This is a genomic window from Anaeromicrobium sediminis, assembly GCF_002270055.1.
Taxonomy (GTDB): Bacteria; Bacillota; Clostridia; order Peptostreptococcales; family Thermotaleaceae; genus Anaeromicrobium; species Anaeromicrobium sediminis.
On sequence record NZ_NIBG01000015.1, the window covers coordinates 57,672 to 104,293 of the forward strand.

The following is a 46,622-nucleotide window of genomic DNA, read 5'->3' on the forward strand; positions in this document are numbered from 1 at the left end:
TTAGTTCTATCTTATGGAGGTTACATAGTGTATGTTTTAGGAAACAAATAAAAGTCAATTCTTATGAATTGGCTTTTTTTACGTTTATTTTCTAAAGGGATCTATGTTGTTGTGATAAATGGTACAAGGTATTTTAAATATTATTGTTTTAAAAAAGAAACAAACGACATACATATTAATACAAGTAAGATTACTTAGATTCAAAAAATACATGTTTGTGTGTGGAGTGTAGGTTAGGTTTGTTTTTTAAAAAAAGGGGGGACTTCTAAATATTATGATGGAATTTTCAGAGATTATTAAAAAAGATAGAGAAGAAAGAAGAAAACAACGTTTTAAAGGAACATTTTTGGATTATCTTGAGATACTGAAAGAAAGTCCATCCACATGTATGTTAGCACACCAAAGGATGTATGAACGAATCGTAGAAAAAGGGGTAGATGTAATTAATACAGAAGAAAATCCTAGATTAAGAAGAATTTATGGTAATGATATCATCAAAAAGTACGATTTCTTTAAGGATGACTTTTTTGGTATTGATAAAAGTCTGATGAAAATTGTGAGATACTTTAAGACAGCAGCTATGAAAGGTGAAGAATCACGTCAAGTTCTTTACCTTGTGGGACCTGTAGGTGCAGGAAAATCTTCTTTGATGGAAGCATTAAAAAGGGTGTTAGAGATGGGCCCTCCTGTATATGCAATTAAGGGATGTCCTATGAGAGAAGAGCCTCTTCACTTAGTTCCAAAGCATCTTAGAGAACAGTTTGAAAATTTATTGAATATAAAAATCGAAGGAGACTTATGTCCTATTTGTCGATATAGATTAATAAATGAATACAATGGCGAATTTGAAAGAGTTCCTGTAGAGACAGTAGATTTTAGTATTCGAGGAAGGAAAGGAGTAGGGGTAGTTCCCCCAGTTGATCCTAATAATCAAGACACTTCTGTTCTTGTAGGGTCTGTAGATATATCAAAATTAGATTTATATCCTGAAGATGATCCAAGAGTATTATCTTTAAATGGAGCATTTGATGTTGGAAATCGTGGAATTGTAGAATTTATAGAGGTGTTTAAGAATGAGGTTGAGTATCTTCATACAATGATCACTGCAACACAAGAAAAGAGCATACCATCTCCTGGTAAAGGCCCTATGATATATTTTGATGGTATTATTTTAGCCCATTCAAATGAGGCAGAATGGAATAAGTTTAAAGCTGATCATACCAACGAAGCTATTTTAGATAGAATTGTTAAAATTGAGATGCCTTATTGTCTTGAATTGAATGAGGAAGTAAAGATTTATAATAAGGTTTTGAAAAAGAGTAAGTTCAGTGCCCATATTGCACCTCATACGATTGAAGTAGCCTCTATGTTTGCAATTTTAACGAGACTTACTGCTTCATCGAAAGTTGACCCTCTTACAAAACTAAAAATTTACAATGGAGAAGAAATCGTAGAAAAAGGAACTACTAAAAAAATAGATATACTAGAACTACGAGAAGAGGCACAAAGAGAAGGGATGACAGGAATATCTACAAGATTTATTATGAAAGCCATAGATACTGCAATGGCAGAAACAGAACATGACTGTATTAATCCTATTGCAGTACTAGAAGTATTAGTAAAATCAGTAAAAGAATTGTCAGTTGGCGATGAGGAAAAGAAAAAATATTTAAATTTCATTCAAAATGTTATTAAAAAAGAATACCATAAAATATTAGAAAAAGAAGTAACAAAAGCATTTATACATGGATACCATGAGCAAGCGGAGGATCTATTTAATAATTATCTAGATCATGCTGAAGCTTTTGTTAATAAGACAAAAATTAAAGATAGCAGTACAGGTGAAGAGTTAGAACCAGATGAAAAATTCTTAAGATCTATAGAAGAGCAGATTGGTATTACTAGCAGTGCGGCGAAAGGATTTAGGCAAGATGTGACGTCTTATATGTTCTATTTGATGCGCAGTGGCAGCAAAATTGAGTATACATGTTATGAGCCTTTAAAGGAAGCAATTGAGAAAAAGCTAACAACATCTGTAAAGGAATTAAGCAGAGTAATTACCCGTACGAAAGTAAGAGATAAAGATCAGAATAAAAAGTATGATGCCATGGTAGAAGAAATGAAAAGAAATGGATATTGTGACCAATGCTGCAATGTGATTCTAAAATATGCTGCAAACAATTTATGGAAAGATTAATGAATTAGATTAAAAATTAAGAATGAATAATCTTATTATTCATTCTTAATTATTCATTTCTCCACAAAATGAAGTTGGACTTTTATATGGAGGTGAGGATGTGGCTATATTTAGAGAATTTGACAACAGAGGGCGGGATCGGTCAGCAGAAGATAGAAGAAGACATAGAAAGTTAGTAGAAGATTCTATTAAGAAGAATATAGGAAATATTATTGCTGAAGAGAGCATTATTGGACAGAGTAGAGATAAGAAGATAAAAGTTCCTATAAAGGGAATTAAAGAATATCAGTTTATATATGGAAAAAATAAAAAAGGAACTGGTTCAGGAACAGGAAACGAAAAAAGAGGAGATAAAATAGGCAGCGATGATATGGAGCAAGGTCAAGGGCAAGAACAAGCTGGAAATGCAGAGGGCGAAGATATTTTTGAAACAGAGATTACCATTGAAGAGTTGATACAGTATTTATTTGATGACTTAAATTTACCTTTTATGCAGAGAAAGAAGTTTAATGAAATTGAATCGGAGAAAAATTTTAAAAGACTAGGGTATCAAAGAAAAGGAATTCCGCCAAGACTTGCAAAAAAAAGATCAGTAGTAGAGCGACTAAAAAGGAAAAAAGGTTATGAGAGAGGAAAAAATCAAGAAGTTCATAATCCTGAGCAAGTAGAGGAGAATAAAAGATTTCCATTTAAAGAAGATGACTTAAGGTATTATCGTGTAAGAGAAGATGTTAGACGTGAAAGTAATGCAGTAGTAATTTGTATTATGGACACCTCAGGTTCCATGACCCTTACCAAAAAATATTTGGCTCGAAGCTTTTATTTTCTTTTGTATCAGTTTGTAAGATTAAAGTATGTTCATGTGGAAGTTGTATTTGTAGCTCATACGACCGTAGGTAAAGAAGTAAGTGAGAAAGAATTCTTTCATAAGGGGGAATCAGGAGGAACATATATTAGTAGTGGGTATGATAAAGCTTTAGAAATAATCGAAAAAAGATATAATCCTGAAGTATGGAATGTATATGCATTTCATTGTAGTGACGGAGACAATTGGTCTCAGGATAATAAAAAGGCTGTAGAGTCAGCAAAAAAACTGTGTGAAACCTGTAATCTTTTTGGATATGGAGAGATTAAACCAGGATATTATTCACGAATGAGTACTATTAAATCTGAATTTAACATGAATGTAAAATATCCAAACTTTTCGATTGTCACAATGTCAAGAAAGGAGGATATTGTTCCTGCTCTCAGAAGATTATTGGACAAAGAAGAAGGGCTTAAGGAATAATGAATTTGCTTATGAGAGAATATACAGTTAAAGAGTTAGAAAAATGGAATAGGAAAATTGAAGAGATTGTAAATGAAGAGGGATTAGATTACTATCCTCAAGAGTTTGAAATTTGCAGCTATGAAGACATGATTTGTTATGAAGCTTATGTAGGAATGCCTTCTCACTATCCCCATTGGAGCTATGGAAAGACTTATGAAAGGAAAAAAACCCTATATAAGCATAATCTAGAAGGGCTACCTTATGAAATGGTCATAAATTCTAATCCTTGTATAGGGTATTTGATGAGGGATAATACGCTGCTTTTACAGATTCTTACCATGGCCCACGTATATGGACACAATGACTTTTTCAAAAATAATAGATTGTTTGCAGAAGGAACTCAGGCAGAGTATACCATTGAGATGTTTAAAAATCATGCAGATCGTATCAGAAGCTACATACAGGACCCTAGTATTGGATATGAGGGAGTAGAACGTGTGTTGGATGCGGGTCATGCATTAAGATTTCAAACTTCAAGAGTAATAGGACATAAAAAAATCTCAGATGAGGAGATAAAGAAAAGAATCCTTGAAAATTATTATTCGGAAATAAAGGTTACAAGTCCTCTAGATGAAAAGAAAGATATTCCTTTCCCAAATTTAGAAAAAATTCCGTTAGAACCTACTGAGGATATTATTGGGTTTATGGTAGAATATTCAAAATTAGAGGATTGGGAAAAGGATATATTAAACATTGTGAAAGAAGAGGCCGATTATTTCATTCCACAGATAGAAACGAAAATTATGAATGAGGGATGGGCAAGTTATTGGCACTATAAGATTCTAAATAAATTAGAATTACCTCCAACACTCCATATGGAATTTCTAAATCGCCATAACCAGGTAATTAGGCCATTCTTAGGACACATTAACCCTTATTATATGGGATTTAAAATTTTCAATGAGATTGAAGCGAAATATGGTAGGGATAAACTGTTTGAAGTGCGTAAAATGGAAAGAGATAACTCTTTTATTCGAAGATACCTTACAAAAGAACTTTCCAGTGAGATGAATCTTTTTCAATATGGAAAGAGAACTAAAGATTATGAGATAGAAGAAGTAGCAGATGAAGAAGGTTGGAAAGAAATAAGAAATACCTTAGCAAATAACACAGGAATAGGATCAATTCCTTTTATTAAAGTGATAGAAGTATCACCAAAAGACCAAACTCTTATATTAGAGCATGAATATGATGGAAGGGAATTAGAATTAAAATATGCTTATGAAACATTAAGATACACAGCCACCCTTTGGGGAGGAAAAGTAGAATTAAAAACTACTGTTGATAATGTGAAAAAACGTATTGTATGTGATGAAAATAAAAAGATATCTTTAAAAAGAGAGTAATGGAGCAGGGGAAAATTTCCCCTGCTTTATTTTTTACGCATCAGGAAATTGTAAATTTTAAAAATTATGGATAAGTAAAAAATAAGGGGGTGTGGGGGAAGAATTCCCCTGCCTCTTTAAAGGAGGATGCTCAGATTACGTTAGTAATCGTCGAAAGGAACCATAGGGTTCCTTAGCGAAGCATACGGAGTATGTCTTTTTTATAAGAAGCATATTTATAATCTGCTAATTTTAGAATAATAAATATAAAAGAGTAGTTAATAAATGTGTGTAAGAAATTAGTATGTTGACAAATATGTAATAGATGTTATAACATATGCTGCTTACAATATGTTAATATAATATTTATAGTATAAAAGGCAGATACATGGTGTTGTATGTGAGGAAACAAGGGGGATGCTATGAAAAGAGGAAAGCAGGATTTTTTAAAAGATATGGAATATATTGATGGTATTACCATCATTGATAGAAATGGAAAAATATTATTTTCTATAAAATTTAATCCATGGTTTCATCCGGAAATAGTAGACGGGGAAGAAATAATTGGAAAAAACTTATGTGAGGTATTTACAAATATTGACGAAGATATAAGCACTTTGTTTAAAGCCATGGAGCTAGGAAGGCCAATTCATAGGAAAAAACAGAGTGTTGTAAACATAGAAGGAACAAAGATTGTTACAATGAATACATCTTTACCAATTAAAGGGGAAGGTAAAATTATTGGGGCTATTGAACTTTCAAAGGATATTACAAAACACAAAGATAGAGATACGAATATGAACGTTATTCAAATGAATTCTCAACTCTTTACTAATACAAATGAAATGAAAAAATACTTAGGGCCTGATCGGGCAAGGTATTCTTTAGAAGATATTGTTTCAAATAATACAAAAATGAGGGAGTTAAAGTATTTTGTAAAAAAGATTGCAAAAGGAAGGTCTTCTGTTTTTATTTATGGAGAAACTGGAACAGGAAAAGAATTGTTTGCCCATGCCATTCATAATGAAAGTAGTAGACGGGATAAACCTTTTATTGCACAAAATTGTGCTGCTATTCCCGAAAATCTATTAGAAAGTATCTTATTTGGCACAACAAAGGGAAGTTTTACAGGATCCTGCGACCATCCAGGGTTATTTGAATTAGCTGAGGGAGGAACCTTATTTCTAGATGAGATTAACTCTATGCCAATTCACCTACAAGCAAAATTATTAAGGGTATTACAAGACGGATATATTAGAAGATTAGGAGATAGACAAGAAAGAAATGTAGATGTGAGAATTATTACAGCATCAAATATGAGTTTTAAGAAATGTATAAAAGAGGGATATCTTAGAGAAGATATTTACTATCGATTAGCTGCTATGTCTATGCTTATTCCACCTCTTAGAGAAAGAAAAGAAGATATTGAAATTTTGTTAAATTTTTTCATTAATAAATATAATAAATTACTTGAGAAACATATTAAGAAGGTATCAAAGGATGTATATAATGTATTGATCAATTATAATTGGCCGGGAAATGTAAGAGAATTGGAACATGTAATAGAGTATGCTATGAACATTGTTGATCATACAGCTGATGAAATAGAAATAGAACATATTGAAAACATGATGAAAGTAATAGAAGAAGACCATACCCAAGTAAATATAAGACCATTAAAGGAAGCCATATCAGAGGTGGAAAAGAAACTAATTAAAGAAGCAATTAAAAAAACAAAAGGAAATGTTTCTGAAGCTGCACGATTATTAGAAATACCTAGACAAACTCTTCAAAGAAAAATAAGAAGTTATCATATTATATAAACTTGTAACTATGAAATATTAAGAATGCTCAAAAAATAACAAATATAGTTTTAAAATAATAAATACTGCTCAAAAAATAACAAAAAAGCTGTGCGATGTGAAAAAATTGCCAGCTTTTTTAATGTATAGTTCATAAAAGACGTTATTTAATATAAAATAACAATGGTTTTTGTGATGAAAAACATTGAAATTGCTACATAATAAGAAAAAATCAAATCTTTCTCAATGGCACGAATATTGCAATATGTAAAAGTGTATATTGTAGATCTTGGATCATAGGAGGAGGAAATAGAAATGATTATTGGTGTGTTAAAGGAAATCAAAAGTGGAGAGTCACGTGTCATTATGACACCAATAGAAGCTGGAGAACTTGTGGAGGATGGACATAAGGTTCTAGTTCAAAGTAATGCGGGGGCTAATGCAGGATTTGAAGACAGCGAATATACTGCTGTTGGAGCAGAAATTAAAGAAAATATGAAAGATATTTATGAAGCTAGTGACATGGTAGTAAAAGTAAAAGAAATTGAACCCATAGAATATGGATTAATTAAAGAAGGACAGATTATTTTTGCCTGTATACATCCAGCTGCAAACAGAGAAGAGGTAGATGCTTTAATTAAAAGAAGAGCCATTGCATTTACAGCAGAGGACACCCATAGATTTGGTTCTCCTAATTGCGAAGTGGCAGGAAAGTTAGGGGCACTTATGGGAGTGCATTATCTCCTTAGCATTAATGGGGGAAGAGGACAGTTAATATGTGGCATTGGAGGAGCTCCAGGGGCTAAGGTACTAGTTTTAGGAGCAGGTATTGTGGGAAAAGGAGCAGCTCAAATTGTATCATCATTAGGAGCTCAAGTAACTCTTATGGATATTAATATTGGTATACTAAGACACAGTGAAGAAATTTTTCCTAAAAATGTGCAAACTATGTTCTCTAATCAACAGAACATAAAAAAAATATTACCTAATATAGATTTGGTAATCAATTGTGTTAAATGGCCAAAGCATAGGGAGGATCATTTAATTACCAAAGATATGTTAAAAATTATGAAAAAGGGTAGCGTTATAGTGGATGTTAGTGCAGATGTAGGTGGAGCTATTGAAACATATAGACCGACAAGTCATGAAACTCCTACCTATGTAATAGATGGAGTTATACATTATGGAGTAGATAATATACCGGGAGCTGCGCCACATACCACCTCTATTGCTTATGCGGCATCCGTTTTTCCTCATTTAAGGGCTATTGCAAATGATGGAATTGTAGAGGCTGTGAAGAAAGATGGTTATTTAAGAAGGAGCTTAACTGCTTTCAAAGGGGTACTTACTCATGAAGAGACTAGTGTTATTCAAAATAGACCATGGAAAACACCAGAGGAAGTATTAGGATTGATAGATTGTAATTATTTAGATTATGTACCAAAAGCTACAAGCACAAAGGAAAAGAAAAAAAATATAAAATAAATTATTTGTACTTATGAAAATTAAATGTCTTTGCTGGAAAATAAAAAATTAAAAGGAGAGATGTGAAATGGAGCCAGCTACAACAATGGGAATTATATCTTTATTACCAGCTACAATAGCTATTATTCTTGCCTTTAAAACAAGGAATACTGTTTTTTCATTGGCAGTGGCCATATTTATTGGTGTTTTGGCCACTGGAAAGGGATTGATGGGTTTTCCTACCATATTGAAAACTTCCCTTGGAACAACAAGCTTTTCTTGGATTTTATTGCTGGAACTGTTTATTGGTATAGTTATAGCATTCTTTCAAAGGACAGGAGCTATTCAAGGGTTTACTCAAATTATGGAAGATAAGAAATTAAGTAGGAAAAAAATTCAATTGACCGCCTGGGTAATGGGAATGTTTGTATTCTTTAGTGACTATTTCAGTCCTCTATTTGTAGGTTCAACCATGAGGAGTTTGACAGACAAAGCAAAAATATCTAGAGAAAAACTTGCATATATTGCAGATTCCACATCAGCACCAGTAAGTGTTTTAGCACCGATTACTGGATGGGCAGTATTTATTTCAGGATTATTAGTGGGCATGGGGCCAGTAGAAAATGCAGAGCAGGCCATGATGGTATTCACAAAGGCAGTGCCCTTTAATTTTTATGCAATTATTGCAGTAGTATTGGTAGGATTATTTGCAATGGGCATTATACCTGATTTTGGGCCTATGAAGAAAGCTGAAGAAAGGGCGATGAAAGAAGGTAAGGTATTAAGAGATGGAGCAGAACCTCTTTTAGGAGAAGAGTTGACGGATACACCTCCTTATGAAGGAATAAAGACCCACGTATTTTGGGATTTTATATTCCCCGTATTAATTGTTATTACTATTGCCATTGGAACTTTTATTACATTAAAGTCAGCAAAGACTATGGAGGCCTTCCTTGCAGCTGCAGTTATATTAGGTATTATTATGAGAATTCAGGGAGTACCTTTTAATGATATTATGAAGACTGCCATGTCAGGTATGAAAGGAGTTATGCCTGCAATTATTATCCTGGCCCTTTCTTATACAATTAATGCCTTAAGTAAGGAAATGGGAACAGCAAACTACATTATTTCAGTAACAGAAAGTTGGTTAACTCCAAATCTACTTCCTTTTATTACCTTTATAATTGCAGCAACGATTTCCTTTTCAACAGGAACGTCCTGGGGAACATTTGCCATTGTTATGCCTATTGCAGCACCATTAGCCTTTAGCTTTAGTGGAAACGAAGTGAGTGTGTTGGTATTAGCAACTGTAGCGGCAGTTGCAGGAGGAGGAGTATTTGGAGATCATTGTTCACCCCTTTCAGACACAACAATTCTTGCATCAACGGGAGCTGCTGCTGATCATATTGACCACGTAAAAACTCAAATTCCATATGCCTTATCAGCAGCCATATTGGCATCGATTGTATATTTAATAATTGGATTTGTAGCCATCTAAAATGGAAAAGTCTTCATGTTATAACATGAAGACTTTTTTACGCTATAGGAAATTATAAATTTTAAAAACTGTAGATAAGTAAAAAAAATGAAGGGGGTGTGAGGGAAGGATTCCCCGGCCTCTTTAAAGGAGGGTGTTCAGATTGCGATAGCAATCGTCGAAGGGAACCATAGGGTTACATAACGAATCATACGGAGTATGACTTTTTTATGGCAAGTAAGTTCATATAATATGTCCAATAGGTTTATCATAGGACAAGCTTTGTAAAGCATAAACTATGGTAGGATAAAGTCTAAGGCGGTGTTATAGGTGAAAAATATATTAAAAATAATATGTATTTATGTGGGCACTGTAATAGGGGCTGGTTTTGCTTCGGGACAAGAGATGATGACTTTTTTTAGTAGGTATAGGGAAAAGGGATTTATTGGTATATATATAAGCATAATATTTTTCACAGTAATAAGTTCTTATGTGCTAAATTATGTGTATGCCTATAATATTTATTCCTACGAAAAATGGCTAGAAAGGATAGTAGGCAAGTCCCTGTGTAGAGTATTAAATTCTATGATAATACTATTTTTATTTTCAATTTATTGTGTAATGTTAGCTGGAACGGGAACATTACTTGAAAGCTTTTTTAATTGTAGTCCCTTAGTTGGAGCTGTTATTATGAGTATCCTCCTATTTATTATTTTTGTATCTAACCTAGAAGGGTTAGGTCTGGCTAATATGATTATAGTACCAGTCATATTTATAGGAATGTTAATTTTAGGAATAAGGGCTATTGGCGTAGAAGCAGTTATAAATATACCCAATAGTATAAATATGACAGGAAATTACTTAGTATCTAGTATTTTATATGTAAGTTATAACTCTATAGGTCTGGTAGCTATATTATTTTCTATGAGACCCTTTATGAAAAGAAGATATGAAGGAATATTAGGTGCCTTAGGAGGTTCTTTAGTACTAGGAGTAATGATGTTGATAATACATAAAACTACCAACATGAATTATGCTCAGCTAAAAGGCGCTCAAATCCCCATGTTAGAAGTAGGAAAATCTTTGGGAATTGAATTTTATACTATGTATGGAATAATTTTATTAGGAGCCATGTTTACTACAGCTGCTGCAAATGGATATATAGTAGTAGATTATATGAAAAAGAAATTAAAATTAAATCATATAGTTGTAAGTGCACTCTTTTGTATTATAACAATACCCTTATCAAACTTCGGATTTAAGAGTTTAGTAAGTATTCTATATCCTATCTTTGGGTACATAGGTGTTTTTACTTTAATATGGATTTTATATAGGAAGATTAGGGTCTTATTGTAGTATAATGACTATAGAATAGGTTACCAATAATGGAAATGTAAATTTAACAGAATTAAATATTTATATATTACAATAGAACTTATAGAAATAAATTATACTGGTATAATGACCTATTTGAAGGATTAAAAACTTGTAAAGAGAACTATTTCAAATATAGAGGAACTCTAAGGAGAGTGCATATGTACAGAAAATACAAGAGAAGACTAAAAACTCAAAAGGAATTTTTTCAAGATATATTATCTAATATGACAGATTGGGTAAGGGTTGTAGATAAGGAAAATAAGGTTTTATTCATAAACGAGCCCATGAAAAAGAGCTTAGGTGATATTGTAGGGAAAGAATGTTATAGGGCCCTGAATAAAACTAGTCCCTGTAAGAATTGCATATCTAATATAGGAATTTGTAAAGGAACTTCATTTACCAAAGAAGAAATTGTGGATGGAAAGATCTATTCAGTGGTGAGTTCACCTGTTTGGGATGAAGAAAAGAAGACCTATTGTGCTGTTGAAGTATTTAGAGACGTGACGGAACAAAAGAAAATGGAAGAATTAATAATAAGTCAAAATCAAAAAATGAAAAAGGATCTAGAATTTGCAAAGAGACTACAACTTAGACTTCTTCCTAATGATGGAGAATACAATGGTTTAAAAATAGCTTCAAAATATACTCCTTCAGAACACCTAGGTGGGGATTTATTTGATGTGGTAGAAATAGATGAAGAAAATACAGGAGTGTATATTGCAGACGTATCTGGTCATGGAGTTACATCTTCCATGATGACCATGTTTATAAAACAAACTATTAAAAATTTATGTGAAAGTGCTGTAGATCCAGCATATACACTGAAAAACTTATACGGACAATATCAAGAGCTGGGAATTGAATCAGCCTACTATATAACCATTTTTTATGGTGTTTACAATAAGAAAAATAAAACCTTTAAATATGCTAATGCAGGACATAATTGTTTGCCCGTTTTAATAAGTGAAGATAAAATTAAGGAGTTAGAAATTAGTGGAATACCAATTTGTAGATTGTTTGAAGAAGTGGATTATGAACAAGATATAATAGAGTTAAAAAAAGGGGATAAAATTTTACTATATACAGATGGCATATCAGAAGCTGTTCATCCTAAAAAAGGTTTTTTTACTAATGAGAGAGTATTAAAAATTTGCCAAGAGAATAAAAAGAAGAATGTGGGCATTTTAGTGTACAAGCTTCTTAGAAAAGTGAAAGAGTATACTAATAATCAGATAAAAGATGATATTGCTATGATAGCAATGGAAGTATTGTAATTAGGGGGATCTTATGGCTAAAAAATCATTTAGATTAAGTATAACCATTTTTATTTTAGCATCTATACTTACATCTGTATTTTATAAAGGAGCAGACTGGATATTAGAAAAGACAAAGAAGCCTTTTAATTTGGAATTAGTATATACATTTGAACATGAAAATACAACTAATGTGGTGAGACCCTTTAAAAACAACATAGTAATATATGAGGACAATTATATAAAAGTATATACAAAAGAGGGACAAATAATATGCAATATCCTAGCTGAATATAAAAAACCATTTATACTTACGTCTAATAATTTATTTTTTACAGGAGACAAGGAGACTGGATATATTAGCGCAAAGGATGAAAAGGGAAATATTGTTTGGGATTATGAAGTAAAGGAAAAAATAAAATATATAACCAATGATAGCACTGGAAATATAGCTTTAATTACGGAATCGGAAAACAAGTCTAACATATTAGTTCTAAATGAGCAGGGAAAGGTAAAAGGAAGATTTTCCATAAACAAAAGTTCCGTTGTAGATATGGCCTTGTCTGAAGGTGGAGAAAAAGTAGGCCTATCCATATTGGAAATCGGTAGTTCCATGAAATCTTCAACAGCCCTTTACTGGGCAAAAGGAGGCCTTATAGGGGGACAAACCTATAATGATGAAATAATACCAAACATATTCTTTACGGAAGATGATACATTAATTAGTATAGGAGATAAGAATGTGGCAGCCTTCCATAAAAGTGGTCCCCTATGGAAAAGACCTATAGATGGAACTTTAAAAAGAGTAGCATTTAATAAAAATGGCCAAATTGCATTGAATATAACTAGAGAAAAAAAGGCCATAATAGATACAAAAAGGCAAAACTTTATATTAGTTTTAGATAAGGATAATAATGAGCAAGTTATTAGTGGTGTAAATGGTAAAGTGATAGATATGGATTTTATAGATGAAAATCTTTTCTTTTGTACAGATAGAACATTATTTTTTGTCCAAAGGGATACTATTAATAAAAATAAGTTGACGGGAAATAAAACTATAGATCAAAATGAATTGAAAGAAAAGAAAATAAATAATGATATTAAGTTCATAAAAAAATTAGATAATACGTATATTTTACTAGGATTAAAAGACAAAACTAAAGTATATGGTATAAAGTATGAGCCAAACTAGGAGGCAAAAATGAGTTTAGTAGATTCGTGTGTATTGATAGTATGTGCACTTAGTACCCTAATGGGATATTTAAGTGGCCTTATAAAGTCATTTTTTAGTATAGCTAGCTATTTCATAGCAGGATATGTGGCAAAGCTATATTATAAAAGTGTAGCTGTATATATAGTAGAAAACACTTCTATAGGTGAGAGTATAAACAACTTGGTTTCTAATAGTATAGCCACCAGTGCAGTACCTGTTATGGGAAATGCTTTAACTAATAATGTGATATTTACTACTATGACTTTGTCTATAGTAAATATTATAAGCATAATTTTAGTATTTATTATAGTAAAAATTATTCTATCTATAGCATCTACTTTATTAAATGGTGTAGCTTCATTACCCATATTAAATGGATTAAATCGTCTAGGTGGAGGAGCCTTTGGTTTTGTAAGGGGCATACTAATAATTTTTATAGTTTTTGCTGTGATTGTACCATTTAATTTAAACAAAAATGGTAAAATAGAAGATGAAATAAATAAGTCGAAATTTGGAAAAATATTATATATTAATAATCCAATTATAAAAATTGTAGAGGGGGATTTTTATGAATCAGGAAATTGATGCAAGAGGATTACAATGTCCAAAACCAGTTATAGAAACTAAAAAGATATTAGATAAATTGCAAGATGGAAGTATAGTTACCATAGTGGATAATGAAGTTGCCATGAAAAATGTAAGTAAATTAGCCCAGAGTATGGCTTATGATGTGGATGTAAAGCAAATAGAAAGTGATTATCACATAAACATATATAAGGGCAGTATGGAACCTATGGTAAATATGAGTAAAAACACTAATGGTGAGACGGTAATTCTTATAGGTGATGAAACCTTAGGACAGGGAGCTGAGGAGTTAGGAAAAATTTTAATGAAAGGATACATATACACTATTACAGAGTATGATCCTTATCCTAAATCCATATTATTTATTAATAGTGGAGTAAAGCTTACTATAGAAGGTTCTGAAGTTATAGACTATTTAAGAGGACTAGAAAAAGAAGGTGTGGAGATACTTTCTTGTGGAACTTGTCTAGATTATTATAAAATTAAGGATAAGTTAGCTGTAGGTGGAGTAACTAATATGTATACTATAGTAGATACATTACACAGTGCAAAGAATAAGGTTACATTATAGTAATATTTAATTGAAAAAGGAGATGCAAATGTTAGATAAAGAATTTTATGTATTAGCTTTTGATTCAACTCATTATGCCATAAATACAGAAAAGAAATTAAAGGAACATTTAAAAATAGAAACCATACCTACTCCAAGGGAAATTAGTACAAGCTGTGGTCTCTCTATTAAGTTTGGGGTGGAACTTTTAGATAAGGTTATGGAGTTAGTGAAAGAAGACTTAAATAATATGAAGTTATATAGAATTGTAAGAGAAGGCATTAAAAAGAATGTCTATCCTATGAGTATATAAGGAGAGTTATTATGAGTGCGACTTTATCTGTAAGTAAAATATACAATGACCTTACCCTATATACATCACATTTAATTAAAATAGGAACATTACTTATAATGACTATAGTGGCGGTGAAAATAAGTACTGCCCTAATAAATAAATTTTTTGAAAATAAATCTAAATTAAAGATTGTAGGGGAAGAAAAACGATTAGACACTATAAAGGGTATAATAGTGAGTGTGGTAAAATACACCATATACTTTGTGGGATTAACACCAATACTTGAAATCTTTGAAATTAACATAGGGTCCCTAATAGCAGCAGCTGGAGTAGGTGGACTAGCTATTGGTTTTGGAGCTCAAAGCTTAATTAAAGATGTAATAACAGGTTTTTTTATTTTATTAGAAAATCAATTTCAGGTAGGAGATTATGTGGCTGTAGATGACTTATCTGGAATAGTAGAAGAAATGACTTTGAGAGTAACTATCTTGAGGGATTTTAATGGAGATATGCATATAATTCCCAATGGTACTATTAACAGACTTACAAATAAATGTAGGGGTTCTATGAGGGCTTGGATTGAAGTAGGAGTAGCCTACGAAGAGAATATAGATCATGTAATAGATAGACTCAATTACCTATTTGATAAAATAGAAAATGAAAATATAATAGGAAAAGCCCAAACTCTAGGAGTAACTAATTTTGGATCAAGTGAAGTAACTATAGCAATAATAGCTAGATGTACTCCCATGAACCAATGGGATGTGGAAAGATTCTTAAGAAAAGAAATAAAGAATATGTTTGATAAAGAGGGAATAGAAATTCCTTATGAAAAGAGAGTTATAATACAAGAAAAATAAGTAAAGAAAGGATGATACTTATGGCCATGCAATTATATGTTGGTGATATAATTCAAGTTAAAAAGCAGCATCCTTGTGGAAGCAGTGAATTTGAAATTATGAGAACTGGGATGGATTTTAGAATCAAATGCTTAGGCTGTGGAAAACAAATATGGATTGATAGACCAAAACTTGAAAAGAGGATCAAAACAATTGTTAAGAGAGAAGAAGTACAAGAGTAATTTGAGAGAAATAGGAATAGTATAAAAAAGAAAATTAAAAAAATCTAAAAATTATTCATAAATACCTTGCATAATAAAGGTACCAATGTTATAATTCTAAGATGTGAGAAATTTTCTCTCTGCTCTTTTAAAAAGAGCCGAACAAGACCATAGGGAGGTGTAAATAATGAGAAAGTACGAAACTATGTTTATTTTAAAGACTGGACTTGAGCAAGAAGTAAAAGAAAAGTTAATGAACAAGTTCAAGGGAATCATCGAAGCTGATGGTGAAATTGAAAAGATTGACGAGTGGGGTAACAGAAAGTTAGCTTATGAAATCGATAAGAACGTAGAAGGATACTATGTAGTTATAAACTTCAAAGCAGCTACAGATGTTCCTAAAGAATTAGACAGAAACTTCAAGATTGCTGATCAAGTTATGAGAAGCATCATCGTAAACGTAGACGAAAAGTAATAAAAAAGGTGGTATTTAAATGAATAGTGTAGTTTTAGTTGGGAATCTCGCAAGAGATCCAGAACTTAGATTTACTGCAGGATCAGGAAAAGCCGTAGCCACCTTTAGTTTAGCAGTAAATAGACCTTTTGCTAAGGAAGGTCAACAAAATGCTGATTTTCTTAGAATTGTAGTTTTCGGTAAATCTGCTGAAAACTGTGCTAATTACCTTTCTAAAGGTTCAAAAGTAGCAATTCAAGGAAGAATACAAACAGGTAGTTATGAAACTTCAACGGGAGAAAAAAGATACACTACAGATATTGTAGCTGATAGGGTAGAATTTTTAAGCCGTGTTAATAAAGAAAATCAAGGTGGATTTGGACAAGATGACTTCGGTGGAGGATTTAACAATAATAATAATCCAGAAGGATTCCAAGCACTTGATGATGACGATGACGATATTCCATTCTAAGATAAGGGAGGGAAATTGAAAATGATGAAAAGAAGACGTGGACGTAAGAAAAAAGTATGTTCTTTCTGTGTAGAGAAAGCAACTACTATAGATTACAAAGACACTAAAAAATTAGGTAAATACGTTACTGAAAGAGGTAAGATTTTACCTAGAAGAATTTCAGGAACTTGCGCTACTCACCAAAGAGCGTTAACTACTGCAATTAAAAAATCAAGAACTATGGCATTATTACCATACTCTGCAGAGTAATAATAAATGTTATATAAAGGGTGTTATGAGATTTTGTCTCATGACATCCTTTTTTACTTACTAGAACATCATAAATTTTTTAAAACTATGGATAAGTAAAAAATAAAGGGGGGGTGGGGGAAAAATTCCCCTGCCTCTTTAAAGGAGGGTGTTCAGATTGCGTTAGCAATCGTCGAAGGGAACCATAGGGTTCCATAACGAATCATACGAAGTATGACTTTTTAAATTATAAGACACAATCATGTAGAGATGAATTCATTCTCCGTTTTTTTCCTATAAACTTGGTAAAGGGCTAGTAATTGTAGTATTATATAATAAGATAGTTAATGAGGACTATATATAATTAGAGTTAATTTGTTTAAAAAAATTATTTTGTTATAATGTATATAAAGGGGGATTGGCCCGTGTTCAAAGATGGGAATAAGATGGACATAACTAGAAACATAAGGCTTATAGAATGGCTAAAAAGTGAATTGTTAACAACTATAGCCTCATTGTTTGAAATTCTTCTTAAAGTAGAAAAAGCGTCCCAAGAAACATTAGTAGATATTTTGGCTAATATAATATTAGTTACTTATGTGTTAGGGAAGAGACTTGGTATAAATTTTTCTAGAGTTGATATGAAACTAGAGGATAAATTACGTTTAGGAATTTTAGAAAAGCATAAAATAGAAGAATGGAATGGAGATTTGTCTGCGCTCAAGCAACATTTAAGCAGAAAAGGAAGTTAGGAGTGATATTAGTTGAATATAGAAAACAAAACTAGAGGTATGATAGAAGCAGCAATGATAGTGACATTAACCTCAGTTTTTGCAGTAATGGGTACATATATACCATTGCTAACATTTATACTGTTGTTGATACCTGTACCATTTATTATTCTTGCTAAGAGAAGGGGTCTTAGCTTTACCCTATTAGGTCTAGTTGTAGCATCCTTAATTATTAGCATGGTAACAGGGCCTGTATCTGCTTTTTTTACAATGTTAACTCCAGGAGTAATGGCAATTGTAATTGGTTATATGTTAAGTAAAAACTATTCTCCAGGTAAAATTTTAATAGGTGGAAGTATAGGTGCAATAGTATCTACTACAATACTTATTCAAATAACCACTAGTATAATGGGAGTTACTATAACAGATATGATGACAGACATGATGAAACAATCTGTTGATATGCAACTTAGTATATATAAAAACTTAAAGTATGATGAAACTCAAATTCAACAAATAAGTAGCCAGTGGGAACAGATATCTAAGATGGGTATGATGATGATACCTAGTATGATTATTATAATGTCTACTTTATTTTCATATATAAATTACTTAGTGGCAAGCAAAATATTAAAGAGAGTAAGCAAAGAGGAAGTTTCAGAATTACCTCCTCTTAGATACGTAACACTACCTAAAAACATTGTTATGGGAAGTTTCTTGATTTTAGCCTTAACTTATATCAGTGGATATTTTAATGTGGTAAATTATAATACATTAGTTCTAAATGTGCTTATAATATTTCAAGTAGTTTTTTCTATACAAGGACTAGCCATAGTAAGTTTTTTTATGCATAAATTTAAATTAAGAAAACCTGTGAGAATTATCATATATATATTTGTAGTATTTAGTGGCTCCTTTACAGTTATATTATCCACCCTAGGTTTTGTAGATGCAATTATGAATATAAGAAGGCTTGAAAGAAGTTAGGAGTGTCTAGTATTATGAGAAAAAACCTATTAATGAAGATTTTGACTCCAGATACAAAACTTCACTTATGGATCATATCTTTCCTTGTAATAATAATAGCCTATTATAATCGTATAATAGGCATATTTGGCTTATTATTAGTGGCTTATTTAATATACCATAATATAAAAATTCAATATGACAGAAAACAATTATGGACAAAATATGTGGAAGATTTATCTTCTGATATGGATTCTGTAACTAGGCATGCCATACTAAATTCCCCTACACCACTTACTGTAGTTGAATTCGATGGCGAAATAATATGGTATAATAAGAACTTTTCAAATATGTTTAAATGTGATGATTTATTAGAAAAGAATATTGAAAATATAATACCAGACTTTAAATTAGACCATGTATTGAGAGAAAAAGAAAAATATAACAAGGTAATAATTGAAGATAGATGCTATAATCTATTATATAATATTGTAAAAACTGATAAAGAGCATGATAGAAGATATATCATAATGCTTTATTGGGTAGATGTTACAGATTATAATAATCTAATGGAAGTTTATTATAATGAAAAACCTAGTGTATTAATCATAGAAGTAGATAACTATGATGATGTGCTTAACAACGTAAATGAAGAAAATAAACCCCTTATGATAGCAGAAATAGATAGAAGAATAAACCTTTGGTGTTCTAAGATGAATGGGATTGTTCAGAAATACCAAAAGGATAAATATATAGTATTTATGGAAAGACAAAATGTGGATACATTAGAGGCTAGAAAGTTTACCATACTAGATGAAATAAGAGAAATAGAGGCAGGAAATACAATTCCTGTAACTTTAAGTATAGGTGTTGGTCTTAGAGGCAAGACTTTTACTGAAACTAGAGAATATGCTAGGGCTGCCCTTGATTTAGCATTAGGTCGTGGTGGTGATCAAGCCGTTGTAAAGAGAGAGGACTTAATTGAATTTTATGGCGGAAAAACTAAGGCTGTAGAAAAGAGAAATAAAGTAAAGGCTCGTGTTATAGCCCATGCTTTAAGGCAGCTTATAGATGAAGCAAAGGAAGTAGTAATTATGGGACATAAGTTCCCAGATATGGATAGCTTAGGAGCTGCTGTAGGTGTATATAGGGCTGCTAAAAACAGAGGAAAAGATGCTTATATAGTATTTAATAAAAGTAATGCAGGGATTAAAATACTTCATGATGAGTTAGTAGAAAGTAATAATTATAATTTTATTACAAATGATCAATTGTTAGATATGGTATCTAAAGACACATTAATTGTAGTAGTAGACACACATAGACCAAGTTTTACTCAGTGTCCAGAGGTTCTACTTAAATCAAATAAAATAGTTTTAATAGACCATCACAGAAGAGGGGCAGAGTTCATAGACAATACAGTTTTAAAATATTTAGAACCCTATGCTTCATCCACTTGTGAATTGGTGACTGAAATCCTTCAATATATGAATGACAAAATAAATATAGGTAAATTAGATGCAGAAAGTTTGCTTGCAGGAATAACAGTTGATACGAAGAACTTTACATTTAAAACGGGAGTACGTACCTTTGAAGCAGCTTCTTATCTAAGGCGTGCCGGGGCAGATACTACAAATGTAAAACAATTCTTCCAAGACGATTTAAACACTTTTGTGGCAAGGGCTGAGGTAGTGAAAAATGCAAGGGATATAGGAAGGCAAATTGCATTATCCATTTGCCCAAGGGATATACAAGACCCAGCATTAGTAGCCGCCCAAGCTGCTGATGAACTATTAAATATAAAGGGCATAATAGCATCCTTTGTATTAGGTTATAGAGGGGATGATGAAATCATAATAAGTGGAAGGTCCCTTGGAGATATAAATGTGCAAGTAATACTAGAAAAATTAGGAGGCGGAGGCCACCTTACAGTTGCAGGGGCACAGCTTTCACAGGTGAATCTAGAACAAGCGATAGAAAAGCTTGAAGAGTCTATCGACCAATATTTTGAGGAAGGTGAAGATGAATGAAAGTAATTTTATTAAAAGATATAAAGGGAACAGGTAAAAAGGGCCAAGTAATAAATGCTAGTGATGGCCATGCAAGAAATTATTTAATTCCAAGAGGATTGGCTAAAGAAGCTACTAGTGGAAATATGAAGATATTAGAAAGACAAAATGCTGCAGAAGATAGAAAGAAAGAAGAAGAATTTCAAGCAGCTAAGGAATTGTCAGCTAAAATAGAAGAATTAAAAATTGTTTTAAAATCTAAAGCAGGAAATGGTGGAAAATTATTTGGTTCTATAACTGCTAAAGATATTGCTACAGAATTAAATAAGAATCATGGAATTAAAGTTGATAAAAGAAAAATTAAGTTAGATGATGCTATCAGAACATTGGGAGTGACTATTGTGGAAGTAAAGTTACATCCTAAGGTAGTAGCAAAACTTAGTGTACAGGTTTTAGAAGCTTAAGGATTTTGTTTAGAATTAAGAGCTTAGTGTTTAGAGTTAAAAGAGCTAAGCTTGAAACCTTTAGCTCTAAACCATAGGAATTTATAGAATAAATAAAACTGGAAGTTGTTTATATGTATGGAAGATGGGGATGGTCTAAGGAATATGATTTCTAAAACCGTCCCCATTATAGAAAGGGGAACTAAATGGAAAGCTTAGGAAGAATACCACCACATAATATGGATGCAGAACAATCTGTATTAGGTTCTATGATACTAGATAAAGAAGCTATAATCACAGTGGCAGAAATTTTAAGGTGGGACGATTTTTATAGGGAGTCTCATGGCCAAATTTATGCAGCCATAATAGATCTTTATAAAAAGGATGAACCAGTAGATCTAGTTACCCTATCAGAGGCTCTTATACAAAGAAATATGTTAGAGCCAATTGGTGGAATAACTTATTTGACTAGCCTTTCTGATGCGGTGCCTACTACTACTAACGTAAAATACTATGCACAAATAGTAGAAGAAAAATCTATTTTAAGAAGACTTATAAAAGCTTCTTCTGAAATCCTTGATAAGGGATATAGTGCAGATGAAGATGTTATGAAAATTTTAGATGTGGCTGAAAAAAGTATATTTGACATATCTCAAAAGAGAAATCAAGATGGATTTAGTGCCATAAAAGATATATTATTAGGTACTTTCAACCAGATAGAAGAATTGTATGAAAATAAAGGTGGAATTACAGGGCTTACTTCTGGATTCACGGATATAGATAGAAAGACTTCTGGTCTTCAAAAATCCGATTTAATACTAATTGCAGCAAGACCTAGTATGGGAAAAACGGCATTCTCCCTGAATGTGGCACAAAATGCTGCCATAAAAGGTGGAGCATCTGTTGCTGTATTCAGTCTGGAGATGGCAAAGGATCAGTTGGTCCAACGTATGCTTAGTGCCGAATCATTAATAGAGATACAAAAGATAAGAACTGGTGATTTAACAGAAGAAGAATGGCCAAGATTAGCTCGTGCCATGGGACCACTATCAGAGGCACAGGTTTTTATAGATGATACTCCAGGTATAAGTGTAATGGAAATGAGAGCAAAATGTAGAAGACTTAAAATGGAGAAGGGACTAGACCTAGTATTAATAGATTACCTGCAACTTATGACTGGTGAAGGGGAAAGTAGACAGCAGGAAATTTCTAATATATCTAGAGCATTAAAGGGGTTAGCAAGGGAAATGGATTGTCCTGTTATAGCCTTATCCCAGCTATCTCGTGCACCTGAATTAAGAGCAGACCATAGACCAATACTTTCGGATCTGAGAGAATCTGGAGCCATAGAACAGGATGCGGATATAGTAATGTTCTTATATAGGGATGAATATTATCATGCAGATTCGGAGAAAAAAAATATAGGTGAAGTTATTATAGCAAAACAACGTAATGGTTCTACAGGAACTGTAGAGCTAGCTTGGTTGGGTCAGTTCACAAAGTTTGCTGATTTAGACAGATATCATGAATAATTGGGGGATGGATAACAATGATTTTTTCTAATTTAAATGAGTTGGAAGTTTTAAAAATAGCAAAAGGCATTGAAGAAACAGGATATAATTTTTATAAAAGTGCAGCTGAAAAGTTTAAAGACTTAGATGTTAGAGAAATGTTTGAACATCTAGCAGATGAAGAAATGGAACATATGGTAACTTTCCAAAGAATATATGAGAGAGTTAAAGAAAAGTCTTTAAATGTGGATGTTAATTCTTTTGACAAAGAAACAACGGCTTACCTAACGGCCATTAGTGAAACTTCAGTATTTAACGTGAATAATGTGACAGGAGGAGCTATTTCATTAGTAACAACTCCTGCAGATGTGATTAAGATGGGAATACAAGCAGAAAAGGATTCCATATTATTTTATGAAACTGTTTTAAAACACACTAAAGAAGAGTTAACTCAAAAGACTTTAAGAAGACTTATAAAAGAAGAGATTAAGCATCTTCATGAATTTAAAAATTTATTAGAAGAAGTAAAGTAGTAAAAAGCCCATATTTATGGGCTTTTTTTTATGAGCTTTTAAAGTAAATAAATATCTAATCGTTTCACGTGAAACATTAAATATAAATAAACTATGTCCAAGCTAAACTAATGTGAACCTACTTCGTCTCAATAAGTTCAAAATTTTTTCAAAGGAAGTCACTATCAGACTAGAGAGTACAAATCGTATAGCCAGTATAGAAGGTTCAAAATTGTTTACAGCATAGGATGTTCTGATGTTCCACCTTTTCAAAAATTATTGAACTTATTTCAACTTGTAGGTAGCTAAAATTTATTGATTTTGAAAGAAGTATATCTATAGAGAAAGTACTTTTGATTTATGGAACAGAAATAGGTCCACATAAATGTAGTATTAATATGGTTTACATTATAAATTAAAAAGGATTTTGCAGAGAAGAATAAGAATATAAAAGATAAAAGGGTGTATTTTTTTATTTCAAATGGCATACAATCAGAATAGGAGTGGTATCAAGGGGGGACAATATGGACAAAATAGTTTATATAAGAAGTATGACGAGGGAAGATGTAAGTGTGATGGTTAAGTGGACAAAACATGAAAACCCTCTTTTTTTTCATTATAATTTTCCTCATATGAGTGAGCGCGATTGTGATAGATGGTTTTATGAAAGAACAAAGAAAATGGGAAGAAGAAATTTTGTTGTAGAAAATGAAGAGAGAGAAATAGTAGGATACATGTCCATAAGAAACATTAAACTATTCAGTAGAAGCAGTGAACTAGGCATAGTTCTAGACCCTGCTCAAATGAATAAAAAATATGGAAGAAGTGCCATATTAAAGTTTATGGAATATTATTTTTATAATATGAATATGAAAAAATTAAAACTTAGAGTAGCTGAATATAACAAAAGAGGTTTAAAGTGTTATGAGAGTTGTGGATTCAAAATACTTGGTGAAAAGTATGAATTATTTGAAGATCAAAATTCTGAATTATTTACTCATGAGAAGTATGGAGAATATAAAAAATATTTTAAGTATAAAAGAGGCAGTAAGTTGGTAAAATACATTCATATGGAAATAACGAAGGAAAAATATGAAGAAATAAAATCATCCCAAGAAAATATGGCATTATAATAATATTAAAGTGTTTGATTTATAAAAAAAATGGTATAATTAAATGTAAAATAGATATACATAAAGGAGGAAGTACTATGGCAAAGGTAACTAAAGATATGATGGTTGCACAAGTTCTACAAATGGATAGAGAAACTGCGCCAATTTTCATGAAGTTTGGTCTTCACTGCTTAGGATGACCGGGTGCTACAATGGAAAGCATCGGTGATGCTGCTAACGTTCACGGAATAAGTGCAGATGAATTAGTAGAGCAATTAAATAAGCACTTTGAAGCTAAAGGTGAATAATAAGAGGGATGCTTAAGCATCTCTTTTTTACTTACTAGAGAATTATAATTCTCTAGTAAGTAAAAAAGTAAGGGGGTGTGGGGAAAGAATTCCCTTGCCTCTTTAAAGGAGGATGCTCAGATTACGCTAGTAATCGTCGAAAGGAACCATAGGGTTGCTTAAGGTCGCATAGGTAGTATGCCTTTTTTATTACGAATAAAAATATGGAAATGTACAAAATATATTTGACTATATACATACAATTTGATAATATGTTATGTGTATGTTCGCATTAAAAAAACTACAAAGGTAGGTGGAGTACATGTCAACAGTAGTAATTGTTGGTGCTCAATGGGGAGACGAAGGAAAAGGAAAAATTATAGATTATTTAGCAGGAGAATCTGATGTAGTAGTGAGAGCTCAAGGTGGAAACAATGCAGGTCACACTGTAGTTGTTGGAGACCAAAAATATGCTCTTCGTTTAATACCATCAGGAATTTTATATAAAGATTGTATAAACATAATAGGTAATGGAGTTGTATTTGATCCAGAAGGTTTCTTAAAGGAAGTAGAAACTCTAGAAGGACAAGGTGTGAGTGCAGATAACATTAAGATTAGTGATAGAGCTCACGTAATATTCCCTTATCACAAGAAGCTAGATGAATTAGCTGAAAACAAAAGAGGTAAAAGCAAGATTGGAACTACTAAAAATGGAATCGGACCATGTTACATGGACAAGGTTGAGAGAAGTGGTTTAAGAATTTGCGATATGATGGATACGGACACTTTTGAGGCAAAATTAAGAGGTCAAATTGAAAAGAAAAATGAGATAATAGAGAAAATCTATGATGGAGAAAAGCTAGATGCTAATAAAATCGTAGAAGACTATTTAGCATATGCAGAAAAGATAAGAAAGTACGTAGATGATACTACTGTAACTGTATACGATGCAGTTAAGGCAGATAAAAAAGTATTATTTGAAGGTGCTCAAGGTACATTATTAGATATAGATTTAGGAACGTACCCGTACGTAACTAGTTCTCATCCTACTTCAGGAGGATTCCCAATAGGAGCTGGAATTGGACCTAATATGATTGAAGAAGTATTAGGAATTGTAAAGGCTTATACTACAAGAGTAGGAAAGGGACCTTGTGTAACAGAAGAGGACAATGAAACGGGAGAAAAGATTAGAGTAGCAGGAAATGAATTTGGAACTGTTACAGGTAGACCTAGAAGATGTGGTTGGTTCGATGCTGTTATGGTTAAGTATGCAGCTAGAGTTAACGGTCTTACTGCCATGTCTATCATGTTATTAGACGTTTTAACTGGATTTGATAAGGTTAAAATATGTACAGGATATAAGATTGGGGATAAGATTATTAACCATTTCCCAGCAAGCTTAGATGTACTTGCAAAGTGTGAACCTGTATATGAAGAGTTAGATGGTTGGCATGAAGACATTACTAATTGTGAGTCATTTGATGAACTTCCTGAGAATGCTAAAAACTATTTAAATAGAATAGAAGAAATACTAGAAGTTCCAGTTAAGATTGTTTCTGTTGGTCCAAAGAGAAAGCAAACTATTATAAGAGAAAAAATATTTAGATAAAAACAATGGGTACTACCAAAGTAAAATTTGGTAGTGCCTTTTTTTACTTACATAGAATGATTTTAAGAGAATATACTCATATGTTAGCTAGAGGCAAAAGAAAAATTATAAAAAACATAAGATTGTTAAAAAAACTACTAAGTAGTCAAATAAAATGAGAAAAAATGAAAAATATACCTATAAAATAGAGAAAATTACCTGAAATGGCATTAGAAAAAATACAGATCATATAACACTTTAACATGATAAAGTGAAGTAATCGTGATTAGTTCATGGAAATTAATTCCTGTTACACTTGCTATATTTGTAACAACATCCAAAAAATTGAAATGTGTTAAGTTATTATCAATTGTTGTAATATTCAGAAAAATACCGTAATATAAATACAAATATATGAATAGTCTAGTTGTAGGACAATTGTTTTAGTCTTTAAAAAATATTAATTTTAAAGTTAATGATACATTAAAATTCAGAAGGGAGAGAGGATAGTGAAAACAAAGGAACAAGAAAAATTAACATGGGCAATAATAGGTGGTGGAAATGGCGGTCAATCAATGGCAGGACATATGGGTATAATGGGTTTTCCTGTTAGGTTATATGATATTTTTCCAGATACCATTGAAGCTATCAAATCACAAGGAGGAATTAAAGTAGAGGGTGAAGTTGAAGGTTTTGGAAAACTTGAATTCGCTACTACTAAAATCAATGAAGTCCTTGATGGTGCAGATATTATAATAGTCGTTGCACCAGCACTAGCCCATAGGGCCATAGCTAAAGACTGTGCACCTCATTTAAAAGATGGCCAAGTGGTTGTTTTACATCCAGGTTCAACTTTTGGGGCGTTGGAATTTAAGCAAGTATTAGAGGAAGAAAATTGTACGTCTAATGTAGTTATAGCCGAGACGGAATCATTGATTTATGCTTGCCGCTCTGTAAAACCAGGCCATGTAAATATATTAGGCATAAAAGGATCATTAAAGACAGCGGCTATTCCTGCAAATAAAACAGAAATGGTTGTGGAGTTGTTAAACACTGCATATCCACAAATGTATCCAGGATCTAATGTTATGGAAATAAGCTTAGGTAACCTTAATGCCATGATGCATCCTGCACCTACTTTATTAAATACTTCTCTCATTGAATCTGTACATGACTGGTTATATTATTGGGATGGGATTACACCATCTATTGGTAAATATGTAGAAGAAATGGATAAGGAAAGGCTGTCCATAGTAAAGGCTTTAGGTTTGAATTCAGTAGATGTACTTGAAAATTATAAAATTTATTACAACGCAGAAGCACCAACCTTAAGTGAAGCTGTTAAGAAAAATGAAGCATATGGAGGTGTAAAAGGACAAAAAAGTTTAAATACTCGATATGTTTTAGAAGATATACCAATGGGATTAGTACCAATAGTATCCTTAGGTAAGATGCTAGGGCTAGATGTAAGTAGAATGGAAACTATAGTAAAATTAGGTGAGCAACTTCTTGATAAGGATTTTACAAAAACAGGAAGAACCGTTGAAAGCCTTGGTCTTTCAGACATGACAGTAGAAGAGATGATGAGTTATGTAGAGACAGGAATAAGAGGAAAGATAGCATTAGCATAAGTTTAAAAATTCATTAATTTAATTATTTAAGAATTACCTTCATTTAATCCATTAGAATTTAAGCAGGGGTGTTGCAGCACCCTTGCTAGATTATAAGAATTTTACTAGACATATGGGAACTATCTTAATCTCTTATTCCATCTAGTTTAGTATACTACAAATCACAACAAAATTCAGGGCTCTTTAAGTAAAAATTAAGGACAACTAAAAAAATCTTAATTATAGGGAGAATGCATTCTGCCTACCCCAAGGAAGCTACTAACTTATTTGGGGCATACATTAAGATTCATATATATATCAAGAAATATGTTTAAATATTAGAAAAAGGAGGAAAATTAATGGGACCTAATTCTGCAATAAGAAGTATATGGAAAAATTTGACTAGATTGCAGGCAAAATTAACTTTTATCATAATGATTATATTACCATTCATGGTTTTTATTCAGGTATTACTGAGATATGTTTTTCGTGTTCCGCTTATGGGGATTGAAGAACTTATGATTTATCCTATTATATGGCTCTATATGCTAGGAGGAGCCAATGCATCCTTAGAACGGAACCATATTTCCTGTGGTATTCTCACCCTTTATATAAAACGAGAAAGAACCATGCAAATTTTTAATATTACAAAGGCCCTCGTATCATTAGGGGTAAGTTTATGGCTTACATATTGGTCTTACTGGTATTTTTTATATTCACTAAAAGTTTGGAAATATACTGATCTTGTTAAAGTACCATTATTTTTTGGAGAGAGTGCTTTATTCATAGGACTTACTTTAATGACAATTTATACAGCTGTTGAACTAGTTGATTATATTCAAATATTTGCACGTAGTTTGAGAAAAGAAAAGGAGGAGTTGAGCTAATGTTAACTATTGTACTTTTAGATGTTATATTGCTGGTATTGCTCCTTATGTTGAGTGTACCATTGCCCTATTGTTTTGGTGGAGCCCTTATGTTTATGTCCATATTCGGAGGAGTTTCCATGAAAAGTATGATGTTATGGGCATTTAATCAGATGATAAGTCCAATTCTTCTTGCTAGTCCACTTTTTGTACTTGCAGGAACCCTTATGGGTGGAAGTGGTATAGCTAAACGTCTCCTTAACCTTGCAGATAGTTTTGTAGGCCGAATTAAAGGTGGAATTGGTGTTGTAGCAGTAGCAACATGTGCTTTTATTGGAGCTATCTCAGGTAGTGGATTTACTGGTGTGGCAGCAACAGGCCCAATCTTGATTCCTAGAATGGTGGATAAGGGCTATCCTAGAGGATATGCAACTGCATTGGTAACAGTTTCATCAATTTTAGGATTATTGATTCCTCCAAGTGTAATCATGATTCTATACGGATGGGTTACAGAAACATCAATATTGGCTTGTTTCCTTTCAACAGTAGGTCCAGGATTAGCAATCGTAGTTACATTTTCTATTATTAATCTTATCTGGGCAAAAAAAATGCCCAATATTGTTTTAGAACCACCACTTGAGTCTTCAGAAAAGCGAAAAATACTATTAAAGAGAATGCGAGTAGCTTTACCGGCTATTGCAATGCCTGTGATTATTTTGGGTGGTATCTATGGTGGTATTTTTACTCCCGCTGAAGCAGCAGGGGTTGCTTGTGTATTATCTATTCCTGTAGGATTTTTCATTTATAGAGAATTAAAGTTTGATAATTTCTACAAGCTTGTTGGTGAATCAGCTACTTCAGTTGGTGCCATAATGACCATGATTATTTTCACTTTGATGCTTAGTCAGACCTATGTAATGTTAAGAGTACCTCAAGCCATAATTGAGATATTTTTCAACTTGACAGATAGTAAGATAATCATGCTCATCATTATAAACATATTTTTATTCTTTGTTGGTATGATTGTAAACGATGCTACGGGAATGATTTTAGTTGCACCGCTATTGCTTCCTTTAGTTACTAAACTGGGTATTAGTCCAATACATTTTGCAGCTATAATGGGTGTTAATCTTGCAATGGGCGGTGTTACTCCACCTTATGCAAGTATTCTATATTTGGGTATGCGTATAGGTAAGTGTGAATTTAAAGAAATTGTAACACCAACAATGGTTTTCCTATTATTAGGATATCTTCCAGTAGTTATATTAACAACATTTATACCAGAACTTTCTTTATACCTTCCAAGGTTAATGGGATTATTATAAAAGTACAATTAATTACATAAATTACTGAATTCTATTTCCAGTAGGTGGTATGAAAAATTTTTAAAAAGGAGGTATAGGTAAATATATACAGGGTGTGGTTTATGAAGAATTTAATTTAAGGAGGATGAAAATGAAGATATTTAAGAAAATGAGTTTAATTATTGTTTCTATGGTGTTATTAATAACGAGCATAACAGGATGTACATCAAGTACATCGGCCGGTGGAGAAAATAAGGAATCAAAAGCAAGAAAATGGAAAATTGGTCACGTTAGACCTAAGGGAACAGTTGTAGATAATGATGTTACAGAGTTTGTAAATAATGTTAAAGAAGCTAGTGATGGATTAATCGAAATTGAAATTTATCCATCCAGTCAACTTGGAGACTACAACGTTGTTCAAGAGCGTGTTGGTATGGCTGATATTGAGATGCAATTGGCACCTGCTGGTACAAATGTAGATAAGTCTTTAGGTATTAGTAGTGCTCCTTATTTGGCAACTAATTGGGATGAAGCTAGAGAACTATTTAAAAGAGACGGTGTGTTGATTAATGCTATAGAAGAAAAATTCGAAAAGCAGGGAATTAAGGTTATAGCATCATATCCAGTATATTTTGGTGGGATTGCTTTAGCTAAGGAACCTAAAGATCCAGCAAATCTTCAGGTATCCCAAAACATGAAAATAAGAGTGCCAGGAATAAAGTCATATGAAGCTACTGCTGAAGCATTAGGATATATGGCAACACCAATCCCTTACGCTGAAGCTTTCACAGCAATGCAGACAGGTATAGTTGATGGGGCTATTGGCTCAGGAGCTGAAGGGTATTACTCAAGTTTTAGAGATGTTACAAAATGTTATCTTCCTTTAAATGACCACTTTGAAATGTGGTACTTATACATGAGTTTAGATGTATGGAATGACCTTTCTGATGATGAGAAGAAAATGCTTGAAGAGATAGGACTAAAATTAGAAGAAAAGCGTTATGAAACTGCCGAGGCAGATCAAAAGGAATTTGAGAATAAATTAAAAGAAGAAGGAATAAAGGTAATAGAATTTACAGATGAAGAACTTGCAAATTTTGCAAAGAAAGTTAGAGAAACAGTTTGGCCAGAGATTAAGGATGAATTTGGCGCTGAGTTGTTTGACAGCGTAACTGAAAATATTAAATAAAAAACAACAGGTACTACCAAAGTAAAATTTGGTAGTACTTTTATTTTTATCATACGTTTTGCAAGTCTTTAATCTTCCTATATAAGGTTCTTAGGCCAATACCCAGTTCATCGGCTGCGGCAGTTTTCCCTTTTACATCCCATCCATGTTTATTTAAAGTATTTCTTATTGTTTCCAATTCTAATTTTTTTACTTTACTCTTCATTTCATCCCTTTTATACTTTTCATGTTCCATAAATTTATCAGGTAAATCATTAACATTAATTATTGAAGAATCACACATATTAACGGCGTATTCTATGGTATTTTCCAATTCTCTAACGTTTCCAGGCCAGTGGTAGGATTTGAAAACAGACAAAACTTCATCTGAGATGGAATCTATATGCCTATTTAACTTTAAAGAATATTTATCTATAAACTTCATGGACAACAAAGTAATATCTTCTAATCTAACTTTTAAAGAAGGTATATTTATAGGAATAATATTTAATCTATAATATAAATCTGCTCTGAATTTCTTTTCTTCTATTAACTTTTCTATATGTTGGTTAGTAGCTGCAATGACTCTCACATCTATTTGAGTAGAGGTAATACCTCCAACCCGTTCTATTTCGTAATCTTGTAGGACCCTTAATAACTTAGCTTGCATATGAAGGGGCATTTCTCCTACCTCATCTAAAAATAAAGTTCCCCCCTGTGCCAATTCAAATTTGCCAACTTTACCTCCCTTTTTAGCTCCCGTAAAGGCCCCTTCTTCATAGCCAAAAAGTTCACTTTCAAATAATGTATCAGGAATACTGGCACAGTTTATTGCCACAAAGGGAAAATCAGCACGATTACTCATTTTATGTATAGTTTTTGCTAGGAGACCTTTTCCTGTACCTGTCTCTCCTGTTATTAAGGTAGTTGAGGAACTATTAGCAATTTTTCTTATTTTTCCTTTTAATTTATGTATCTCATTACTTTCACCAACTATATTATCAATAAATAAAGTATCATTATTTTTATCATGGATATTTAAGTCTTTATACTTATTAGTTAACTTTATTATACTTCCTAAAGGTTGGTAATTATCATTTACAGGGGTAGAAGACATTTGCCATAATGTATTGTCAAAGAACATGGACTCATTTAGTAAAGGTAATTGATTTAGTATTTTGTTTACTACTTTTTCAGGAAATAAATTATGAATAGATTGTTTATAGTGGTCACAAACCTTAAATAATTTCAGGGCAGATGAGTTGTAGTACTGTATAGAGCCGACCGTATCACTTATTAATAGGGGTTCATCAGATAAATCAAGACCAGATTTAAATAGTTTATCTAACTTTAAAGATCCTTTGTAATGATAATTTTGAGCTAAAAACTTGGATATTAACAAGGAGATGGCATTTAGTAGGTCTATGTATTTACTTAGATTTTTAATGATTTTGTTATGGCCATCTTTAGTAAAGGCAGTTAAAGAAATAACTCCTATGGGAATGTCATCAATTTTAATACAGTTTAACAATTCGATGGTAGAAGGGCAATTTTCTTTAAATCTACATCCAATACAAGGTTTCATGGAACCGGGATTGTTAACCAATATCTTTCCCTTTGACATGACTTCCTCAATAAAAGGGGCATGGACCGTTTGGCCCTTATGTTCTAGATATGATTCAGTACAAGTGACCAATTTACTTTCCTTATCAAAGATGGCCCCATCCACATTTACTATGTGACATAGGTTCTTTAAAATTTTGTTTAAGTCATCACTAAAAACTTCTACGGCAAGCATATTATTCACATCCTAGTCAATAATTTTTCTATTGTACACAGTATAAGACATTTTGAACATATTGGCAAATAATTTGCCAAAAAAGTCAAAAAAATCATATAAGAATGAATTTACTCAAGGAAGAATATAAATAGAGAGAAGAGTACAAGGGGCAATATGTAAGGGGTTAGCCATTTAAAATCATATTTTATAAAGGGAAAATGATTTTGGCATGGAAAATGCTTATATATTTAGTACGAAAATGAAAGTACATATTTAGTTCAAAAGGAAAGGGTTTTTTAAAGAAATTTACTTTAAATGTAAGGGCAGGAGGTAATCATATGGAAAAGAAAATTGACAAATTATCCTTAGAGGGGAAGGTTGCTATTATTTCGGGTGGTGCATCTGGAATTGGCTTAGGGACAGCAAAACTTTTGGCCCAACATGGTGCAAAGATAGCCATGATTGATGTAAATGATGAAGGTAAAAAAGAAGCAGACAAGATTAATAAAGAGGGTGGATACGCAGAATTTTTCAAGTGTGATGTTACATCATATGAAAATGTGAAAAATACTGTAAATGAAATAAAAGATAGGTTTGATAAAGTAGATATATTATTCAATAATGCAGGAGTAACAGTGAGAAAGACTGTTGTGGAATTAGAAGAACATGAATGGGATTTTGTAATTAATGTGGGTCTTAAGGGAACATATTTATTATCAAAATTTGTTATACCAATAATGGCTGAAAATGGTGGTGGAAGTATCATTAATACTGGATCAGGATGGGGACTAAAGGGCGGTGACGATGCTGCTGCTTATTGCGCTGTTAAAGGCGGAATCGTAAATTTAACTAGGGCTATGGCAATTGATCATGGTAAAGACAATATTAGAGTAAATAGTGTAAACCCAGGAGATACGGATACAGCCATGTTAAGAGATGAGGGAGTACAAACTGGACTTGTAAAAGATGCAGAAAGTGAAGAAATTTACTTAAAAGACTGTGGAACAGATAGACCATTGGCAAGAATAGGTATGCCTGAAGATATAGCTAATGCAGTGCTATTCTTATGTAGTGATTTATCTAGTTGGGTAACTGGATCAGCACTAGTTGTTGATGGTGGAGGAATTGCTTAAATTATAAGATTTACATATAAGGAGGAAGGTTTATGGCAATCAAAGGTTTTAAAAATCACCCATATATTCCAAATTCAGATGTGGAAACTCAAAATGAAATGTTAAGGGAAATTGGGTTAAATAGTTTAGAAGAGTTACATGATGAAGTACCAGAAAGTTTAAAGTTAAAAGAAAATATGAAATTACCAAAGGCATTTAGATCAGAGTATGAATTAAAGAAGCATGTGGAGAGGATTCTTAAGAAAAATAAAAGTTGTAGTGATTACTTAAACTTTTTAGGAGCGGGTTGTGCGCAACATTATGTTCCTGCCATATGTGATGAAGTAAACTCTAGGGGAGAATTTTTAACTGCATATGGTGGAGAGCCATATAATGACCATGGCAGATTCCAATCCCTATTTGAATATGAAAGTATGGTGGCAGAATTAGTAGATATGGATGTGGTAAATGTACCTACTATGGATGGCCCACAGGCCAGTGCCACATCCATAAGAATGGCTAGTAGAATTACAGGGAAAAAAGAAGTTTTAATCCCTGAAATTTTAGATAAAGAGAAGTTCTTAATAATTAAAAACTATTGTTCACCAGATATAAGTCTTGTAGAGGTTAAATATGACCAAGAAACAGGTTATATGGATTTAGAGGATTTAAAAGGCAAAATTTCAGATAATACAGCTGCTGTATATTTTGAAAATCCCACATTCGTAGGTGTAATAGAACCAAATGGAGATAAAATATCTCAGATAGCCCATCAGGCGGGAGCTATTAGTGTGGTTGGAGTAGACCCAAGTTCTTTAGGACTATTAACACCTCCACCTCAATATGGAGCAGATATAGTTTGTGGAGATTTACAACCATTGGGAATTCATATGAATTATGGTGGCGGTCAAGCTGGATTTATGGCAACTAGGGATGAAGAAAAATATGTAATGGAATTCCCATCTAGATTATTTGGTCTAGCACCTACTTCTGTTGAAGGTGAATATGGATTTGGTGATGTTGCTTATGATAGAACTTCATTTGGACATCATAGAGAACACGGAAAAGAATATGTAGGAACTCAATCGGCATTATGGGGTATTACAGCTGGAGTATACTTAGCTACTATGGGACCTGTAGGTATGAGAGAGTTAGGAGAAGGAATACTACAAAGAAGTCAATATGCTATAGAAAAAATGAATGAAATTAAAGGTGTTAAGGGAAGTTATTTTAACTCTGTATCATTTAAAGAGTTTGTAGTAGACTTTAACGAATCAGGTAAAACTGTAGAGGAAGTAAATAAGGAATTATTAAATAGAGGAATTTTTGGTGGTAAGGATTTATCTAATGATTTCCAAAATTTAGGTCAATGTGCCCTTTATTGTGTAACAGAAATCCACACTAAAGAAGATATTGATAGATTGGTAAATGAAATTAAAGAAATTGTTGAAGGTTGTTAGGACAAAATAAGAGAGGTGAAGATGAATGAAGAGAATAGATAGAAGCCATAAAGTTAGAAATTTCCATCAAGCAAAGTGGGATGAACCAATAATATATGAGCTAAGTAAAAAAGGGGAAAGAGGAATTTTAGTTCCGGAAGTTTGTGACGAGATTAAAGAAAGGGTAGGAGATTGTGTATCTAAATTACCAGAGGGTATGAACAGAAAAGAGCCAGTTAACTTACCTGAAATGTCCCAATCAAGAGTACTTAGACACTATGTAAGATTATCTCAAGAAACATTAGGAGCAGATGTGAATATAGAAATAGGTCAGGGAACTTGTACAGTAAAGTATAGCCCTAAGGTAAATGAACAATTATCAAGAATGACTGAAATAGCAGATTTACACCCTCTTCAAGATGAATCCACTGTACAGGGGATATTAGAGATAATTCATAGTACAGATGAATATATGAGAGAAATCTCCGGTATGAGCAGGTTTACATTCCAACCAGGTGGTGGAAGTCAAGGTATATTAACTATGGCTTCTATAATTAGAAAATATCATGAAGAAAAGGGTCAAGATCATATAAAAGATGAAATAATAACTACAGTATATTCTCATCCATCTGATGCAGCAGCACCAGCTGTTAAAGGATATAAGATAATTCATATTCATCCAGATGAAAATGGATATCCAGACTTTGAAGCTTTCAAAGCTGCAGTAAATGAAAGAACAGCAGGTTTCATAGTGGCCAACCCGGAGGATACGGGAGTATATAACCCTAAAGTTAAAGAGTTTACATCTTTAGTTCATGAATACGATGGTCTTTGTGGATATGACCAAGCTAATGCAAATGGATTATTAGGAGTTACAAGAGCTAAAGAGGCAGGATTTGATATGTGCTTCTTTAACCTACATAAAACATTCTCAACACCACATGGTTGTGGAGGACCAGCTTCAGGGGCTACAGGTGTTGTGGAAAAATTAGTAAAATACTTACCAGGACCATTAGTTGAAAAGTGTGAAGATAAATATACACTAAGTTATGATCTTTTAGATGAAGAATATAGCATAGGAAAAGTTAGATTATTCTTAGGTGTGGCACCAGTAATTTTAAAGGCTTATTCTTGGATAAGAAGTTTAGGAGCAGAAGGATTATATGAAGTTGCTAAGATAGCTGTATTAAATAATAATTACTTATTTAATAAGTTAATGAAGTTAGATTGTGTAGATGCACCTTACATTAGAGGAAAGCAAAGAATTGAACAGGTTAGATATACTCTTGAAAAATTAACTGAGGAAACGGGAATTACTACGGGAGATATCCAACGTAGAATGATGGATTTTGGAATGCACTACTGGACTAGTCATCATCCATATCATATTCCAGAACCAATAACATTAGAGCCTACAGAAACACCGTCAAAGGAAGATTTAGATGAGTATATTGCCACATTAGAACATATATTTAAAGAGTGTTATGAAAATCCTGAGATTGTAAAAACTGCACCCCATAGCAGTGTTTGTCATCAAGTGGATGAATCTGGCTTAGATGATCCTAGTGAGTGGGCACTATCTTGGAGAACTTACCTAAGAAAGACTTCAGATCAGTAGGAAATATAAAAAATTGAAAAAGATAGGATTTATAATAAATCCCATTGCAGGTATGGGTGGGAGAGTTGGATTAAAGGGTACTGACGGGATGGTAGAAAAAGCTATAGAGCTTGGGGCCATCCCTCAGGCACCTATAAGAGCTAAAAAAGCACTAGTAGAATTACTAGAGTTTAAAGATAGTGTACAGATAGTGACAGCTTATGGGGAAATGGGTGAAAGTATAGCAAAAGACCTTGGTTTTAATACAAAAACTGTTTATAATAGTTTAAATTTAAAGACATCATGTGAAGATACAATAAAGGGAGCCAGGAAGATTATAAAGGAAAATATAGATATATTAATATTTGCTGGTGGAGATGGAACTGCTAGGGATATATTCACTGCTGTAGGACTTGATTGTGTCACAATAGGTATTCCTGCAGGAGTAAAAATACATTCTCCCGTATATGCTCAAAATCCTAGAAAAGCTGGTGAATTAGTTAAAAAATATCTAAATGGCAAAATAGGCCAAGTAAATGAAGTGGAAGTTTTAGATATTGATGAGAAAGCTTACAGAAAGGGAATCGTAAATACACAATTATATGGATATCTTAATATACCTTACGAAAAGAATTTCACACAGAATAGAAAAGCACCATCACCTCTTAGTGAAAAGGCAAATCAAAATTTAATAGCATTAGATATTATAGATAACATGAAAGAAGATACATTATATATAATAGGGCCAGGAACTACTACAAGAGCTATTATGGAGAACCTAAATTTACCAAATTCCTTATTAGGAGTAGATATTGTAATGAATAAAAATATAGTAAAGAAGGATGTTACAGAGAAAGATATATTGAAAGAAATAAAGAGTAGAAAGTGCAAGCTAATATTAACTCCAACAGGAGGCCAAGGATATATATTAGGAAGAGGAAATCATCAAATTAGTCCTTCTGTCATTGAACATGTGGGCAGAAATAATATTATAATAGCCAGTACATCTCAAAAGATAACTTCATTATATGGACGCCCTTTAATGGTAGATACGGGGAATGAAGAAATAGATAAAAGTTTAAGTGGATATATGAGAATTACCATTGGATATGGTGAATATACCATTTATCCAGTGAAATGTTAAGTTAGACAAAACAATAATACATGCTATGAACAACATTAATTTCCACATTTAATATTCTGAAAATTCAATAAATAAATACATACACATATTATTATAAAGATTTAGATACATATACAAAACTCTGTTATAAACCCTATGGGTTATATGGTATGGATCTCACTTTGAAGGAAGGAGAATAACAACATTCTCAATAAGGAAAAGCCATTGGGAATTGAATAGTAAACTGGAGGTACTAAATATGAGCATGGACATAATCTGGAAGGTATCATATATGCTATGGGAGATTTATATATAATAAAAAAAGGAGGATCAATTATGGCAATAATAAAAATATCACCTATATTTGTACTGGCAGGACTTATGATAAGTGGAATGGATGTACTATTGGCAGCACCAATGGCTACAATAGTTGCTGTTTTAATTGCTATGGCTACTGAAAAGTATTCTTTCAAGAAAATTCTAGATTTGGCCTTAGACAATGTTAGGGAAATCGTAATCGTATTTTTTATTCTTATGTTTGCTTATGGTTTGGCAGAATCCTTTATGGCTACAGGTGTTGGAGCGTCTATCATCATCATGTCTCTAAAGATGGGTGTAACGGCAAAGAGTGTGGCAGTAGTTGGCTTTATAGTTACATGTATATTATCAATTGCAACGGGAACTAGTTGGGGAACATTTGCAGCCTGTGCTCCTGTATTTTTATGGTTAAACCATATAGTAGGTGGAGATATACTATTGACAGTGGCATCTATCGCTGGTGGAGCCTGTTTTGGAGATAATATTGGTCTTATATCTGATACGACAGTGCTAAGTTCTGGATTACAACAAGTAGAAATTATACACAGGGTTAGACATCAAGGACCTTGGTCTGGACTATGTTTAATTGCAACTGCCATAGTAATATTTGTAACAGGAACTATTATGGGTCTTCCTTCAACAGTGGGAAATGCCACAGAGGCAATAAATCAAATTCCTCCAGAAGCATGGGCTTCGTTAGCAGAGCAAAGAGCATCAGCAGTAACCTTATTAGAACAGGTTCAGGCAGGGGTACCATTTTATATGATAATACCTCTTATTATCGTTATAGGTATGGCTATTAAAGGTTTCCAAACAATGATTTGTTTAGGAGCTGGAATCGTATCTTCTTTAATATTAGGAACAGTTGCTGGAACAGTTGAATCCTTAAATGGATTTTTAGAATTAATATATACAGGTTTTTCCGATGCAGGTAGTTGGTCCATAGTAATGATGATGTGGGTAGCTGCATTTGGAGGAATAATGAATAGTATGAAGGCCTTTGAACCTATATCTAAGGGTATAATATCTATGGCTAAGAATGTTAGACAGTTAATGTGCTGTAATGCACTATTATGTTTAATTGGTAATGCTGCTTTAGGTGATGAAACGGCAGAAATAGTAACAATAAGTCCTATCATGAAAACTATAACTGATGAAAACGTGGAAGCTAGTGAAGAGGATATGTATAAGTTAAGACTTAGAAATGCCACTTTTGCGGATGCAATGGGAGTTTATGGATCACAGCTTATTCCTTGGCATTGTTTCGTATTATTCTATGTGGCTATAGCAAAAGCTGTATATCCTCTTCATAGTTTTGTTCCGACAGATATTATAAGATATAACTTTATGGCCTATATAGCAGTGGGATCCATGTTGATCTTAACGTTTACTGGTTGGGATAGATTCATACCACTATTTGCTCTACCACGTGAACCTAAAGTTAAGTTAAGAAAACAGAAGTCTTTAGTAAAATAATGTCCAAAGGCATATTATAAATTGAGAATCCGTAAAAAAATAACAGCCATCTAGTGGGAATTCCTAGGTGGCTGTTGTTTTTATATATTTTATATTAAACACGATTAATACTATAAGGGGGATTAATTATGTTTAATAGGATAGACATGAAAAAAAAAGAAGCATGAGTTTCCTGATCTCACGCCCCTCTTTTATATGTATTGGAGCTGGTGAAGGGACTTGAACCCATAACCTGCTGATTACAAGTCAGCTGCTCTACCAATTGAGCCACACCAGCGTGATGGTGACCCATCCGCGGCTCGAACGCGGGACACCTTGATTAAAAGTCAAGTGCTCTACCAACTGAGCTAATGGGTCGTACTACTCACATTTATATATATTACAACATGGATAGACTAATGTCAACAAAATTTTCAGTCATAAATTTTTCCAATAGGTTAAATGATTAACCTGTTCCAATGAGGTCCTATTCATGGCCTATTTTGCAATAAAAAAACAGCTTATAACTAAGCTGTTTTATACTTCCCATCTTAAATCATCACCATAAAACTTCATTACCTTAAATTTACTAAATATCCTTGAGAAAATTCGCTCACTATAGGTAGTAGCAATTTCCTTTGGACCCAAGTTTGTGGAGATGATAAGTTTTTTATCATTTATTAATCTAGTATTTAATATGTGAAATATTTCTGAATTAGTAAAGGTATTAGTTAGTTCAGTTCCTAAATCGTCTATAATGAGTAAATCGCAATCAAATAACATTTGGTAACTCTCTTTGATTAAAGGGTCTTTAACCTTGCTAAATTTATATTGTTCAATAATATCTAATATTTTAAATGCCGTTTGATAAACTACTATCTTACCCCTATCTAGTAATTCTTTGGCTATGCAGTTACACATGAAAGTTTTACCTAATCCTGTAGTTCCATAAAATAATAAGTTTTCATTACTTTGATTAAAATTATTTACAAAGAGACCACAATCTTCTAGTACATGTTGCATATTCTCGTAGGGTGTTAATTCTTCTCCCTCAAAGGGATTGTTATCGTATAAACTTATTTTAAAGTTATTAAAATTTTCTTTTTCTAACACCTTATCTAAATTAGACATTTTATAGGCATGGTTTATGAGTTTTTGCTTAAAACATGTACATTTACGACCATTTTGTAGAAAGCCCGTATCATTACAGCTTGTACAATTATATTGAATTTCCAGGTAGTTAAGGGGAACGTTATTTTCTGTTAACAATATGGCCTTTTCCTGCTTTAAACTTTCTAAAGTTACTTTTAATTCACTTAGGTATTGATCATAATTATGGGCATTAGTTAATATGGCCTTGGCCATATGAATTCCTGTTTTATTTATCTCATCTTCTATTTCTTTAAGCTTAGGTAATAGGGCGTGAACTTGTTTTTTTCTATCTTCTAGTTCTTTTTCAGCTTTGTCTCTAGATTTTTCATATTCAAGGAGTATAGTCTTTGAAATATTTTTTGCCATGTTGTTCACCTACCTCTTTCTTCGGACTAATTTTTCTAGTTCATCACTGGAATATTTATCAGTACGTTGCTTAAAGTTATGAAATCTATTATTAGAAAAGCCCTTTTTCACAGGAGCTTTATTTACAGCACCTTTTTCTTTATGGGCTGCCTCTTTGGCGTTTACTTCATCAATTGTATTAATCTTATCTTGTTTCCATCCTTTTAATATACTGTTTATAAAGTTAATGTTAGGGTTAGAAGTTTTAGAAGAATTTTCACAGGCTTTTAAAACTAATTCCATAGAAAAATTCCATTCGTTAAACCAAACATCCATAATTCTCTTTTCATTTTCAGATGGAGGTCTGTGACCAAAACCTAATGCCTTAAATACCCTTTTGTATTGAGAAAACTTTGTATCCGTTTGTTCTAAATAGTTATCTAGCTTTTCACCTGTAGTAATGCCATTATCATACCAATTTCTTATGACAGCACCCACATAGTTTATATTCTTAATGTTCTTTTTCTCTACACAATAATCAAAGGCTCTTATTATTAAATCAGGATCCATACTATAGTTGTAAATCCATTCTAATACAATCTTCATTTCGTTAGGATATAGACTTCTTTTTAGAAGTTGATTTACTTCGTAGAACATATCATTAATCTCAGGAACTTTTTTTGCTTCTAGTAAATCTTTAGCAGAACAAGAGTAAGTACCTGATACGGGTTCATCAGCTTCTGCAACACTATTAGTAGCTTTGTAATTATTATCTATATACAGTTGCTTCAAACTTAAAAATTCAACTGTAAAATCATAAGGATTATCATCACTTGTGAAGTGCTTTTTTATTATGCCTTTTTTTTCCCAGAAATCCCATGCGTCCATTACGTCAGATAAGGGGATACTAAGATGTCTTCCTATAGTTTGATTATTCACACTAAGAGAGGGATCTCTATCATTTGCGTATTTGTATCCAAGGAGATATACTTTCACATGGGTTCCATTAGCCATGGGCATAAAATCATTTATAAATATATTTTCTACAGAAGTATCTCCCAAGTCTATTTTAGTTGTTTCTTTAAAAAAGTGCATTTTACCCCTCCTTGTACTAATTATATCATATGAGTTTTAGTGTAGCCTTATAATTATAACCTATTCACATATAAATTTAAACTGGAAACACATAGGAGGGACTGTCCTATATGCATATACCCAATATGAAAACATATAAATATAATAGGGAAATTCTAAGGGGGGCTTGTATGCGTTTGATTTTTAGTAAGAGAAAAATAAAGGTTATGGGAATAATATTAGGCCTATTGTTCATGGCAAATTTTGCTTCCGAGTATGAAATCTTAAAGAGTGTTCCCACTGGTTTTCAAAGGGAATACGAAAATGAAACTTCTACCGAGTACAATATTAAAGGAGAATTTGATCCAGTAGAAAAACTAGTAACTATAAAGGAAAATATTTCATATATAAATACTAGCAAGGCTACTTTTAAAAGTATATATCTTCATTTGTATCCTAATGCTTTTAAAGAAGAAAAGACTGTTCCATTTGAAGAATGCGATATGCCATTAGCTTATCCTAATGGATTTGAATCTGGATATATGAGAATAATAAATGTTAAGAGTGGAAATGAAAACTTAAAGTTTAATGTAATTGGTATTGGAGATAGTATATTAAAAATAGAATTAAAAGAAGATTTAAAACCTGGAGAAAAAGTTCATGTAGATATTGACTATATGTTAAAGATACCTCCTTCCTGCGGACGTTTTGGATATGGAAGTGATACTATAAACTTGGGAAATTGGTACCCTATTATGGCTGTCTATGATGAAAAAGGATGGAACTTAGACCCATATTTTGCCATTGGAGATCCTTTTTATAGCCATGTTGCAAATTATAGGGTAGAAATTTTAGTTCCAAAGGAATATAATATGGCCTATTCTGGGAAAATTATTAAAAAGGAAGAAATTAATGGAAAAATACGATGGACTATGGAGGGCAAAAACATAAGGGATTTTGCTTTAATTATAAGTGATAAATATAAAGTTAGAGAAACTGATTTAGATGGTATAACAGTAAAATCCTATTCCTTAGAAGAAGATTATATAGGTTTGGCATTAGAGACTGCTGAGGATAGTGTTAAAATATTTAATAGTCTCTATGGCAAATACCCATATGACCAAATTACAGTAGCCGCATCAGATTTTTTTATAGGTGGTATGGAGTATCCTAATATAGTTTTTATAGATAAGAGTCTTTACTCTGAAGAAAGGAAACAGACCCTAGAGTATGTAGTAGCTCATGAAGTGGCCCATCAATGGTGGTATGGCCTCGTTGGCAATAATGAAGTTAAAGAAGCTTGGTTAGATGAAGCATTAACAGAGTATTCAACTTTACTATATTATGAAAAAAAATATGGGAAAAAAGCTAAGAATGCCATATATGAGGATATGATAGTAAGATATTATAATGCATATAAAAATAGTAAAAATGGTAATACTGAAAAAGTATATAGGAGTGTATCAGAATTTAATAATTCTAGAGAATATCAAGCTTTAGTTTATTTTAAAGGTGCCATATTTGTGGAAAATTTAAGAAAAGAATTAGGAGATGATACTTTTTTTAAGATATTGAAGGTGTACTTTGACAAATATAAATATAAAATTGCCAAAACTGATGACTTTTTAAATGTATGTGAACAGATATCTAACCAAAATTTGGAGCATTTCTTCAAAAAATGGATAGATTTTGAGAAAAGATAAGCCTATTTAATTATTTGGACGTATATGATATACTATATTGGTAGAATAGGCTAGTTTTACAAAATTAAGAGAGGAAGTCTCAAAAGATGAAAATAGAAGAAGTATCTGGCAAGTTGAAGAAATTGAGTAAAAAACAGAAAATTGGTTTAATAGGAACTTTAAGTTTATGTTTAATACTTATGTCTACTTTTCTTTATATAAATAGCATGGCCTTCGAAGTAAAGTCTAATGGGAAAACCATTGCAATCGTTAAAGAAAAAGAAGATTTCCAAATGGCATTGGAAAGTGTTAAAGAAAATATGTTTAAAGCCTATGGAAAGAAAATTGTATTTGATGAGGTCATAACTTATGAAAGAGTGAAAGTAGATAAAGAAAAAATAGCAGATTTACAAGGAATAAAGAAAGCTATTTTAAGAAATATAAACTTAGAAGTTATGGCAAGTGGTATATGGGTGGATGATAAGTGTGTTGTGGCATTGTCTACCAAATCACAAGCTGAAGAAGTTTTAAAAGAAATTAAGTCTATGTATAAGCCAGATGAAAAAGCTAAAGTTGAAAAATATGATTATGCAGAAAATATTAAGATAGATAAAGTTCAGATTAAAGGATCAGAAGTTAAAGATGTGAATGAAGCTATAAGTCTTATATTAAAGGGAACTGATGAGGAGAAAACTCATAAAGTTGAAAAGGGCGAAAGCTTTTGGACTATAGCTAAAAAATATAAAATAAGTGTTGAAGATTTAACTAAAGCCAACATGGATGTTAAACCAGAAAAATTACAAATAGGCCAAAGTATTAGTTTAATAGTTCCTAAGGCTCTTTTAACAGTAGAAACTATAACAAATACTACCTTCGAGAAGAAGATACCTTATGAGGTAGAATTTGAAGATACATCAGCCCTTTATAAGGGTGAAAAGAAAGTAAAGAAAAAGGGGAAGAATGGTGTAAAAGAAGTTCTAGCTCAAGTAGTAACACAAAATGGTATTCAAGTGGCCATGAATGTGGTTAGTGAAAATGTAGTATCAAGTCCAGTGACTCAAATTGTATTAAAGGGAACTAAAAAGGTTCCACCAAGGATAGGTACAGGTACATTTATAAAACCTACTAGAGGAAGATTGTCCTCTAAGTTTGGTTGGAGATGGGGAAGAAGACATACGGGAATAGATATAGCTGCCCCTTATGGTACACCAGTTATAGCTGCAGATGGAGGTAAAGTTACTTTTTCTGGATGGAAGAGTGGATATGGTTATTTAGTAATAATAGACCATGGATCTAATACGGTAACTTATTATGCTCATAATAGTAAGCTATTAGTTAAAAAGGGTCAAAAGGTATTTAAGGGACAAAAGATTGCCCTAGTAGGAAGTACGGGAAGAAGTACTGGACCTCATGTTCACTTTGAAGTGAGAAAGAATAAGGTTCCTGTAAATCCATTAAAATATGTAAAATATTAATATTAAAATAATAATAAACCGTTTCCAGATGGAGACGGTTTATTAGATTTTATAGTTTTTTAGAAATTTATTATTTATTAATGATCACATTTCTTTTCGCATTTCTTTTCACATTTCTTTTCGCATTTCTTTTCGCATTTCTTTTCGCATTTCTTCTTACATTTCTTCTTACATTTCTTTCTGCATTTCTTTCTGCATTTCTTTATACATCTTTTTATACATCTCTTTATGCATTTTTTTATACATTTCTTTATACATCTCTTTATACAGTCATCGTCTTCGTCTTCATCATCATCGTCTTCATCATCATCGTCTTCATCATCATCGTCTTCGTCTTCGTCATCATCGTCTTCATCATCATCGTCTTCATCTTCATAGTCTTCATCATCATCGTCTTCATCTTCATAGTCTTCATTTTCATAGTCTTCATTTTCATAGTCTTCTATATATTCATCAATGCATTCATCAATACATTCTTCTATGAAGTCTTCTATGCAGTCTTTTATACATTCTTTTAAACATTTTTTTTCACATTTTCTCATACATTTTTTATATGGTTTATGATGCTTAGTCAAATTTAAAACCTCCTTCCTTTTGGTTCATTATATGTTTGTCCTTCAATAGTGTTACAGACTTACAAAAATATTAAGAAGGGAGAAAATAATAAACTGCCTCTATATGGAGACAGTTTATTAGGTTTTATCTGTCGTCTATTTTTTAACCCCTTAAAATGATATTTTCATCCCAAGAGCTGCTACATCCTATTCCTGAGTCACTTTCACTTTTAATCGGGTAGAACTTCTATTTTTGAACCTCTTAAAATGGTATCTTGCTGCCAAGTACCTGTACATCCTAATCCTGAGTCGCTTTCACATTCAATT

At 32.4% G+C, this 46,622-nt stretch carries 42 protein-coding genes and 2 tRNA genes (1 of these 44 only partly in view); 38 read left to right on the plus strand and 6 right to left on the minus strand.

The features are described from left to right. The 31 genes from CCE28_RS15235 to dctP all read left to right on the plus strand — a co-directional run. Positions 1-51, plus strand: partial view of a calcium/sodium antiporter gene (locus tag CCE28_RS15235; protein ID WP_095134588.1) — the 3' portion only. The gene continues 897 nt to the left of window position 1, outside the view; only the last 51 of its 948 coding nucleotides appear in the window; its start codon lies beyond the left edge, outside the window; it ends in the stop codon at positions 49-51. Between the two features lie 223 nt (positions 52-274). Continuing rightward, entirely contained in the window at positions 275-2,197 is a 1,923-nt protein-coding gene (locus tag CCE28_RS15240; RefSeq protein ID WP_330396867.1) for a PrkA family serine protein kinase, read from the plus strand. A 100-nt stretch (positions 2,198-2,297) separates the two neighbouring features. After that, positions 2,298-3,485 (plus strand): sporulation protein YhbH, encoded by a 1,188-nt coding sequence (gene yhbH, locus CCE28_RS15245; RefSeq protein ID WP_095134589.1) that lies wholly within the window; start codon positions 2,298-2,300, stop codon positions 3,483-3,485. Between the two features lie 11 nt (positions 3,486-3,496). Beyond that, positions 3,497-4,873 (plus strand): SpoVR family protein, encoded by a 1,377-nt coding sequence (locus tag CCE28_RS15250; RefSeq protein ID WP_095134628.1) that lies wholly within the window; start codon positions 3,497-3,499, stop codon positions 4,871-4,873. Positions 4,874-5,274: 401 nt separating this feature from the next. After that, positions 5,275-6,675, plus strand: a complete 1,401-nt coding sequence (locus CCE28_RS15255) for a sigma-54 interaction domain-containing protein (protein ID WP_095134590.1) — start codon at positions 5,275-5,277, stop codon at positions 6,673-6,675. Between the two features lie 294 nt (positions 6,676-6,969). Then, positions 6,970-8,139, plus strand: a complete 1,170-nt coding sequence (locus CCE28_RS15260; RefSeq protein WP_095134591.1) for an alanine dehydrogenase — start codon at positions 6,970-6,972, stop codon at positions 8,137-8,139. A 67-nt stretch (positions 8,140-8,206) separates the two neighbouring features. Next, positions 8,207-9,616: a Na+/H+ antiporter NhaC family protein gene (locus CCE28_RS15265; protein WP_095134592.1), complete on the plus strand. Its 1,410-nt coding sequence runs from the start codon at positions 8,207-8,209 to the stop codon at positions 9,614-9,616. 309 nt (positions 9,617-9,925) lie between these two features. Next, a complete protein-coding gene (locus CCE28_RS15270) occupies positions 9,926-10,951 on the plus strand; it encodes a YkvI family membrane protein (protein WP_095134593.1) in 1,026 nt (341 codons plus the stop codon). A gap of 179 nt (positions 10,952-11,130) precedes the next feature. Beyond that, positions 11,131-12,246: a PP2C family protein-serine/threonine phosphatase gene (locus CCE28_RS15275; protein ID WP_095134594.1), complete on the plus strand. Its 1,116-nt coding sequence runs from the start codon at positions 11,131-11,133 to the stop codon at positions 12,244-12,246. Between the two features lie 13 nt (positions 12,247-12,259). Further along, on the plus strand, positions 12,260-13,417 hold the full coding sequence (locus CCE28_RS15280) for a DUF5711 family protein (RefSeq protein ID WP_095134595.1): 1,158 nt from the start codon (positions 12,260-12,262) through the stop codon (positions 13,415-13,417). Positions 13,418-13,426: 9 nt separating this feature from the next. Beyond that, entirely contained in the window at positions 13,427-14,023 is a 597-nt protein-coding gene (locus tag CCE28_RS15285) for a CvpA family protein (protein ID WP_095134596.1), read from the plus strand. Beyond that, complete coding sequence (gene yedF, locus CCE28_RS15290) at positions 14,007-14,594, plus strand: sulfurtransferase-like selenium metabolism protein YedF (RefSeq protein WP_095134597.1); 588 nt, start codon at positions 14,007-14,009, stop codon at positions 14,592-14,594. Before CCE28_RS15285 ends, yedF begins: the two co-directional genes overlap by 17 nt. Before the next feature lie 28 nt (positions 14,595-14,622). Next, entirely contained in the window at positions 14,623-14,886 is a 264-nt protein-coding gene (locus CCE28_RS15295; protein WP_095134598.1) for a DUF3343 domain-containing protein, read from the plus strand. A gap of 11 nt (positions 14,887-14,897) precedes the next feature. Beyond that, on the plus strand, positions 14,898-15,728 hold the full coding sequence (locus CCE28_RS15300) for a mechanosensitive ion channel family protein (RefSeq protein WP_095134599.1): 831 nt from the start codon (positions 14,898-14,900) through the stop codon (positions 15,726-15,728). A gap of 20 nt (positions 15,729-15,748) precedes the next feature. Next, positions 15,749-15,949, plus strand: a complete 201-nt coding sequence (locus CCE28_RS15305) for a DUF951 domain-containing protein (protein WP_176461854.1) — start codon at positions 15,749-15,751, stop codon at positions 15,947-15,949. 166 nt (positions 15,950-16,115) lie between these two features. Then, entirely contained in the window at positions 16,116-16,403 is a 288-nt protein-coding gene (rpsF, locus tag CCE28_RS15310; protein WP_095134600.1) for a 30S ribosomal protein S6, read from the plus strand. A gap of 19 nt (positions 16,404-16,422) precedes the next feature. Further along, entirely contained in the window at positions 16,423-16,854 is a 432-nt protein-coding gene (locus CCE28_RS15315; protein WP_095134601.1) for a single-stranded DNA-binding protein, read from the plus strand. Positions 16,855-16,875: 21 nt separating this feature from the next. After that, positions 16,876-17,103 carry a 30S ribosomal protein S18 gene (gene rpsR, locus CCE28_RS15320; RefSeq protein ID WP_330396869.1) on the plus strand — a complete coding sequence of 76 codons (228 nt, stop codon included), beginning with the start codon at positions 16,876-16,878 and terminating at the stop codon, positions 17,101-17,103. A gap of 404 nt (positions 17,104-17,507) precedes the next feature. Continuing rightward, positions 17,508-17,834, plus strand: coding sequence for a MazG-like family protein (locus CCE28_RS15325; protein ID WP_095134602.1), 327 nt, complete (start codon positions 17,508-17,510; stop codon positions 17,832-17,834). Positions 17,835-17,846: 12 nt separating this feature from the next. Continuing rightward, a complete protein-coding gene (locus CCE28_RS15330) occupies positions 17,847-18,800 on the plus strand; it encodes a YybS family protein (protein WP_095134603.1) in 954 nt (317 codons plus the stop codon). A gap of 14 nt (positions 18,801-18,814) precedes the next feature. After that, positions 18,815-20,809: a DHH family phosphoesterase gene (locus CCE28_RS15335; protein WP_095134604.1), complete on the plus strand. Its 1,995-nt coding sequence runs from the start codon at positions 18,815-18,817 to the stop codon at positions 20,807-20,809. Further along, positions 20,806-21,252 (plus strand): 50S ribosomal protein L9, encoded by a 447-nt coding sequence (gene rplI, locus CCE28_RS15340; protein WP_095134605.1) that lies wholly within the window; start codon positions 20,806-20,808, stop codon positions 21,250-21,252. The genes CCE28_RS15335 and rplI overlap by 4 nt, the downstream gene beginning before the upstream one ends. 185 nt (positions 21,253-21,437) lie before the next feature. Then, on the plus strand, positions 21,438-22,763 hold the full coding sequence (dnaB, locus tag CCE28_RS15345; protein WP_095134606.1) for a replicative DNA helicase: 1,326 nt from the start codon (positions 21,438-21,440) through the stop codon (positions 22,761-22,763). A gap of 17 nt (positions 22,764-22,780) precedes the next feature. Then, positions 22,781-23,275 carry a ferritin family protein gene (locus CCE28_RS15350; RefSeq protein ID WP_095134607.1) on the plus strand — a complete coding sequence of 165 codons (495 nt, stop codon included), beginning with the start codon at positions 22,781-22,783 and terminating at the stop codon, positions 23,273-23,275. Positions 23,276-23,778: 503 nt separating this feature from the next. Then, on the plus strand, positions 23,779-24,387 hold the full coding sequence (locus CCE28_RS15355) for a GNAT family N-acetyltransferase (RefSeq protein ID WP_095134608.1): 609 nt from the start codon (positions 23,779-23,781) through the stop codon (positions 24,385-24,387). Between the two features lie 77 nt (positions 24,388-24,464). After that, positions 24,465-24,566, plus strand: coding sequence for a DUF1858 domain-containing protein (locus tag CCE28_RS23110; RefSeq protein ID WP_330396870.1), 102 nt, complete (start codon positions 24,465-24,467; stop codon positions 24,564-24,566). Positions 24,567-24,975: 409 nt separating this feature from the next. Then, positions 24,976-26,262: an adenylosuccinate synthase gene (locus tag CCE28_RS15365; RefSeq protein WP_095134610.1), complete on the plus strand. Its 1,287-nt coding sequence runs from the start codon at positions 24,976-24,978 to the stop codon at positions 26,260-26,262. A gap of 488 nt (positions 26,263-26,750) precedes the next feature. Then, positions 26,751-27,872, plus strand: a complete 1,122-nt coding sequence (locus CCE28_RS15370) for an NAD/NADP-dependent octopine/nopaline dehydrogenase family protein (protein ID WP_095134611.1) — start codon at positions 26,751-26,753, stop codon at positions 27,870-27,872. A 338-nt stretch (positions 27,873-28,210) separates the two neighbouring features. Then, positions 28,211-28,738, plus strand: a complete 528-nt coding sequence (locus CCE28_RS15375; protein WP_095134612.1) for a TRAP transporter small permease — start codon at positions 28,211-28,213, stop codon at positions 28,736-28,738. Next, positions 28,738-30,042, plus strand: coding sequence for a TRAP transporter large permease (locus tag CCE28_RS15380; RefSeq protein ID WP_095134613.1), 1,305 nt, complete (start codon positions 28,738-28,740; stop codon positions 30,040-30,042). The genes CCE28_RS15375 and CCE28_RS15380 overlap by 1 nt, the downstream gene beginning before the upstream one ends. Before the next feature lie 130 nt (positions 30,043-30,172). Beyond that, a complete protein-coding gene (gene dctP, locus CCE28_RS15385; RefSeq protein ID WP_176461856.1) occupies positions 30,173-31,210 on the plus strand; it encodes a TRAP transporter substrate-binding protein DctP in 1,038 nt (345 codons plus the stop codon). A gap of 49 nt (positions 31,211-31,259) precedes the next feature. On the opposite strand, the gene CCE28_RS15390 is transcribed toward dctP, so the two are convergent. Continuing rightward, positions 31,260-32,987 (minus strand): sigma-54 interaction domain-containing protein, encoded by a 1,728-nt coding sequence (locus CCE28_RS15390; RefSeq protein WP_095134615.1) that lies wholly within the window; start codon positions 32,985-32,987, stop codon positions 31,260-31,262. A 320-nt stretch (positions 32,988-33,307) separates the two neighbouring features. On the opposite strand from CCE28_RS15390, the gene CCE28_RS15395 reads away from it, so the two are divergent. From CCE28_RS15395 to CCE28_RS15415, 5 genes are all read left to right on the plus strand, one after another. Beyond that, complete coding sequence (locus CCE28_RS15395; RefSeq protein WP_095134616.1) at positions 33,308-34,102, plus strand: SDR family NAD(P)-dependent oxidoreductase; 795 nt, start codon at positions 33,308-33,310, stop codon at positions 34,100-34,102. 32 nt (positions 34,103-34,134) lie between these two features. After that, positions 34,135-35,541 carry an aminomethyl-transferring glycine dehydrogenase subunit GcvPA gene (gcvPA, locus tag CCE28_RS15400; protein WP_176461857.1) on the plus strand — a complete coding sequence of 469 codons (1,407 nt, stop codon included), beginning with the start codon at positions 34,135-34,137 and terminating at the stop codon, positions 35,539-35,541. Between the two features lie 25 nt (positions 35,542-35,566). Then, positions 35,567-37,138 (plus strand): aminomethyl-transferring glycine dehydrogenase subunit GcvPB, encoded by a 1,572-nt coding sequence (gcvPB, locus tag CCE28_RS15405; protein ID WP_095134617.1) that lies wholly within the window; start codon positions 35,567-35,569, stop codon positions 37,136-37,138. Positions 37,139-37,151: 13 nt separating this feature from the next. After that, positions 37,152-38,261, plus strand: a complete 1,110-nt coding sequence (locus tag CCE28_RS15410) for an ATP-NAD kinase family protein (protein ID WP_095134618.1) — start codon at positions 37,152-37,154, stop codon at positions 38,259-38,261. A 315-nt stretch (positions 38,262-38,576) separates the two neighbouring features. Then, entirely contained in the window at positions 38,577-40,034 is a 1,458-nt protein-coding gene (locus CCE28_RS15415) for a Na+/H+ antiporter NhaC family protein (protein WP_242972993.1), read from the plus strand. A 201-nt stretch (positions 40,035-40,235) separates the two neighbouring features. Here CCE28_RS15415 and CCE28_RS15420 read toward each other — a convergent pair. The 4 genes from CCE28_RS15420 to CCE28_RS15435 all read right to left on the minus strand — a co-directional run bounded on the left by CCE28_RS15420 (position 40,236) and on the right by CCE28_RS15435 (position 42,605). Continuing rightward, positions 40,236-40,311: transfer RNA gene (locus tag CCE28_RS15420), tRNA-Thr, on the minus strand. Positions 40,312-40,315: 4 nt separating this feature from the next. Further along, positions 40,316-40,391, minus strand: a tRNA-Lys gene (locus CCE28_RS15425). A 159-nt stretch (positions 40,392-40,550) separates the two neighbouring features. Continuing rightward, positions 40,551-41,531, minus strand: coding sequence for an ATP-binding protein (locus CCE28_RS15430; RefSeq protein WP_095134619.1), 981 nt, complete (start codon positions 41,529-41,531; stop codon positions 40,551-40,553). A gap of 9 nt (positions 41,532-41,540) precedes the next feature. Continuing rightward, a complete protein-coding gene (locus CCE28_RS15435) occupies positions 41,541-42,605 on the minus strand; it encodes a DnaD domain-containing protein (RefSeq protein ID WP_095134620.1) in 1,065 nt (354 codons plus the stop codon). A gap of 170 nt (positions 42,606-42,775) precedes the next feature. Between CCE28_RS15435 and CCE28_RS15440 the strand changes: the two genes are divergently transcribed. Both CCE28_RS15440 and CCE28_RS15445 read left to right on the plus strand, forming a co-directional pair. Further along, positions 42,776-44,287: a M1 family metallopeptidase gene (locus tag CCE28_RS15440; protein WP_176461859.1), complete on the plus strand. Its 1,512-nt coding sequence runs from the start codon at positions 42,776-42,778 to the stop codon at positions 44,285-44,287. 86 nt (positions 44,288-44,373) lie between these two features. Continuing rightward, positions 44,374-45,741, plus strand: a complete 1,368-nt coding sequence (locus CCE28_RS15445; RefSeq protein WP_095134622.1) for a peptidoglycan DD-metalloendopeptidase family protein — start codon at positions 44,374-44,376, stop codon at positions 45,739-45,741. A gap of 77 nt (positions 45,742-45,818) precedes the next feature. On the opposite strand, the gene CCE28_RS22310 is transcribed toward CCE28_RS15445, so the two are convergent. Beyond that, positions 45,819-46,316, minus strand: coding sequence for a hypothetical protein (locus CCE28_RS22310; RefSeq protein WP_176461860.1), 498 nt, complete (start codon positions 46,314-46,316; stop codon positions 45,819-45,821). Positions 46,317-46,622: the final 306 nt, after the last annotated feature.

What these genes read in the sequence shown, in the direction of transcription:
- CCE28_RS15355 (WP_095134608.1), top strand. Translation starts at nt 23,779, where the DNA reads ATGGACAAAATAGTTTATATAAGAAGTATGACGAGGGAAGATGTAAGT.
- rplI (WP_095134605.1), top strand. Translation starts at nt 20,806, where the DNA reads ATGAAAGTAATTTTATTAAAAGATATAAAGGGAACAGGTAAAAAGGGC.
- CCE28_RS15435 (WP_095134620.1), bottom strand. Translation starts at nt 42,605, where the DNA reads ATGCACTTTTTTAAAGAAACAACTAAAATAGACTTGGGAGATACTTCT.
- CCE28_RS15365 (WP_095134610.1), top strand. Translation starts at nt 24,976, where the DNA reads ATGTCAACAGTAGTAATTGTTGGTGCTCAATGGGGAGACGAAGGAAAA.
- CCE28_RS23110 (WP_330396870.1), top strand. Translation starts at nt 24,465, where the DNA reads ATGGCAAAGGTAACTAAAGATATGATGGTTGCACAAGTTCTACAAATG.
- CCE28_RS15250 (WP_095134628.1), top strand. Translation starts at nt 3,497, where the DNA reads ATGAGAGAATATACAGTTAAAGAGTTAGAAAAATGGAATAGGAAAATT.
- yedF (WP_095134597.1), top strand. Translation starts at nt 14,007, where the DNA reads ATGAATCAGGAAATTGATGCAAGAGGATTACAATGTCCAAAACCAGTT.
- CCE28_RS15395 (WP_095134616.1), top strand. Translation starts at nt 33,308, where the DNA reads ATGGAAAAGAAAATTGACAAATTATCCTTAGAGGGGAAGGTTGCTATT.
- CCE28_RS15295 (WP_095134598.1), top strand. Translation starts at nt 14,623, where the DNA reads ATGTTAGATAAAGAATTTTATGTATTAGCTTTTGATTCAACTCATTAT.
- CCE28_RS15445 (WP_095134622.1), top strand. Translation starts at nt 44,374, where the DNA reads ATGAAAATAGAAGAAGTATCTGGCAAGTTGAAGAAATTGAGTAAAAAA.
- dctP (WP_176461856.1), top strand. Translation starts at nt 30,173, where the DNA reads ATGAAGATATTTAAGAAAATGAGTTTAATTATTGTTTCTATGGTGTTA.
- CCE28_RS15285 (WP_095134596.1), top strand. Translation starts at nt 13,427, where the DNA reads ATGAGTTTAGTAGATTCGTGTGTATTGATAGTATGTGCACTTAGTACC.
- CCE28_RS15265 (WP_095134592.1), top strand. Translation starts at nt 8,207, where the DNA reads ATGGAGCCAGCTACAACAATGGGAATTATATCTTTATTACCAGCTACA.
- CCE28_RS15260 (WP_095134591.1), top strand. Translation starts at nt 6,970, where the DNA reads ATGATTATTGGTGTGTTAAAGGAAATCAAAAGTGGAGAGTCACGTGTC.
- rpsR (WP_330396869.1), top strand. Translation starts at nt 16,876, where the DNA reads ATGATGAAAAGAAGACGTGGACGTAAGAAAAAAGTATGTTCTTTCTGT.
- CCE28_RS15380 (WP_095134613.1), top strand. Translation starts at nt 28,738, where the DNA reads ATGTTAACTATTGTACTTTTAGATGTTATATTGCTGGTATTGCTCCTT.
- CCE28_RS15430 (WP_095134619.1), bottom strand. Translation starts at nt 41,531, where the DNA reads ATGGCAAAAAATATTTCAAAGACTATACTCCTTGAATATGAAAAATCT.
- CCE28_RS15415 (WP_242972993.1), top strand. Translation starts at nt 38,577, where the DNA reads ATGGCAATAATAAAAATATCACCTATATTTGTACTGGCAGGACTTATG.
- CCE28_RS15335 (WP_095134604.1), top strand. Translation starts at nt 18,815, where the DNA reads ATGAGAAAAAACCTATTAATGAAGATTTTGACTCCAGATACAAAACTT.
- CCE28_RS15390 (WP_095134615.1), bottom strand. Translation starts at nt 32,987, where the DNA reads ATGCTTGCCGTAGAAGTTTTTAGTGATGACTTAAACAAAATTTTAAAG.
- rpsF (WP_095134600.1), top strand. Translation starts at nt 16,116, where the DNA reads ATGAGAAAGTACGAAACTATGTTTATTTTAAAGACTGGACTTGAGCAA.
- CCE28_RS15240 (WP_330396867.1), top strand. Translation starts at nt 275, where the DNA reads ATGATGGAATTTTCAGAGATTATTAAAAAAGATAGAGAAGAAAGAAGA.
- CCE28_RS15255 (WP_095134590.1), top strand. Translation starts at nt 5,275, where the DNA reads ATGAAAAGAGGAAAGCAGGATTTTTTAAAAGATATGGAATATATTGAT.
- CCE28_RS15275 (WP_095134594.1), top strand. Translation starts at nt 11,131, where the DNA reads ATGTACAGAAAATACAAGAGAAGACTAAAAACTCAAAAGGAATTTTTT.
- CCE28_RS15280 (WP_095134595.1), top strand. Translation starts at nt 12,260, where the DNA reads ATGGCTAAAAAATCATTTAGATTAAGTATAACCATTTTTATTTTAGCA.
- gcvPA (WP_176461857.1), top strand. Translation starts at nt 34,135, where the DNA reads ATGGCAATCAAAGGTTTTAAAAATCACCCATATATTCCAAATTCAGAT.
- CCE28_RS15315 (WP_095134601.1), top strand. Translation starts at nt 16,423, where the DNA reads ATGAATAGTGTAGTTTTAGTTGGGAATCTCGCAAGAGATCCAGAACTT.
- gcvPB (WP_095134617.1), top strand. Translation starts at nt 35,567, where the DNA reads ATGAAGAGAATAGATAGAAGCCATAAAGTTAGAAATTTCCATCAAGCA.
- CCE28_RS15375 (WP_095134612.1), top strand. Translation starts at nt 28,211, where the DNA reads ATGGGACCTAATTCTGCAATAAGAAGTATATGGAAAAATTTGACTAGA.
- CCE28_RS15300 (WP_095134599.1), top strand. Translation starts at nt 14,898, where the DNA reads ATGAGTGCGACTTTATCTGTAAGTAAAATATACAATGACCTTACCCTA.
- dnaB (WP_095134606.1), top strand. Translation starts at nt 21,438, where the DNA reads ATGGAAAGCTTAGGAAGAATACCACCACATAATATGGATGCAGAACAA.
- CCE28_RS15305 (WP_176461854.1), top strand. Translation starts at nt 15,749, where the DNA reads ATGGCCATGCAATTATATGTTGGTGATATAATTCAAGTTAAAAAGCAG.
- CCE28_RS15350 (WP_095134607.1), top strand. Translation starts at nt 22,781, where the DNA reads ATGATTTTTTCTAATTTAAATGAGTTGGAAGTTTTAAAAATAGCAAAA.
- CCE28_RS15440 (WP_176461859.1), top strand. Translation starts at nt 42,776, where the DNA reads ATGCGTTTGATTTTTAGTAAGAGAAAAATAAAGGTTATGGGAATAATA.